The sequence below is a fragment of the uncultured Devosia sp. genome, from assembly GCF_964244875.1.
GTDB lineage: Bacteria > Pseudomonadota > Alphaproteobacteria > Rhizobiales > Devosiaceae > Devosia.
Window position 1 is genome coordinate 115,344 of the sequence record NZ_CAXTKA010000005.1, and the last position, 57,124, is coordinate 172,467.

54 protein-coding genes and 2 tRNA genes (1 of these 56 running past the window's edge) are annotated in these 57,124 nt (G+C 61.3%); 4 read left to right on the top strand and 52 right to left on the bottom strand.

Going from position 1 to position 57,124, the window contains the following annotated elements:
• The 14 genes from ACFE8X_RS08125 to dnaE form a co-directional block, all read right to left on the bottom strand.
• Positions 1-666, bottom strand: partial view of a lipid-A-disaccharide synthase gene (locus ACFE8X_RS08125; protein WP_375450956.1) — the 5' portion only. 471 nt of this gene lie to the left of the window's left edge; only the first 666 of its 1,137 coding nucleotides appear in the window; the start codon lies at positions 664-666; its stop codon lies beyond the left edge, outside the window.
• Entirely contained in the window at positions 659-1,504 is an 846-nt protein-coding gene (gene lpxI, locus ACFE8X_RS08130) for a UDP-2,3-diacylglucosamine diphosphatase LpxI domain-containing protein (protein ID WP_375450957.1), read from the bottom strand. Before lpxI ends, ACFE8X_RS08125 begins: the two co-directional genes overlap by 8 nt.
• The gene (lpxA, locus tag ACFE8X_RS08135) at positions 1,505-2,314 is read right to left on the bottom strand and encodes an acyl-ACP--UDP-N-acetylglucosamine O-acyltransferase (RefSeq protein WP_375450958.1); all 810 of its coding nucleotides are present in this window, start codon (positions 2,312-2,314) and stop codon (positions 1,505-1,507) included.
• Positions 2,311-2,787 carry a 3-hydroxyacyl-ACP dehydratase FabZ gene (gene fabZ, locus ACFE8X_RS08140; RefSeq protein ID WP_375450959.1) on the bottom strand — a complete coding sequence of 159 codons (477 nt, stop codon included), beginning with the start codon at positions 2,785-2,787 and terminating at the stop codon, positions 2,311-2,313. Before fabZ ends, lpxA begins: the two co-directional genes overlap by 4 nt.
• Positions 2,784-3,812, bottom strand: coding sequence for a UDP-3-O-(3-hydroxymyristoyl)glucosamine N-acyltransferase (gene lpxD, locus ACFE8X_RS08145; protein WP_375450960.1), 1,029 nt, complete (start codon positions 3,810-3,812; stop codon positions 2,784-2,786). Before lpxD ends, fabZ begins: the two co-directional genes overlap by 4 nt.
• A gap of 73 nt (positions 3,813-3,885) precedes the next feature.
• Entirely contained in the window at positions 3,886-6,009 is a 2,124-nt protein-coding gene (bamA, locus tag ACFE8X_RS08150; RefSeq protein WP_375450961.1) for an outer membrane protein assembly factor BamA, read from the bottom strand.
• Between the two features lie 184 nt (positions 6,010-6,193).
• Entirely contained in the window at positions 6,194-7,330 is a 1,137-nt protein-coding gene (gene rseP, locus ACFE8X_RS08155; RefSeq protein WP_375450962.1) for an RIP metalloprotease RseP, read from the bottom strand.
• Between the two features lie 43 nt (positions 7,331-7,373).
• Positions 7,374-8,234, bottom strand: coding sequence for a phosphatidate cytidylyltransferase (locus tag ACFE8X_RS08160; protein ID WP_375450963.1), 861 nt, complete (start codon positions 8,232-8,234; stop codon positions 7,374-7,376).
• A complete protein-coding gene (locus tag ACFE8X_RS08165; protein ID WP_375450964.1) occupies positions 8,231-8,992 on the bottom strand; it encodes an isoprenyl transferase in 762 nt (253 codons plus the stop codon). Before ACFE8X_RS08165 ends, ACFE8X_RS08160 begins: the two co-directional genes overlap by 4 nt.
• A gap of 32 nt (positions 8,993-9,024) precedes the next feature.
• Positions 9,025-9,579 (bottom strand): ribosome recycling factor, encoded by a 555-nt coding sequence (gene frr / locus ACFE8X_RS08170; protein ID WP_375450965.1) that lies wholly within the window; start codon positions 9,577-9,579, stop codon positions 9,025-9,027.
• Between the two features lie 11 nt (positions 9,580-9,590).
• A complete protein-coding gene (gene pyrH, locus ACFE8X_RS08175; protein WP_375450966.1) occupies positions 9,591-10,310 on the bottom strand; it encodes a UMP kinase in 720 nt (239 codons plus the stop codon).
• A gap of 196 nt (positions 10,311-10,506) precedes the next feature.
• Positions 10,507-11,439 (bottom strand): translation elongation factor Ts, encoded by a 933-nt coding sequence (gene tsf / locus ACFE8X_RS08180; protein WP_375450967.1) that lies wholly within the window; start codon positions 11,437-11,439, stop codon positions 10,507-10,509.
• Positions 11,440-11,507: 68 nt separating this feature from the next.
• Positions 11,508-12,305: a 30S ribosomal protein S2 gene (gene rpsB / locus ACFE8X_RS08185; protein WP_375450968.1), complete on the bottom strand. Its 798-nt coding sequence runs from the start codon at positions 12,303-12,305 to the stop codon at positions 11,508-11,510.
• Positions 12,306-12,634: 329 nt separating this feature from the next.
• A complete protein-coding gene (gene dnaE, locus ACFE8X_RS08190) occupies positions 12,635-16,090 on the bottom strand; it encodes a DNA polymerase III subunit alpha (RefSeq protein ID WP_375450969.1) in 3,456 nt (1,151 codons plus the stop codon).
• 396 nt (positions 16,091-16,486) lie between these two features.
• Between dnaE and ACFE8X_RS08195 the strand changes: the two genes are divergently transcribed.
• Positions 16,487-16,810, top strand: a complete 324-nt coding sequence (locus ACFE8X_RS08195) for a hypothetical protein (RefSeq protein WP_375450970.1) — start codon at positions 16,487-16,489, stop codon at positions 16,808-16,810.
• Between the two features lie 126 nt (positions 16,811-16,936).
• Here ACFE8X_RS08195 and ACFE8X_RS08200 read toward each other — a convergent pair whose 3' ends face one another.
• From ACFE8X_RS08200 to ACFE8X_RS08220, 5 genes are all read right to left on the bottom strand, one after another.
• Positions 16,937-17,623: an ABC transporter ATP-binding protein gene (locus ACFE8X_RS08200; RefSeq protein ID WP_375450971.1), complete on the bottom strand. Its 687-nt coding sequence runs from the start codon at positions 17,621-17,623 to the stop codon at positions 16,937-16,939.
• The gene (locus ACFE8X_RS08205; RefSeq protein ID WP_375451057.1) at positions 17,616-18,923 is read right to left on the bottom strand and encodes an ABC transporter permease; all 1,308 of its coding nucleotides are present in this window, start codon (positions 18,921-18,923) and stop codon (positions 17,616-17,618) included. The genes ACFE8X_RS08200 and ACFE8X_RS08205 overlap by 8 nt, the downstream gene beginning before the upstream one ends.
• 59 nt (positions 18,924-18,982) lie before the next feature.
• Complete coding sequence (gene proS, locus ACFE8X_RS08210; RefSeq protein ID WP_375450972.1) at positions 18,983-20,332, bottom strand: proline--tRNA ligase; 1,350 nt, start codon at positions 20,330-20,332, stop codon at positions 18,983-18,985.
• A gap of 306 nt (positions 20,333-20,638) precedes the next feature.
• A complete protein-coding gene (locus tag ACFE8X_RS08215) occupies positions 20,639-21,046 on the bottom strand; it encodes an ester cyclase (protein ID WP_375450973.1) in 408 nt (135 codons plus the stop codon).
• A 122-nt stretch (positions 21,047-21,168) separates the two neighbouring features.
• Positions 21,169-21,906, bottom strand: coding sequence for an SDR family NAD(P)-dependent oxidoreductase (locus ACFE8X_RS08220; protein WP_375450974.1), 738 nt, complete (start codon positions 21,904-21,906; stop codon positions 21,169-21,171).
• A gap of 76 nt (positions 21,907-21,982) precedes the next feature.
• On the opposite strand from ACFE8X_RS08220, the gene ACFE8X_RS08225 reads away from it, so the two are divergent.
• Positions 21,983-22,666, top strand: coding sequence for a TetR/AcrR family transcriptional regulator (locus ACFE8X_RS08225; protein WP_375450975.1), 684 nt, complete (start codon positions 21,983-21,985; stop codon positions 22,664-22,666).
• 4 nt (positions 22,667-22,670) lie between these two features.
• On the opposite strand, the gene ACFE8X_RS08230 is transcribed toward ACFE8X_RS08225, so the two are convergent.
• The 21 genes from ACFE8X_RS08230 to msrA form a co-directional block, all read right to left on the bottom strand.
• A complete protein-coding gene (locus ACFE8X_RS08230) occupies positions 22,671-22,919 on the bottom strand; it encodes a DUF1467 family protein (protein WP_375450976.1) in 249 nt (82 codons plus the stop codon).
• 126 nt (positions 22,920-23,045) lie between these two features.
• The gene (locus ACFE8X_RS08235) at positions 23,046-24,719 is read right to left on the bottom strand and encodes a ribonuclease J (protein WP_375450977.1); all 1,674 of its coding nucleotides are present in this window, start codon (positions 24,717-24,719) and stop codon (positions 23,046-23,048) included.
• Between the two features lie 76 nt (positions 24,720-24,795).
• Entirely contained in the window at positions 24,796-25,632 is an 837-nt protein-coding gene (locus ACFE8X_RS08240) for a biotin--[acetyl-CoA-carboxylase] ligase (RefSeq protein ID WP_375450978.1), read from the bottom strand.
• Complete coding sequence (nuoN, locus tag ACFE8X_RS08245) at positions 25,633-27,075, bottom strand: NADH-quinone oxidoreductase subunit NuoN (protein WP_375451058.1); 1,443 nt, start codon at positions 27,073-27,075, stop codon at positions 25,633-25,635.
• A 12-nt stretch (positions 27,076-27,087) separates the two neighbouring features.
• Positions 27,088-28,659, bottom strand: a complete 1,572-nt coding sequence (locus ACFE8X_RS08250; protein ID WP_375450979.1) for an NADH-quinone oxidoreductase subunit M — start codon at positions 28,657-28,659, stop codon at positions 27,088-27,090.
• Positions 28,659-30,758 (bottom strand): NADH-quinone oxidoreductase subunit L, encoded by a 2,100-nt coding sequence (nuoL, locus tag ACFE8X_RS08255; protein ID WP_375450980.1) that lies wholly within the window; start codon positions 30,756-30,758, stop codon positions 28,659-28,661. The genes ACFE8X_RS08250 and nuoL overlap by 1 nt, the downstream gene beginning before the upstream one ends.
• An 11-nt stretch (positions 30,759-30,769) precedes the next feature.
• Complete coding sequence (gene nuoK / locus ACFE8X_RS08260; protein WP_375450981.1) at positions 30,770-31,084, bottom strand: NADH-quinone oxidoreductase subunit NuoK; 315 nt, start codon at positions 31,082-31,084, stop codon at positions 30,770-30,772.
• Positions 31,085-31,093: 9 nt separating this feature from the next.
• Positions 31,094-31,702 carry an NADH-quinone oxidoreductase subunit J gene (locus tag ACFE8X_RS08265; RefSeq protein WP_375450982.1) on the bottom strand — a complete coding sequence of 203 codons (609 nt, stop codon included), beginning with the start codon at positions 31,700-31,702 and terminating at the stop codon, positions 31,094-31,096.
• A gap of 10 nt (positions 31,703-31,712) precedes the next feature.
• Entirely contained in the window at positions 31,713-32,201 is a 489-nt protein-coding gene (nuoI, locus tag ACFE8X_RS08270; protein WP_375450983.1) for an NADH-quinone oxidoreductase subunit NuoI, read from the bottom strand.
• Complete coding sequence (gene nuoH, locus ACFE8X_RS08275) at positions 32,201-33,298, bottom strand: NADH-quinone oxidoreductase subunit NuoH (protein ID WP_375450984.1); 1,098 nt, start codon at positions 33,296-33,298, stop codon at positions 32,201-32,203. Before nuoH ends, nuoI begins: the two co-directional genes overlap by 1 nt.
• A 9-nt stretch (positions 33,299-33,307) precedes the next feature.
• The gene (nuoG, locus tag ACFE8X_RS08280; RefSeq protein ID WP_375450985.1) at positions 33,308-35,374 is read right to left on the bottom strand and encodes an NADH-quinone oxidoreductase subunit NuoG; all 2,067 of its coding nucleotides are present in this window, start codon (positions 35,372-35,374) and stop codon (positions 33,308-33,310) included.
• A gap of 4 nt (positions 35,375-35,378) precedes the next feature.
• Positions 35,379-35,630: a hypothetical protein gene (locus tag ACFE8X_RS08285; protein WP_375450986.1), complete on the bottom strand. Its 252-nt coding sequence runs from the start codon at positions 35,628-35,630 to the stop codon at positions 35,379-35,381.
• 5 nt (positions 35,631-35,635) lie between these two features.
• Positions 35,636-36,943 carry an NADH-quinone oxidoreductase subunit NuoF gene (gene nuoF / locus ACFE8X_RS08290; protein WP_375450987.1) on the bottom strand — a complete coding sequence of 436 codons (1,308 nt, stop codon included), beginning with the start codon at positions 36,941-36,943 and terminating at the stop codon, positions 35,636-35,638.
• 5 nt (positions 36,944-36,948) lie between these two features.
• Complete coding sequence (gene nuoE / locus ACFE8X_RS08295; RefSeq protein ID WP_375450988.1) at positions 36,949-38,172, bottom strand: NADH-quinone oxidoreductase subunit NuoE; 1,224 nt, start codon at positions 38,170-38,172, stop codon at positions 36,949-36,951.
• A complete protein-coding gene (locus ACFE8X_RS08300; protein WP_375450989.1) occupies positions 38,172-39,362 on the bottom strand; it encodes an NADH-quinone oxidoreductase subunit D in 1,191 nt (396 codons plus the stop codon). The genes nuoE and ACFE8X_RS08300 overlap by 1 nt, the downstream gene beginning before the upstream one ends.
• Positions 39,362-39,988 (bottom strand): NADH-quinone oxidoreductase subunit C, encoded by a 627-nt coding sequence (locus tag ACFE8X_RS08305; RefSeq protein ID WP_375450990.1) that lies wholly within the window; start codon positions 39,986-39,988, stop codon positions 39,362-39,364. Before ACFE8X_RS08305 ends, ACFE8X_RS08300 begins: the two co-directional genes overlap by 1 nt.
• A 6-nt stretch (positions 39,989-39,994) precedes the next feature.
• Positions 39,995-40,570 carry a NuoB/complex I 20 kDa subunit family protein gene (locus ACFE8X_RS08310; RefSeq protein WP_375450991.1) on the bottom strand — a complete coding sequence of 192 codons (576 nt, stop codon included), beginning with the start codon at positions 40,568-40,570 and terminating at the stop codon, positions 39,995-39,997.
• Complete coding sequence (locus ACFE8X_RS08315; RefSeq protein ID WP_375450992.1) at positions 40,561-40,926, bottom strand: NADH-quinone oxidoreductase subunit A; 366 nt, start codon at positions 40,924-40,926, stop codon at positions 40,561-40,563. The genes ACFE8X_RS08310 and ACFE8X_RS08315 overlap by 10 nt, the downstream gene beginning before the upstream one ends.
• Positions 40,927-41,417: 491 nt before the next feature.
• Complete coding sequence (locus ACFE8X_RS08320; RefSeq protein WP_375450993.1) at positions 41,418-42,035, bottom strand: outer membrane protein; 618 nt, start codon at positions 42,033-42,035, stop codon at positions 41,418-41,420.
• Positions 42,036-42,339: 304 nt separating this feature from the next.
• Complete coding sequence (locus tag ACFE8X_RS08325) at positions 42,340-43,080, bottom strand: outer membrane protein (RefSeq protein WP_375450994.1); 741 nt, start codon at positions 43,078-43,080, stop codon at positions 42,340-42,342.
• Positions 43,081-43,149: 69 nt separating this feature from the next.
• Positions 43,150-43,815: a peptide-methionine (S)-S-oxide reductase MsrA gene (gene msrA / locus ACFE8X_RS08330; RefSeq protein WP_375451059.1), complete on the bottom strand. Its 666-nt coding sequence runs from the start codon at positions 43,813-43,815 to the stop codon at positions 43,150-43,152.
• A gap of 254 nt (positions 43,816-44,069) precedes the next feature.
• On the opposite strand from msrA, the gene ACFE8X_RS08335 reads away from it, so the two are divergent.
• Entirely contained in the window at positions 44,070-44,240 is a 171-nt protein-coding gene (locus ACFE8X_RS08335; RefSeq protein ID WP_375450995.1) for a DUF2934 domain-containing protein, read from the top strand.
• Positions 44,241-44,383: 143 nt separating this feature from the next.
• On the opposite strand, the gene ACFE8X_RS08340 is transcribed toward ACFE8X_RS08335, so the two are convergent.
• The 8 genes from ACFE8X_RS08340 to ACFE8X_RS08375 all read right to left on the bottom strand — a co-directional run bounded on the left by ACFE8X_RS08340 (position 44,384) and on the right by ACFE8X_RS08375 (position 52,752).
• A tRNA-Asp gene (locus ACFE8X_RS08340) sits at positions 44,384-44,460 on the bottom strand.
• A gap of 200 nt (positions 44,461-44,660) precedes the next feature.
• On the bottom strand, positions 44,661-46,004 hold the full coding sequence (locus ACFE8X_RS08345) for a PQQ-dependent sugar dehydrogenase (protein ID WP_375450996.1): 1,344 nt from the start codon (positions 46,002-46,004) through the stop codon (positions 44,661-44,663).
• A gap of 154 nt (positions 46,005-46,158) precedes the next feature.
• Entirely contained in the window at positions 46,159-46,560 is a 402-nt protein-coding gene (locus ACFE8X_RS08350) for a c-type cytochrome (protein WP_375450997.1), read from the bottom strand.
• Positions 46,561-46,830: 270 nt separating this feature from the next.
• Positions 46,831-46,906 (bottom strand) — tRNA-Val (locus ACFE8X_RS08355).
• A 152-nt stretch (positions 46,907-47,058) separates the two neighbouring features.
• Entirely contained in the window at positions 47,059-47,331 is a 273-nt protein-coding gene (locus tag ACFE8X_RS08360) for an HU family DNA-binding protein (RefSeq protein WP_299724556.1), read from the bottom strand.
• Between the two features lie 206 nt (positions 47,332-47,537).
• Positions 47,538-48,731 (bottom strand): Tet(A)/Tet(B)/Tet(C) family tetracycline efflux MFS transporter, encoded by a 1,194-nt coding sequence (gene tet / locus ACFE8X_RS08365; RefSeq protein WP_375450998.1) that lies wholly within the window; start codon positions 48,729-48,731, stop codon positions 47,538-47,540.
• Between the two features lie 244 nt (positions 48,732-48,975).
• Positions 48,976-51,408 (bottom strand): endopeptidase La, encoded by a 2,433-nt coding sequence (gene lon / locus ACFE8X_RS08370; RefSeq protein ID WP_375450999.1) that lies wholly within the window; start codon positions 51,406-51,408, stop codon positions 48,976-48,978.
• 210 nt (positions 51,409-51,618) lie between these two features.
• On the bottom strand, positions 51,619-52,752 hold the full coding sequence (locus ACFE8X_RS08375) for a citrate/2-methylcitrate synthase (protein ID WP_375451000.1): 1,134 nt from the start codon (positions 52,750-52,752) through the stop codon (positions 51,619-51,621).
• Positions 52,753-52,833: 81 nt separating this feature from the next.
• Between ACFE8X_RS08375 and ACFE8X_RS08380 the strand changes: the two genes are divergently transcribed.
• Positions 52,834-53,913, top strand: a complete 1,080-nt coding sequence (locus ACFE8X_RS08380; protein ID WP_375451001.1) for a citrate synthase/methylcitrate synthase — start codon at positions 52,834-52,836, stop codon at positions 53,911-53,913.
• Between the two features lie 5 nt (positions 53,914-53,918).
• Here the strand turns inward: ACFE8X_RS08380 and ACFE8X_RS08385 are convergent, their stop codons facing one another.
• From ACFE8X_RS08385 to ACFE8X_RS08400, 4 genes are all read right to left on the bottom strand, one after another.
• Positions 53,919-54,206 (bottom strand): DUF1905 domain-containing protein, encoded by a 288-nt coding sequence (locus ACFE8X_RS08385; RefSeq protein WP_375451002.1) that lies wholly within the window; start codon positions 54,204-54,206, stop codon positions 53,919-53,921.
• Between the two features lie 78 nt (positions 54,207-54,284).
• Positions 54,285-55,562, bottom strand: coding sequence for an ATP-dependent Clp protease ATP-binding subunit ClpX (gene clpX, locus ACFE8X_RS08390; protein ID WP_375451003.1), 1,278 nt, complete (start codon positions 55,560-55,562; stop codon positions 54,285-54,287).
• Positions 55,563-55,732: 170 nt separating this feature from the next.
• Positions 55,733-56,359, bottom strand: a complete 627-nt coding sequence (locus ACFE8X_RS08395; RefSeq protein WP_375451004.1) for an ATP-dependent Clp protease proteolytic subunit — start codon at positions 56,357-56,359, stop codon at positions 55,733-55,735.
• A 306-nt stretch (positions 56,360-56,665) separates the two neighbouring features.
• The gene (locus tag ACFE8X_RS08400) at positions 56,666-57,064 is read right to left on the bottom strand and encodes a YciI family protein (protein ID WP_375451005.1); all 399 of its coding nucleotides are present in this window, start codon (positions 57,062-57,064) and stop codon (positions 56,666-56,668) included.
• Between the last annotated feature and the right edge of the window lie 60 nt (positions 57,065-57,124).

The following is a 57,124-nucleotide window of genomic DNA, read 5'->3' on the forward strand; positions in this document are numbered from 1 at the left end:
GGTGGGGATGAAAAATCCGTCCACGGCGGAATGATCGGCCAACTGGCCGGCAACCTGGCCCAGCACAGGCAGATGGCGGCGCAACTCGCCGTTCCGGCTGCCGGGTAACAGCGCCACCAGCCCTCGGGCAGAGGTGGCGCAGATCGCCAGGCCTTCATCCAGCGCCGGATGCCCGACATAGCTGGTTAGCGGACCCTCGAGGCGCGTCATCACTGCCGGCTCGAAGGGCAGCACGGCCAATACCTCGTCGAACAGGGGCTTGAGCGCCTTGGCACGGTGCGGTGCACGGGCCCAGACGGTAGGCGCCACGTAGAGCAGGATGGGTTTGCCGAAGCCGAGCGTCTTGATCCGCTTGGCCAGACGCTTGGAGAAATCCTGGGCATCGACCAGGACGACGATATCGGGCTGGGTTGCCATGATGGCGCGCGCCGTTTGCTCGATGCGCCACAGCAGCAGCGGCAGGCGCAGCAGCACGTCGGTCAGCCCCATGACCGCGAGGTCGCTCATGGGGAACGGCGGGCGCAATCCCTGGCCGATCAACTCATCGCCGCCGACGCCGGACACGTCGACATTGACCTTGGCGCGCAGTCGCTTGACCAAGTCGGCAGCGATGCGATCGCCGGATGGCTCGCCAGCCAGAACAAACAGCTTGAAGGTATTATTCATCGGCAAGCCTCAGGCCGACGACGCTGATGCCGAGCCGGTTGGCGGTGTCGAGCAGTTCAGCGCGTTGCAGCAGCAGGCTGCGGCCCGCTTCCACCGCAATCGCCGTGATGCCGGCAGTGGTGCAATTGATCACGGTTTGCGGGCCGATAGCAGGCAGATCGGCAAAACTGGGCTGTTGTGGCTTGATGGCCTTGGCCAGGATCAGTCGCGCGGCGCCATCGCCGGCAAGGCCCTGGCGCTTCAATTCGCCTATGCGCGCAATCAGGGCATCGGTGCCGCCAATGTCTTCGACCGCGATAATGCGGTGACCCGAAACGACGGCAGCCTGGCCGATATCGAGCGCGCCGATGGCCCGCGCCGTGCGCAGGGCAAACCGGGCAAATGCCAGGTCGGCGTCGACAAGGTCCGGGCCCGCGATCGTCGTTTCCGGCGCCAGAAGGTCCGGGGCGATTTCATGGATGCCGACCAGGTCGGCACCGCTCATTTTCTTGAGCACGCTGCCCAGCGCTGCAAGGGTTGCGTCACCGACCGGGGCAGCATTGCCCGAGGACGGCACATCCTTGTTGGCGAAGCGGATCAAGCCTTCGCGCGCCTTGTCGGGCAGGTGGATGGCGCCGGCCATGACGATATGGGTGGTGCGAAAGACCTTGAGCGCCCAGATGATGGCAAGCGGATTGGCGACATCGGCGGCGATGACCTTGACGTCGGTGACATCCTCGCGCGGGGTCAGGGAAAGGACCTGCACCTTGTAGCCGGCGGCCAAAGCCGCCTGCACTGCCAGCGGCGCGAGGGCTCCGGTTCCGGCGAAAATCGAAAGCCGCCCCGTCGACCTGGCCATTTATTCGGGCGCGTGGCCGTTGCGAGGGGTCAGGATCGGACGGTCGGATGCAGCCCCGATGAAGGTCACCACGTCCTGCACCAAGGCATCGTTCTTGAACAGTTCGGCAGCGTCTTCAACCCGCTCGCGCAAGGTCCCCTCGCTGGCGAAAATCATGCGATAGGCGGCGCGCAACCGATGGATCGCCTCGCGATCGAACTTGCGCCGCTTGAGGCCAACCAGGTTCAGGCCCGCCAGCGAGGCGCGGTTGCCCAGAGCCATCCCATAGGGGATCACGTCGCCGTCGATCATCGACTGGGCGCCGATAAAGGCGTGCGGGCCAACGCGCGTGCGCTGATGCACCACGGCCATGCCGCCGAACGTGACGTTGTCGCCGACCACGACATGGCCGGCCAGGCCGACGTAATTGGCCATGATGACGTTGTTGCCAATGATGCAATCGTGAGCCACGTGGGCGCTGGCCATCAGCAGGCAGTCATTGCCGATCCTGGTCAGCATGCCGCCGGCGGCGGTGCCGGGATTGATCGTCACGGCCTCGCGGATAACGCAGCGCTCCCCGATCTCCAATCGCGACTCTTCGCCGGCATATTTGCGATCCTGCGGCTCGTGGCCGATCGAGGCAAAAGGGAACACCCGGCTGCCGGCGCCAATCTCGGTATGACCATCGATCGATACGTGGGAAATCAGCTCGACATCGTCATGCAGCGCCACATTGTCGCCGATGATGCAGAACGGGCCGATCTTGACGCCGGCCCCAAGCCTGGCCCCTGCCCCGACAATTGCGGTTGGGTGTACCAAAGCCTGGCTCACAGGGGCGCACCCACGATCATCGCCGTAATCTCCGCTTCGGCGATCACATGGCCATCGACGATCGCCTTGGCCTGGTAGCGCCCGACATTGCGGCGGCGCTGGATCTTGGAAATGTGATACTCGATCGTGTCGCCGGGGCCGGACGGCTTGCGGAACTTGGCCTTGTCGACGCCCAGCATCAGAACAATGTTCTTCCTGCCGCCATTGGAGTCATTGTGGATGACGATGGCACCGGCGGTCTGCGCCATACCCTCGATGATCAGTACGCCCGGAAAGATCGGATTTTCGGGAAAGTGGCCCTGAAATATGGGCTCATTGAAGGTGACGTTCTTGATGCCGATGGCGGACTGATCGCCGTTGATCTCGACGATCCGGTCGATCATCAACATTGGATAGCGGTGCGGCAGAGCCTGCAGGATTTCGGCAATACTCATCGCGGTGAGTTCGGTGCTCGCGATCGACTGATCGTTCATTTCCGCTTGTCCCCCTTCGAGAGTTTCCGCATGACAGCGATTTCCCGCCAGAAGTCTCTTATATCCTGCGCCGGGGCACCGGCAAGCTTGGAGCCGGGAGGCCAGTTCTTGGTTACCGCGGCGCGCCCGTGTATCACCGAACCGGCGCCGATCGTCAGGTGGCCGGAGGTGCCGGTACCGCCGCCCATCAACACGCCATCCCCGACGATCGTCGATCCCGAAAGCCCACTCATGGCGGCGATGAGGCAATTGCGACCTATGCGGCAGTTGTGGCCAATCTGGACCAGGTTGTCGATCTTGGTGCCTTCGCCGACCACTGTATCGCCCAGGGCGCCGCGATCGATTGTCGAATTGGCGCCGATTTCCACGTGATCCTGCACGATGACGCGGCCAAGCTGGGGGATTTTACGATTGGAGCGGCCATGGTCGAGCCAGCCGAAGCCTTCGGTGCCGATGCGGACGCCCGAATGGATGGTCACCCCGTTGCCGAGATGGGCGCAATCGATCGTGCAATTGGGGGCAATGGTGCAGTTGCGGCCGATGGTAACGCCGGAGCCGATGACGGTATTGGCCCCGATAATGGTGCCGCGGCCAATCTGCACGCCTGATCCCACCACTACATTGGTGCCCAATACCACGTCGCGTTCCAGAATCGGCGCACCCAGATCGTCGCGCAGTGCGGCAATGATCGAGCGGGTGCTGCCGGGATAGAGATAGTCCAGAATATCGGCGAACAACTGGTGCGGCTGCTCGACGAGAATGGATTGGCTATGAGCGGGCACGGCGTCGCGCAGGCCGGCAGCGACTATGACGAGGCCTGCCGAAGTGGCGCGCAGTTCCTCGACATAGTTAAGGTGAGCGGCCAGCGCCAGATCGTGGGGACCGGCGAGATCCAGCTCGGCAACACCGGCGATTGCGAAATCGCTGGCCGGCAGTCCTGCCAGCGCGTCGCTCCAGCCGGTCGCGGTCAATATCGTGCCGAGCGTGGTCGGACCGGCGAAGCGATGAAAGCGGGTATCGACCATTGGGGTATCACTCAAAAGGATCGAGCCGCGGCGCTACCGCCCCGCGGCTCGATCATCATTCACGCCGATCTGGTTACAGCAGCGTCGACAAGGTCAGCTGGAACACCTGGGTGCGATCCTCGCTCGACTGGTTGAGGACATGCGCGAAGTCGCCGCGCAGGGGTCCGAACGGCGAGTCCCAGAGCAGGGACGCACCAACCGAGGCACGGATCGGCTCATCGGTGCTGCCCGGCGATACCGTATTGTCGCCATAGGCGGGCATACCATCGACCCAGGCCGCATCGGCCCAAACGGCGCCGCTCAGGCCATAGCTCTCGGGAAGAACCGGGATCGGGAACTGGATTTCACCCGAGATACCGGCATAGGCAGTCGCCCCGAGATATTCGCCCGTCGTCAGCCGTGGCCCAAGGCCCCGGCCTTCGAAGCCACGGATCAGCGAGCTGCCCGGATTGAAGGCTTCGACCGAACTCACGCCTGCATCGTCGAGCGCATTGATGACGCCAGCCTGGCCCTTGATGCTGGCCACGATGCCGCTGTCATCAAGCAGAGGGATGAAGTAGCGCCCACGAGCCTCGGTTTTGATCAGGTTATGATCCCAGCCGATATATTGCTGCGTGAAGGTGCCGTAGAAGCCCTCGGTGGGTTTCTTGACATTGTCGACGCCATTCCAAGTGAGGGTATAGCCGATGAACGCCTTGTAGTATTCCTCACCATCGACAACCAGCGTCGACTGATACTGCGGATTGTCCTCAACGTCGACGATGACCTTGCGTTCACCGCCGGCAAAGATGGTCGCCGACAAATCGCGCGTCAGGGGCACGCCGAAGCGAAGCTGTCCGCCAGTTGATTCGGAGCCGTAGAAATTCGTCTCGCTTTCGTCGGTGATCCGATGATAGGCGTCGACGCCGGCGCTGACCTTAAGACCCATGAAGCGCGGCTCGGTAAACGAAAAGTCGTAGGTCTGGCCTGACTCGGAAGCGCCAATGGCAGCCCGCAGGTACTGGCCACGACCAAGGAAGTTGCGTTCCGTCAGCGAGATTTCGCCCAAGATACCATCGTTGGTGGAATAACCCGCGGTTGCGCCGTAGTCACCTGTCGACTGCTCGGTCACGGCGATGTTGATCACAACCTTGTCCGGCGCCGAGCCAGCCTGGGTGGAGATATCCACGGCGCTGAAATAGCCGAGGTCCTGGATGTTGGAGCGGCCGCGAACGACCATGGAGCGATTGAAGGGGTCGCCTTCGGCAAACTCCAGCTCACGACGGATCACGAAATCACGCGTCTTGGTATTACCGGTGATGTTGATGCGCTCGACATAAACCCGCGGGCCCTCGTCAACCAGATAGGTGACGTTAAGCGTCCGATTGGCAGCGTCGCGATCGACGCGGGCACGCACGTCAGCGAACGAATAGCCCTGCGACGTCGCCTCGTAGGACATGTCTTCGATGGTCTTTTGCAGGTCGGTCACCGAATAACGGCTGCCCTGCCCCGTTTGCACCGTGCCGGTCAGCACATTGGTGTTGAGGCCATCGATGCTGGTTTCGATCCCGACATTGCCGAATTCATACCGCTCACCTTCGTTGACGGTGAAGTTGATGAAGTAGGCATTCCTGGAGGCGTCGTATTCGCCGACCGATGTCACCTGCGCATCGGGATAGCCGCGATTGGCGTAATACAGGCGCACACGCTCGCGATCGACGGCGATCTTCTGCTCGTCATAGGTATCGTCGCGGAAGAGCCAGCTCAGGATGCCGGTTTCCTTGGTCAGCAGATTGTTCTTGAGGCTGCCGCTGTCGATGGAATTGTTGCCGGTAAAATTGATTGCGGCAATGCCGGCGCGCTCGCCTTCGTTGACCACGAAGGTGACGCGGATACGACCATCGGCGATGGCTTCGGTGCGCGCGGTCACGCCGATGGAGCGGAAGCCATCCTTGTCATAGGCCTGGCGGATGCTTTCAATATCGGAGGCGATGCGCTCCTGCGTGACGATGCCGGATGCCGAGACATCGACCATTGCCAGCAATTGCTCGTCGGAGAAACGCTTGTTGCCCTCGAACAAGACGGAACCAACAAGCTGTTCCTGCGCTTGTACAATTGCGGTGCCGAAAACCGGCATGCTGGTGGGGACGAGTGGCGCAGCGCCCAGGATTGCCAGCGCGAGAAATACGCCGCGCGTCAGCCTTTTAGGGTGGATCATCGTTTTTATTGCCTTCTTCGCCCAGCCTGGAGAATCGTCATGCACAGCGCTCCCCCAAGCTAACTCCATTGAACTGTTTTACTGTTTTTTTAACCACAGACAAGGCGGAAGCCCGGACGCGGTTAGTAAATGATTGGCGCCCTTGTATTCGTGCAACACCTTGCGAACCAAGGTTAACAAGGGGTTAGCTCAGCGTCCTCAAATAGGCGAAAAGCGTGTCATTAAAGAGCGTAAACACCGTTAGGGCCAGCACCAGGGCAAAGCCAAAGCGGAAGCCTATCTCCTGCACCTTCATGCTGAGCGGACGACCGCGCAACGCTTCGATCAGATAATACAACAGATGCCCGCCGTCGAGCATCGGTACGGGCAAAAGGTTGAAGATTCCTATATTGAGCGACAGCAGGGCGGTGAGGTTGATCAGCGCGATGATGCCCAGCGTAGCCACTTCACCGGAAACCTTAGCGACCTTGACTGGTCCGCCCAACTGCTCGACATCGCCGCGGCCGACGAAGAAATCGCCGAGAAAGGCGCCGGTGCGCTGCACGATGAAGCGGATTTCCTCCACGGTCATGCCGAGTGCCTCGACCGGTCCGGGCCGGTAGAGCGTGACATCGGTATCGGTCATGTCGCGGCTGACGCCGATGCGGCCGATTCGCTGGTTATTGCCGAAGCGATCCTGAACCTGGACAGCCTCGGGCGTCAGGGAAAGGGTTTGCGGGACATCATTGCGCTCGATGGCAATGCTCACCGGTCGGGCGGGACTGGTGGCGACATAGCGTTGAAAATCCTCGAAGCCGCGCACGACATAGCCATCGACCGAAATGATGGTGTCGCCGGGTGCAAGGCCCGCCTGCTCGGCGACTGAGCCTGCAGTCACCCCACTGATCACCGGAGGGATGGTGTAACGGCCATAGCCGAGCAGCAGGGCGTAAAGGATGAGGAAAGTGAGGATGACATTGGCCAGCGGACCGGCTACGACCACGGCAATGCGCTGCCAGACGTTCTTGTTGGCAAACAAGCGTGGCGCGAGCGCCGGATCGGCGTTTTCCACCGCATCAGGATCAGGAACGCTAGCGGCATTCATGTCGCCGACGAAGCGGACGTAGCCGCCGAGCGGAATTGCCGAAATCTTCCAGCGCGTACCGTGCCTGTCGTCCCAGCCGATCAGTTCGCGACCAAAGCCGATGGAGAAAGTCTGAATGGCGATGCCATTCCAGCGCGCTACGAGATAATGCCCCATTTCGTGCACGAAAACGATGACTGTCAGTACTGCCAGGAACGGCACCACGTAGGACAGCAGCCAAAGCGGAAAATCGAGCATTTTTATCCTTAGTTTCCGATACCGGCTGGACCGCGTCGGTGCACTACCAGAACAGCAGGCCCGATGCGACCGCGCCAAAGCCAGCATGCCAGGCGCCGATCAGCAGCACGAACAAGACGCCGAATGTGAGGCTGTCGAGCCGGTCCATCAGGCCGCCATGTCCGGGAATGATATCGCCGCTGTCCTTGATGCGGAAGTGGCGCTTTGCCGCGCTTTCGCCCAGATCGCCCAATTGGCCGAGAACGCTGATAGTGGCCGACGTCACAAGCCCGATCCACCAAGGCGAGTCGGTGGCAAAGATCCAGACCATGAGCCCTGCGGATGTGCCAAGGGCCAGTCCGCCAAGAGCGCCCGACCAGGTCTTGGAGGGCGAAATGTCAGGAGCCAGTTTTTCCCCGCCAAGCTGCCGGCCGGTGAAGAAGGCAGCCGAGTCAGTCATCCAGACTACCGTAGCAAGGTATACGCCGGCCCAGATGCCGTCCGGCGTCGTGCCGCGCAAGGCAAGCAGGGCGACAATGACGGCGCCGATCAGGACAAGGCCGCCGATGCGCCAGAGCGTTTCCTCGCCGCGCGCGGCAATGGCCAGGGCGCAGGCCAGCGCCACAAGCATGAGGGGGCCGAGCAGGCCGAGCCAGATGAACAGCGGTCCGCACAGGGCCATGAGGGCAATCAGCGCAATGCCGACCGGCGTCAGCGGCGCGCGGGTGACCATGGTCTCCCATTCCCGATAGACGCCGGCAAAGACGATGCCAACCACCAGCCCAAACAGATAGCCACCGAAGTAGAGCGTCAGCGCGACGATGGGGAGAAGAATGGAGGCAGACACCAAACGCGGGCCAAGGTCGGCCCAATTGCGGCGGCGGGCGGGGACGGGCTCGACAGCGGGGTCGCCGGGATTGGTCAAGGCAATTTCGCCTCGACACCGCCAAAGCGCCGGTCGCGCAATGAAAAGGTCTGCAGTACGCGCAGGAAGCTGGCCTCGTCGAAATCAGGCCAGTTCTCCTCGACGAATACGAATTCGGAATACGCCGCCTGCCAGAGCAGGAAATTGGAAATGCGCTGCTCGCCGCTAGTGCGGATGATCAATTCGGGATCGGGAATACCATGGGTATAAAGGCTGCGCTCGATGGTGGCTTCGGTGATGTCGTCGGGATGCAGCCGGCCGGCAGCGACCTCGCGGGCGATCAGGCGTGTGGCATCGGTTATTTCGGCCTTGCCGCCATAATTGAAAGCCACGATCAGCGTTAGGCCGGTATTGATGGCGGTCTTGGCCTCAACGTCATCGATCAGGCGAACCAGGGATGCCTCAAGGCCCGAGCGCGCGCCGATAATGCGCACCCTAACATTGTTACGGATCAGCTTTTGCAAATCGGACGCCACAAAGCGGCGCAGCAAATTGAAGATGAAGGTTATCTCTTCGCGTGGCCGCGTCCAGTTTTCGGAGGAGAAGCTGAACACCGTGACATTGCGCACGCCATAGTTGATGCACAGCTCGACCAGGGTGCGCAGGGCCTTGACGCCTTCGATATGACCCTCGGTGCGACGCTTGCCGCGTGCCTTGGCCCAGCGCCCGTTGCCGTCCATGATCACCCCCAAATGCACGGGAACGCGCAGGCGCGAAAGCGGCGCGGTGTCGATGGTGATAGCGGGTTCGCTGGACATCTACGCCCTCCCGGCGCAGCGGTTGAAGGGCCTCAGACCTGCATGATTTCCTGTTCTTTGGCGAAGACCAGCGCATCGACCTCGGCAACATGCGCATCGGTGGCCTTCTGCACGACATCGGTTTGTACGCGGGCGTCATCCTGGCTCATATCACCGTCTTTTTCGGCTTTTTTGAGCGCATCCATACCGTCGCGACGGATGTGGCGGATGGCGACGCGAGCGGCCTCGGCGTAGTTATGCGCGACCTTCGTCAGATCGCGACGGCGCTCCTCGTTAAGCTCGGGCAAGGGAACGCGGATCACCTGCCCCTCCCCCATGGGGTTGAGCCCAAGACCACTGTCGCGAATGGCCTTTTCGACGGCGTTGGCCATCTGGCGATCCCAGACCTGGACGCTGAGCATGCGCGCCTCGGGCACCGTCACCGTGGCCACCTGGTTTAGCGGCATGCGACTGCCATAGGCCTCCACCGTGACCGGATCGAGCAGACTGGCGCTGGCGCGGCCGGTGCGCAGGCTCGCCAACTCGTCGCGGAGCGAGGCGATGGATTTCTGCATGCGGGTTTTGAGATCATTGAGATTGTAGGCCATGGTATTATCCTCTAGAGCGGCTTGCCGACGCGTGTGCTGCGGACGCGGCCCGCGAGAACGCCGGAGAGCCCTTCCTTGTCGTCCAGCGCGTAAACGATTATCGGCAGGTTATTGTCGCGGGCAAGGGCAAAGGCGGCTGTGTCCATGACCCGCAAATTCTGGCTGATGACGTCATCGTGGCTAATCTGGTCGTAGCGGGTGGCGGTCGGGTCCTTTTTCGGATCGGCTGAATAAACCCCATCCACATTGGTGCCCTTGAACACCACGTCGCATTCCAACTCAATGCCGCGAAGGGCTGCGGCCGTGTCGGTGGTGAAGAACGGATTGCCGATACCGCCGCCGAGCACGACAACATAGCCGTCCTCAAGCGCTGCCTTGGCGGCACGAGCGGTATAGGTGTCGGCGACCGACGGCATGGTGGTAGCGCTGAAGACCTTGGCCTTGACGCCGGCGGCGGTCAGGGCCCCGGCCAAGGCCAAGGCGTTTATGACAGTGCCGAGCGTGCCCATCATATCGGCGGTGACCCGATCGCCGCCATTGGCGGCCACGGCCATGCCGCGAAAGATGTTGCCGCCGCCGGTGACGATGGCCATCTGAATGCCGGAGCGCGCCACTTCGGCAATCTGTCCGGCGACGCCGGCAAGGTATTCGGGCTGGATGCCAAAGCTTTGATCGCCAGACAGCGCTTCGCCCGATACCTTGAGCAAAATGCGTTTGTAGGCAGGCGCCATCAGCAAACCCCTTGTTACAGGACGGGGCGCCGATTCCGGCGACGCCCGACAGACATTAGTGCATAAGGACGCCCGGTGGGAAGCGCCGGGAGCCACGAAACAGCATCAGGTTTAAGACATTGTGCTCGATCGATGCCGGGTGAGGCCGGACCTGGCAGAGAGCAAAAGGCGGGCCCGGAGACCCGCCTCGATCGGTTCAGTTCTGCTTGACGCCTGAGGTCGCGGCGACTTCGGCAGCGAAATCGGTCTCGACCTTTTCAATGCCCTCGCCCAGCGCGTAGCGAATGAATTGCGTCAGCTTGATCGGCGCGCCGGCGTCTTTCTCGGCATTCTTGATCGCGTCGCCAACCTTGGTTTCGCCATCGATGACGAAAACCTGGGCCAGCAGCGTGACTTCCTCGTAATACTTGCGGACGCGGCCTTCGACCATCTTTTCCACGATCTCGGCGGGCTTGCCGCTTTCGCGGGCCTGCTCGGCGAAAATTGCCCGCTCACGAGCGACGACGGCCTGATCCAGATCGTCAGGCGAAATCGACAGCGGGTTGGTTGCGGCGATGTGCATGGCGAGCTGCTTGCCAAGTGTCGACAGCGCGGTTTTGTCGCCGGTCGACTCCAGGGCCACCAGGATACCCATCTTGCCCATGCCCGGCTTGACGGCCGAATGGACATAGCTTTCCACCACGCCATTGCCGACCGAAAGCGAGGCAGTGCGGCGCAGGGTCATGTTCTCGCCGATCTTGGCGATGGCTTCGGTCAATTCGGCTGAAACCGAGTGGCCCGATCCCGGGAAGGGCATTTCGCCCAGCTTGACCACGTCGCCGTCGGCGTCGAGCGCCAGCTTGGCGACATTGCCGACGATGGCCTGGAACTGCTCGTTCCGGGCCACGAAATCGGTCTCCGAATTGACCTCGACCAAGGCGGCAGCGGTGCCATTGGTGGCAACGCCAACCAGGCCTTCAGCGGCGACGCGATCGGCCTTCTTGGCCGCTTTTGCCAGGCCACGGGTGCGCAGCCAATCGACCGCGGCTTCCATGTCGCCATTGGTTTCGGCCAGGGCCTTCTTGCAGTCCATCATCCCGACACCGGTCGAGTCGCGAAGCTGCTTGACCATTCCAGCAGTGATTTCCATAGGTTCACCTCTTGGCGGCCCCGTAAAGGGGCCGCATGGTTCAATAAAACAGGGCTCGTATAAGCGTCTTAGTTGACGGTTGGTGTGGGCTCGGCGGCAGGAGCCTCGTCGGCTTCTGGCAGGGCTTCCTCAACCGGCGCGCGATCGGAGGCGCCCAGATCGGTGCCCATGGCGCTGGACGAGCGGCCGATACCGTCGATCGCGGCGCGCGAGACCAGCGACACATAAAGCTCGAGCGCGCGGCTGGCGTCGTCATTGCCGGGAATGGCGAAATCGACGGTGTCGGGATCGCAATTGGTGTCGACGATGGCAATGACCGGAATGCCCAGGCGGCGGGCTTCCTTGATCGCGTTGGCTTCCTTGTTGGTGTCGATGACGAACAGCAAAGACGGCAGGTTACCCATGTCCTTGATGCCGCCGAGGTCGCGCTCCAGGCGCTCCTGCTCGCGGCTCATCATCAGGCGTTCCTTCTTGGTGCGGCCTTCGAGTTCGTCGGTGCCCATCGATTCGAGCTGGCGCAGGCGCGAGATCGAATTGGAGATGGTCTGCCAATTGGTCAGCGTGCCGCCGAGCCAGCGCGAGTTGACGAAATACTGGGCCGACGACTTGGCCGCCTCGGCCACCAACGGCGCGGCCTGGCGCTTGGTGCCCACGAACAGCACGCGGCCGCCATCGGCAACGGTGTCGGAGATAAGCTGGAGGGCGCGGCTGAGGGCCGGCACGGTCTGGCTCAGGTCGAGAATGTGAATGTCGTTGCGCACGCCGAAGATGAAACGCTCCATCTTGGGGTTCCAACGATGCTTCTGGTGGCCGAAGTGGACGCCAGCTTCAAGCAATTGGCGCATAGAAAAATCGGGCAGTGCCATGATGGCTGCTCCTGTTTACCGGTTGATGCCTCCACGAAGCGTTGCGACAGTTGCCTGCCACCGGATGGATCGCTGGATGCCCAGCAAGCCTGCCTCGTGTGTGAAATCGCGCCGACACGCGGCCGGACGCATGGCGCATATAGGCGATGAGCGGGGGAAAGGCAAGGCCGGTGCAGCGGTCTGGACGATGCATATAGCTGGACTGCGTCGGGAGCGATCTGGGGCGGCGGGCGGAAAATCTCGGGATGGGCGCCGGCATGCGCCGGGGACACTGTGCATGGGCAAAATCGATGACCGCCTGGACCAGCGGTCCCAGCAAGGACGTAGCGCTAGTGGAACCGCACGTCCATGACGCCGGCGAGCGCCTTGATGCCGCCGGCGACTTCGGCGGTCAGGCGGTAGCTACCGGGGAGTTCGATTTCGTATTCGCGGGCGCCGCCGTCGCGGATGACGACGAAGTTGACGCTCCCCTCCCCGCCGCGCTTGAGCTGGGCGCTGATCGGTCCGAGGGCTACCGGGTCATCGGCGAAGACGGTCAACCGGCGTTCGATTTTTTCGGCGATGCCCTCGATCGGTTCGGCCGACAAGAGCCGCAGACTGACGCCTTCAGCGCGTTCTTCGGCGCCCACCTGCAGGACCACCGATTTGCCGGCGCTCAGGATGGCGCCGAATTCATTGATCTGCTCGGAAAAGGCGATGACTTCGAAGCTGCCGCTCTGGTCGGAAAGGGTCAGGATCATCATCGGCGTGCCCTTGCGGGTGCGCCGGTCCTGGCGGCCGGAAATGGTGCCGGCAAGCCGGCCGGCCGAGGCGCCGTCCTTGACGGCACGTTCGAATTCGCCCCACTTTTGTACGCGCAGGCGCTCGAACAGGTCGGCATAGGCATCGAGCGGATGAGCTGATAGGTGGAAACCGATGGCCGATAGCTCCCGATCGGCACGCTCGGTGGTGGTCCAGGCGGGCACGCCGGCGGGAAGCTTGATCGGCTCGGGCTCGCCGCTGTCGAACATGTTCCACTGGCCTGCGGTCCGCTCGGTGGTCAGGGCCTGCGCCATGCCCATGACCGCCTCGATGGCGGCGAAGGCCACTTCACGGCGGGGCACGATCTGGTCGAACGCACCGGCATTGGCCAGCGTTTCCAGCGTGCGCTTGGACAGGATGCGCGGATCGACGCGGCGGGCAAAATCGCCGAGGTCCTTGAACGGCGTATCGCCGCGCACGTCCACGATGTGTTCGGCAACCTGGCGGCCGACGCCTTTGACGGCGCAAAGGCCATAATGGATGGCCTTGTCGCGCACTGAGAATGCCGCCTGCGAGCGATTGATGCAGGGCGCGACCAGTTCGATCTCGTGGCGCTTGGCTTCGCCGCGGAACTCGGCCAATTTATCGGTATTGCCCATGTCCAGGGTCATGGAGGCGGCCAGGAACTCGTGCGGAAAGTGGGCCTTGAGATAGGCCGTCTGGTAGGACACCAGGGCGTAGGTCGCGGCATGGCTTTTGTTGAAGCCGTAATTGGCGAACTTCGCCAGGAGGTCGAAGATGGTATCGGCCTGCGCCTTCTTGAGCCCGTGCGTGATGGCGCCGTCGCGGAAACGGTCGCGCTGGGCATCCATTTCCGCCTTGATCTTCTTGCCCATGGCGCGGCGGAGCATGTCGGCTTCGCCCAGGGAATAGCCCGACAAAAGCTGGGCGATCTGCATCACCTGTTCCTGGTAGACGATGATGCCATAGGTTTCGTCGAGGACGACGCTGAGGTCTTTGTGAGGATATTCCACCTCTTCGCGGCCGTGTTTGCGGTCGCAGAACAGGGGGATATTGTCCATCGGGCCGGGCCGATAGAGCGCCACAAGGGCAATGATGTCCTCGAACCGGTCGGGTTTTAGATCGACCAGCGCCCGGCGCATGCCGGCGCCCTCCACCTGGAACACGCCGAAACTGTCGCCCTGCTGGTAGAGCCTGTAGGTGGGTGTGTCGTCGATGGGGATATCTTCGATGCGGAAAGTGCCGCCGTCCTGGTTGATCATATCGACGGCATAATCGATGGTCGTCAGGGTCTTGAGGCCCAAGAAGTCGAACTTGACCAAGCCCGCGGCCTCGCTCCACTTCATGTTGTATTGGCAGACCGGCATGTCCGAGCGCGGATCGCGATAGAGCGGCGCCAGATCCTGCAATGGCCGATCGCCGATAATGATGCCGGCGGCGTGGGTCGAGGCGTGGCGGAACAGACCTTCGAGATTCTTGGCGATGGCGATCAGCTCGCCCACCGTCTCGTCATCCTGGGCCATTATGCGGAACTGGGGCACCTCGTTCATGGTGCGCTCGATGGACCAGGGATCGGCGGGGTTGGCGGGGACCAGCTTGCAGATGCGATCGACCTGGCCATAGGGCATTTGCAGCACGCGGCCGACATCGCGCAGCACGGCGCGGGCCTGCAGCGTTCCAAAGGTGATGATCTGGGCCACCTGTTGCGAGCCGTATTTGGACTGCACGTAGGTGATGACTTCTTCGCGGCGGTCCTGGCAGAAATCGATGTCGAAGTCCGGCATCGAGACGCGTTCGGGATTGAGGAAGCGCTCGAACAGCAGGTTATAGGCCAGCGGGTCGAGATCGGTGATGGTGGTGGCATAGGCCACCAGCGATCCGGCGCCAGAGCCACGGCCCGGCCCGACCGGAATGGACTGGGCCTTGGCCCAGCGGATGAAATCGGCCACGATGAGGAAATAGCCGGGGAATTTCATCGAGGCGATGACGCCCAGTTCGAACTCCAGACGGTCCCGGTATTCCTGCTCGGTCTTTCCCGGCGCCATGCCGACGGTGGCGAGGCGGGCATCGAGCCCCTCCTCCGCCATCTTACGCAAAGCTGCGGCCTCGACCGCAACGGCTTCATCGTCGCTCAGGCCGGGCGCGGCGGCAAATTTGGGCAGGATAGGGGCGCGGGTGAGCGGGCGGTAGCTGATGCGGCGGGCGATCTCAACGCTCGAATTCAGCGCCTCGGGCAGGTCGGCGAACAGCTCGACCATTTCGGCGCGGGTCTTGAAATAATACTGGTCGTTCAGCTTGCGCCGCTCGGTCTGGGCCAGCACGGTGCCGCCGGCGATAGCCAGCAGTGCATCGTGGGCCTCGAATTCCCTGGTGGATTTGAAGAACGGCTCGTTGGTGGCCACCAGCGGGATGCCGTGGCGATAGGCGTAGTCGACGAGGCGCGGCTCGACGGAAGCTTCCTGTACGCGGCCATGGCGCTGCAGTTCGATATAAAGTCGATCGCCGAACAGGTCCTGCAGGCGCGCCAGCCGCTGCTGGGCGTGGGCGTCCTGCCCGGCGGCGAGGCAGGCGTCAATGGCGCCTTCGGGTCCACCAGTCAGGCAGATAATGCCGTCGAGGCCATCGCGGCTCAGCCAATCGAGTTGTGCACGGGCCGCGCCGCCATCGCCGTCGAGATAGGCCCTGGACACCAGGCGCGAGAGATTACCAAAGCCGGTTTCGCTGCTGGCCAGCAGGACAATACTGGATTTGGCGGAATGGGTATGGTTGCCGCGCTCGTTGGTGCGCTCCTCGCGGGCAGCGAAATCGACGCCGAGCTCGACGCCAATAAGTGGCTGGATGCCCTTCTTGGCGGCTTTCTCAGAAAATTCCAGCGCGCCGAACAGGTTGCCGGTATCGGCAATGCCCAAGGCCGGCTGGTGATCGTCCTTGGCCAGCTTCAGCATCGTCTCAAGCTGCAGTGCGCCCTCGAGCAGGGAATAGGCGGAATGCACATGCAGATGGATGAAGCCGGGGCCGGTCATGATCGTCCTTTATCAGGCTCTCCTTGTGACAGCCTCTGCGCCGATGCGCGCCGCAAATCGGCGCACAATCCACAGGAGGGTCACACGAGTCGGGTCAGTACATCCATCCAGGTGAGCGAACCGACGGTAAAGGCACCCAGAGTGATGAACGCGGCAAAATCCTTCAGGAAAGTCAGCATTTTCGTCTCCTTCGTTTCTGATACGTTCTTATAAGTTCGCTGTTTGTTCCTGTCGATGACGAAGTTGGAGAGTAGCGGGGATCGTGCCGGTTTGGTTAGGAATTCGTTAGGATGGGCTTTGGCGTGGACCGATACTGCGTTGCGCTCGTGCGGGTTTTGAGCGTGTTGAAGCGTCGTGGTGCGCACCTTGTCGGAGATGATCGTGAAGCCAGCCGCCTTGACCAGACTTATTCGCGTCTTGGGCCTCTTAGGTTCCGATCATGTCGGCGAGCGGGCCTCGGCAGCGCTGGCAGCACATCGGCTGATGGAAAAGTCGGGGCTGAACTGGCACCAATTGCTGGAGCATCCGGACGCTCCTGCGAGCAAGGTGGTGGTCAAGCGCATCCACGAATATGGGATCGAGCATCACCAGGCGGCAGAAGCGCGCATGCGGCAACTAAAGGCGCAGAACGACAAGCTCACGGCAGACCTAAAAACCGCCAGGCGGCTGTTGGCCGTGATTGCGGAACAGGCGCGCAAGGCCAGCATGCAGGATGAATAGGACCGCTCAGTGCCGCGCGTTGGCGGTCAATAGTCCGACAATACTCATCATCGCCACTATCATGATCAGCGTCATTGGCTTTCTCCTCCGGCGGAGAACGCCACGATATCGCTTTGGTTCGATCAATTAAAGAGTGTGAGCGACGACCAGCCCGCCCTTGAGCGTCACGATGCGATCGGCGCGGCGGGCGAGGTCATGATTGTGGGTGGCGATGAGCGCCGCGGCGCCCTCGTTCTTGATCAGATTGCCCAGGGCCTCGAACACCAGATCGCTGGTTTCGGGATCGAGATTGCCGGTCGGCTCATCGGCGAGGATGACCTTGGGATGATTGGCGGCGGCGCGGGCGATGGCGATGCGCTGCTGCTCGCCACCAGACAGTTCGGCCGGACGATGGCTGGCGCGGGGGGCGACGCCGAGCAGGTCGAGCAGATCCATCGAGCGTTTATCAGCCTCGGCTTGGGTTTTGCCGGCAATAAGCTGGGGCATCGATACGTTTTCGAGGGCAGTGAACTCGGGCAGCAGATGGTGGAACTGGTAGACATAGCCGACGGTGGAGCGGCGCAGTTGCGTGCGGCCGCGATCGCCAAGCTGGCTGGTCTTGATGCCGATGATCTCGATTTCACCGCCTTGGGGACTTTCCAAGAGGCCACTCAGGTGCAGCAACGTGGATTTGCCGGCGCCTGAGGGGGCGACCAGGGCCACCAGCTCGCCGCTGTCGACGGTGAGGTTAGCGGCTTCGAGCACGCGGACGATCTTGTCGCCCTGCCCGTAGTGCCGATGCACGTCGGTCAGCACCAGATGCGGCTTACTCATAGCGCAGCGCCTCGACCGGATCGTATTGGGCGGCGCGCCAGGCGGGATAGAGCGTGGCGAGGAAGCTGAGGCCCAGGGCGAGGCACACCACGACGGTGACCTCGAGCGGATCGGTCTTGGACGGCAGGGCGGACAGGAAGAACACTTCGGGCGGGAAAATCGCCACGCCCAACGTATTGGATAAGAACGCGCGCAGCGGCTCGGCATAGGAGGCGACCAGCAGGCCCAGCGCCAGCCCGATCAGCGTTCCCACCACGCCGATGGTGGTGCCGGTGATGGAAAAGATGCGCATGATCGAGCCGCGCGTGGCGCCCATGGTGCGCAGCACGGCGATGTCGCTGCTCTTGTCCTTGACCAGCATGACGAGGCTGGAAATGATGTTGAACGCCGCCACCAGAATGATCATGGACAGGATGGTGAACATCACGACGCGCTCCACCTGCAGCGCGGAAAAGAAGGTCTCGTTGCGCTGCTGCCAGTCGGTCAGCACCAGCGGGCGCGTCACGGAATCCGCTTGCAGCCGCTCGCGCATGACACTGACGTTATCCGGGTCGTCGATGAAGATTTCGGCGGCGCTGGCTTGGGATATTCGCATATAGGCGGCGTCGATCTCGGCATCGGTCGCCATCGGGTCGAGCGGCTTCTGGCCGGGCTTGAGCACATCCTCGTAGAGCTTGAAGAATTCCTGGGCCGGCGCCAACGGCATGTACATGAAGAAGCTATCGAACTCGACCATGCCGAGATCGAAGATGACGTTGACCGGGTAAGACCGAATTTGTGGCGTGGTGCCGAAGGGGGTCATGGCGCCGTCGGGGTTAATGATGGTGACGCTATCGCCCAGCGACACGCCGAGCGTCTGCGCCAGCCGGTAGCCAATGGCCACGCCCTTGCTGGAGTCCCAATTGTCCCAGCCGCCCTGGGCCGCGCCATTATAGAGCAGCTTGAGCTTTTTCAGGTTTTCCTCGTCCATGCCCCGCACGGTGACGCCGGCCGAGCTGCCATTGCCCGAAGCGAGCACCTGGCCTTCGACGAAATAGACGGCGAACTCGACGCCGTCGACCTGTTGCAGGGCGGCGATGGTTTCCTTGTAGTCGGTGAACTCTCGTTCGATAGGGAAGGCGGTGAAGTGGCCGTTAAGGCCCAGGATCTTGGTCAGCAGTTCGGCGCGGAAGCCGTTCATGACCGACATGACGACGATCAGCGTCGCCACGCCGATGGCGACACCGACCATGGTCAGACTGGCAATGATCGAGATGAACGCTTCCTTGCGCCGGGCACGCAGATAGCGCCCTGCGATCATCCATTCGAAGGGCGCGAAGGCGCGCGTTCCCCGGTTGAGTACTGGTGCCGGCGTGTCGCTCAAATGTCGGTCCGCCTTTGCGGTTCGATCAGAGCCTTGAGGCGGGCGACGGCGGCAGCAATGGGCAGGGTTTCGCGCTCGCCGCCTTGGCGATGCTTGATCTCGGCTTCGCCGGACTTGAGGCCGCGGGGGCCCAGGATCAATTGGAAGGGAATGCCGATCAGGTCGGCGGTGGCGAACTTGCCGCCGGCGCCTTGGTCGCGATCGTCGTAAAGCATGTCAATGCCGGCCTGCTGGAGCTCGCCATAAAGGGCATCACAGGCCGCATCGCATTCGGCGTCGCCGGCCTTGAGATTGATCAGCACCGCCTCGAACGGGGCGACGCTGACCGGCCAGATGATGCCGGCCTCGTCGTGCGAGGCCTCAATGATCGCTGGGACGAGACGCGTCGGTCCGACACCATAGGAGCCCATATGCACGGTGATTTCCTTGCCGTCGGGACCGGTCACGGTCGCCTTCATGGGCTCGGAATACTTGGTCCCGAAGTAGAAAATATGGCCGACTTCGATGCCGCGAGCGGAAACCCGGTGTTGCTCGGGCACAGCCGCCTCGAACTCGGCCATATCGACCATGTCCTCGGTTGCCGCGTAGAGCGAGGTCCAATCGTCGAACACGGGCTTGAGGTCGCCGCGGAAGTCGATGTCCTGGGGTGGGATGGGTTTTTCGAGCAGGCGGCGGTCGCAGAACACGGCGCTCTCGCCGGTGTCGGCGAGCACGATCCATTCGTGGCTAAGATCGCCGCCGATGGGGCCAGTATCGGCGCGCATGGGAATTGCGGTCAGCCCCATGCGGGCATAGGTGCGCAGATAGGCTACGAACATGCGCTCGTAGGCCTTGACCGCGTCCTCCTTGGTCAGGTCGAAGGAATAGGCATCCTTCATCAGGAACTCGCGGCTGCGCATGGTGCCGAAGCGGGGGCGTACCTCGTCGCGGAATTTCCACTGCACATGGTAGAGATTGAGTGGCAAATCCTTGTAAGATTTGACATAGGCGCGGAAGACGTCCGTCACCATCTCTTCATTGGTGGGACCATAGAGGAATTCACGCTCGTGGCGGTCCTCGATGCGCAGCATTTCCTTGCCGTAGGCGTCATATCGCCCCGATTCGCGCCAGAGATCGGCCGACTGGATGGTGGGCATCAGAAGCTGGATGGCGCCGGAGCGGTTCTGCTCCTCTTCGATGATCTTTTGCACCTTCATGAGCACCCGGTGGCCCAAAGGCAGCCAGCTATAGAGCCCCGAGGCCTGCTGGCGGATCATGCCGGCCCGCAACATCAACCGATGCGAAACGATTTCGGCTTCTTTTGGCACGTCGCGCAGCACTGGCAGGAAGTAGCGAGACAGGCGCATGGCGGCTCCAAACGACGACGACTCAAGGCTTTTGTTAGTGCCCACTGAAAGCCTACAAGTCCATCCGTTGCAAGCATGCAAGCCATGCAGAATCTACGTGACAGAGGCGTTTGTTGTTGTTAGGGTCCGTGACAATAAACAACGGTGGTTCAAACCGCCGGACGTCGACAACGTCAAGGGAGGAGCGTTGGCTGCCGCTTTCGTAGCGTGCCTAAGACCAGCGTATTGTCGAACAAACTCAATCCAGCAGGGCCTCGTGCCCTGCTTTTTTGTTTGTCGTACCGGCTTACCGGCAGGCGAGGCGTCTCAGGCAGCACCCAGCTGCTGCAAGATGCCAAGCTGGTCCGAGCTGCCCCAGCGCTCGACCATCTTGCCGTCCCTGAACTTCGAAATCTGCATACCTCGCACCTTGATGGTTTTTCCCGACGGCGCGACGTTCATGAATGGACCCTGGTGCGTACCGGTCAGGGTATAGGCAAAGGCGACATTGTCGTCGTCGGCCACCAGATGAATGGGTTCTATCTTCATATCGGGAAAGGCCTGGCGCAACTGACCGAAGAAGTCGGCATAGCCTTCAGGACCGGCCACCTGCCCAGGTGCAGGGTCATGATCGACGCAGTCCGCAGCCACCAGGTCGGCAAGCTGGTCGAAATCGCCACTTTGCACTGCGGCACCAAATTTCTTCTGTTGTTCGATATTGTCGTGCTGGCTCATGGGCTATCTCACCTGCGATTTGGGTCAGCACGACAACGACGCGCATCGGGCTACGTTCCGAATCTAATGTAGCCGCAGTGCGTGGAGCCCGAAAACCGGTGTGGCTTGCCGGGCCGCAGGCTTCAGATTGCTGACGTGCCGCCGTCAACGGACAATTCAACGCCGTTTACGAAACTGGAGGCGTCCGAAGCCAGAAACAGCGCCACGGTCGCGATCTCTTCAGGACGGCCCATTTTCCCACGTGGAATGAGAGACTCGAATTGCCGCATCGTCTCGGCATCGAACAACTGCTCCTGAATGGGCGTCGCGATCTGGCCCGGGCTCAGCACGTTCACCCTGATCTTCCTGTCCTTCAACTCGTTGAGCCAGCCGCGGGCGAAAGCGCGCAGCGCAGCCTTGCTGCCCGAATAGACTGTGTAGTCGGGCCAACCCTTGACCGAGGCGATCGATCCAGTCATGAAAATCGATCCGCCATCGTTGAACAGCGGCAGGGCCTTCTGGACCGTAAAGAGGGTGCCACGGGTGTTCAGACCAAAGGTCGCATCGAAGTTCTGTTCGGTGATCTCACCCAGCTTTTGGGCTTCGCCGCCGATGCCGGCGCTGGCGAAAAGCACGTCGATACTGCCCTTTTCTCGCTTCACCGTTTCGAACAGGCGGTCTAGATCGTCGAGATTGGAGGCATCACCCTGCACGCCGGTGACGTTCCGGCCAATCCGTTTGACGGCCTCATCCAAAGCGTCTTGCCTGCGTCCGGTGATAAAAACATAAGCGCCCTCGTCGACGAACAGTTTGGCGCTTTCCAGCGCCATTCCGCTCGATCCGCCTGTTATCACTGCAACCTTGCCATCAAGCTTGCCCATAATTTTTCCTTTCAAATAATCGAAACAAAGCGCGGCTCATTCGCGCTTCAGCGCGTCAGGCTCCGAACCGAGGCCGTTGGCCATCCTGGTCAGCCGGGTTCCCGGTTTGCTTTTCCGCAATCGTGTGGTATCTAACGGAGCACTGATCCGTATATACGGTGCACCGATCCGTTTTCAAGGGGAGTCCATGCGCGCCGATGCCAAGAAGAATTACAGCCAGCTACTGGCAATTGCGCGGGAGGTCATAGCCGAGCATGGCGCCGAGGCATCGCTGCGCGATATCGCCCGGCGGGCGGATGTCGGGCTGGCCACGCTATACCGGCACTTTCCGACCCGGGAGGCGCTTCTCGAAGCGTTGTTGCACGCGACCCTTGGCGAGTTGACGCAAAGGGCAGGTGAACTGGAAACGTCCAGCTCGCCTGACGAGGCGCTGGTGTCCTGGCTTCGTGACGGGGTCGCGTTCGTTCACAGCTATAGCGGCGTCGTCGATCTAATGGCTGTCGCCATCGCAGACCCGGACTCCGCGCTTCATGTGTCATGCATAACGATGCGTTCGGCCGGCGCGCGCCTGCTTCAACGCGCCCAAGACGCAGGCACGGCGCGAGCCGATATCAATGGGGCGGATCTGTTCGCCCTGGTCGCGGCCCTGGGATGGATGGGAGACCAGGCCTCGTTCAAGCTGCGCAGCGACCATTTGTTCGACATTGTCGTCAGCGCGATCCTGACAAGACATTCGAGCAGTAACGGTGTCCCAAAGTAAAAAACTAGCTCCAGTATTCCTTAAGCACCGGATTGCTGAGGCCCCAGAACAGCAGTGCCGTGACGGCTAAGGCGAGCACGGTGGTCGCAAGCAGTTTGGGCCACATGCGCAGGATGGCTGGCGCGCCGGGGTCTGAACCAGGCACGATATCGCCGCCCAGTTCAGCCTGGCTACGGGCGCCGATCGGCAGCACCATGATGAAGCTTAGCCACCAGATGACGAAATAAACCGCAATGATGGAGCCGATCTGCATGGGTGTTTCCTAGCATTGTCCGGCCCCTTCAATACGCCTGCCGGCATTAAGGTGAAAGCCGAAACGCTCGTTTCCTATTGCCGCACATCGAACGCTCCGGCGGAGCCGGAAGCGTTCGCTTGTACGCTAGACGCGGTGCACGAAGACGGAGACGTTGGGCTTGCGGCCCCAATAGGCGTTGACCTCGTTGCGGACCGCCTTGAACAGGGCGGAGTTGAGCACTTCGGTATCGCTGCGGCGCTTGGGCGGTACGCTTTTGAGCACCCCGGCAATGGTGTTTTCAACCAGTTCGCTCAGCGATTCATCTTCGGTTTCGGGCAGGCCTTCGATGACCAGATCGGGCCCGGCAACGACCTGGCCGCCGCCACTGACGCAGAGGCTGACGACGATATGGCCGCCAAAGGATAGCCGGCGCCGGCCCTTGACGCCGCTTTCCTCGGGCGTACACAGCACCAGGCCATCCAGGTAAAGCTCGCCCGTGCGCACCTCGGCCGGGAAGGCCAGGGGTTCGGGGAACAGGCGCACCAGATCGCCATTGCGGGCATCGATCACGTCGGGGATGCCGGCCTCGCGGCCAAGCTTGGCGTGGGCCATCAGGTGCATGGCCTCGCCGTGCACCGGCACCAGCACCTGCGGCTTGGTCCAGTCGTAAAGGCGTTTGAGCTCTTCGCGGCGCGGGTGGCCGGTGACATGCACAAGGCCGTCCTTTTGCGTGATGACTTCGACGCCCTTATCGATCAGCATGTTCTGGATGTCGATGACTTCGCGCTCATTGCCGGGAATGGCCCAGGACGAAAAGATCATCCGGTCGCCGGCGTTGAGCTCGATCACCGGATGATCGCCGCGGGCGATACGGGCGATGGCGGCGCGGGCCTCGCCCTGGCTGCCGGTGCAGAGCAGGACGATCTTGTTGCGCGGGATGGTCTTGTAGGCATCCTGATCGAGCAGCGGCGGGCAATCCTCGAGCATGCCCAGTTCGCGGGCAATGCCGGTGATGCGGTGCAAGGAGCGGCCGGACATGACGACGTGGCGACCCGCCTTGGCGGCGGCCTTGGCGATGGAAATCACGCGACCGACATTGGAGGCAAAGGTGGTGACAGCGACGCGGTTGGGAGATTCGGCGATCATGGCGGCGAGGTTGGCGGCGACTTCGGCTTCGCTCGGGCTTTCGCCGTCCTTCATCGCGTTGGTCGAGTCGCAGATCAGCGCCAGCGGCAGGCTGGTATCAGCGCCGATGGCTTGGAGACGGGCCACATCTGTCGGCTTGTTGCCGACGGGGGTCGGATCGAGCTTCCAGTCGCCGGTATGCAGGATGCGGCCGATCGGGGTGGTGATCAGCAGTGCATTGCTCTCGGGGATGGAGTGGGCGACGTTGATCGCCTCGATGGTGAAGGGACCCACGGCAAAGGGCTTGCCGGGGGTCATTATGGTGACGTCGACATTTTCGACGATACCATCCCCTGCCCGCTTCGCCGCCAGCATGGCGGCGGTGAACGGCGTGGCATAGACCGGCTTTTCAAAGCCGGGCCAGAGGTCCAGCACCGCGCCGTAATGGTCTTCGTGGGAGTGGGTGAGGATCAGCGCCAAGACGTCGTCGGCGCGTTCCTCCAGAAATTCGGGATTGGCCATGATCAGTTCGATCCCCGGCAGGTCGGGCCCGCCGAACGACACGCCGCAATCGACGACGATCCATTTGCGAGAACGCTCGGGCCCAAAGCCGTATGCGCCCATGTTCATGCCGATTTCGCCGACGCCGCCGAGCGGCACGAAGACGAGTTCGTCCCTTTGGTTTTTAGCCATGGGTTATTCAGTCCTTTATTGAGCGCGGCGCCGGTCGGAATCCATGTTCCGCCGGTCGCCGCTCCAGAGTTTGTGGTCAGCTTCGGGCGCTGGCCGTTGCCCCAAAATGTACGTCGCCCGCCGTGATGGCGATGCGAGTGTCGTCATCGGCGCGCACGATCAATCGTCCTGCATCATCGATGGTTTCGAAAATCCCGCGAACCGTGACGCCGTTCTGGTTGACGGCGACCGGTGCGCCGATGCCTGCCGCGGCCGCGCGCCATTGCGCCAAAACGTCGGCAATGCCCCGGCCGTCCTGCCAAAGTGAAAAAACGGTGACCCAGGCGTCGCTCAACGCTTCGAACACCGCTTCGGCGCTGGGCGTGGCGCCCAGATCGCTCAGGCTGGTTGCTGGATAGGGCAAGCCCCGGGGCGCTGCAACCGTGTTAACGCCAAAGCCGATGGCAATGGCGTGACGGCCATCGTCCTGTTTTTGCGCTTCGAGCAGAATACCGGCCAGCTTGGCGCCATCGGCCAGCACGTCATTGGGCCATTTCAGCGCAATCCTGGTGCGACTGCCGCTGGAAAGGCCATCCGCGCCGTCGATGCCCAGCTTGACGATGCCGCTCGGCAGGATGGACGATAGCGCCAGGTTCAGCGAGACGCCCGCAACAAATCCCAGTGTTGCAGCCAAGGTGGGGTCGACAGCGGGCACGATCAAGAGCGTGGCTGCAAGATTGCCGTGGGGCGAGGCCCATTGCCGGCCACGGCGGCCCCGGCCCGCGGTCTGCTGGCGGGCGGCAAACCAGATGCCGCCGGGATCGCCCGCTGCCGCGGCGTCCAGCGCTTCGGTGTTGGTCGAGCCGACACTGTCAAAGCCGCGCAGCCGATATCCGGCCGCGCGCGCCTGCGGTCCAAGCAGGAAGCTGGTCACCTAGAGCAGGCTTCCGGCTGCGACATGAGCCAGGCTGGCCAACGGACTGCCGACGGTGAAATAATAGGTGATGACTAGGAAGCCACTCACCGCCATGATGATGTTGAGCTCGTTGGGGACGGCTACGAACTGGCGCAGCGGCGGGTCGAAATACATGGTTTTGACCACGCGCAGATAGTAGAACGCGCTGATGGCCGATGCCAACACGCCGATGACAGCCAGCGCGTAGAGTTGGGAATCGATGGCGGCCAGGAACACGTGCCATTTGGCAAAGAACCCTGCCAAGGGCGGCATGCCGATCAGCGAGAACATCATCACCGCCAGGATGGCCGAGACGAACGGGCGGGTCTGGGCGGCACCGGCCAGATCATCGATGTTGTCGACATAACCCTCGGTGGTGCGCAGCGACAGGATGCAGGCGAACAGGCCCAGATTCATGGCGATATAGATGGCCATGTAGATTGCCACGCCTTCAATGCCGCCTTCGGTGCCCGAGGACAGGCCGACCAGCGCGAAACCGACATGGCCGATCGAGGAATAGGCGATCAGCCGCTTGATCGAGCGCTGGCCGATGGCGGCAAACGCCGCCAGCACCATTGAGGCGATGGACAGGAAGATGATGATCTGCTGCCAGTCGTGAGCAATGGGCTGAAACGTATCCATGACCAGCCGGACCATCAGCGCCATGGCGGCGGCTTTGGGCGCGGTGGCGAGCAAGGCGGTGACCGGCGTCGGTGCACCCTCGTAAACGTCGGGGGTCCACATGTGGAATGGCACGGCGGAAATCTTGAAGGCAACGCCGGCCAGTAGGAAGACCACGCCGAAGATCAGACCGATCGAACGGCCCTGGTTGGCGATCGCCAAAACGATCTCCTGCAGATTGGTATGCCCGGTAAAGCCATAGATCAACGAGGCGCCATACAGCAGGATGCCGGAAGATAACGAGCCGAGCACGAAATATTTCAAGCCGGCCTCGGTGGCGCGGGGATCGTCGCGCTTGATCGACACCACGACATAAGCCGCAAGCGACTGCAGTTCGAGCCCGATATAAAGGCTCATCAGGTCGTTGGCGGACACCATGGCCATCATGCCCAGCGTCGCCAGCAGCACGAGGATGGAATATTCCCATTTGTGCGTGCCGTTTTCCACCGCATTGGGCAAAGCCAGCATCAACGAGAACGCGGCGCCGCCAAGCACCAGCACCTTCATATAGCGCGCAAAACTGTCGGCAATGAAGGTGCCGTTGAAGATCACGCCGTCGATCGGCTGTGCCATGACGAACACAGCGGTGGCCAGCAGCAGGACGATGGACAGCAGCGAAACCAGGCTTGAACGTTCCTTGTTGAGGAAAACGCCCAGGATCAGCAGGACGACCGCGCCGATGGCGACGATCATTTCAGGATAAGCGGGAGCCAGGCTCGCGAAATCGGTAACGTCGGATATCACGGGACTCTCCTAGTGGGCGGCAGGCTCGGCCGCGGGCTCGGCAGCCGCGACCGGTTCGGCATGGACAAGCGGGGCTTGAGCCTCTGCCAGCGACACTGACGGATCGACACCGATCGCCGTGGCGTAGCGCGTCACCAAATTGTCGACGGCCGCCGCGGTCGTATCCAGAATTGGTGCCGGATAAAAGCCGAAGACGATGGTGAGAACGATCAGCGGATAAAGAATGACCTTCTCGCGCAGGTTGAGATCGAGAATGGCCTTGAGGCTATCCTTGGTCAGTGCGCCGAAGATGACGCGGCGATAGAGCCAGAGCGCGTAGCCGGCGGACAAGATGACCCCGAATGCGGCACCAAACGCCACCCAGGTGTTTACCTGGAACACGCCCATCATGGTCAGGAATTCACCGACAAAGCCGGAGGTGCCGGGCAGGCCGACATTGGCCATGGTGAAGACCAGGAAGGCCAGGGCATAGCGCGGCATGCGCTCGACCAGGCCACCATAGGCATCGATCTCGCGGGTATGCATGCGATCATAGATGACGCCGACGCAGAGAAACAGCGCGCCAGAAACGATGCCGTGCGAGATCATCTGGAACATGGCGCCCTGGATGCCCAGGGCATTGCCGGCAAATATGCCCATGGTCACAAAGCCCATATGGGCAACCGACGAATAGGCAATCAGCTTTTTCATGTCGGTCTGCACCAGCGCCACCAACGAGGTGATGATGATGGCGGCGACCGAAAGGAAGAAAACGACATTGGCGAACTGGGCCGAGGCGTCGGGAAACATCGGCAGCGAAAAACGCAGGAAGCCGTAGCCGCCCAGCTTGAGCAGGATTGCGGCCAGGATTACCGAGCCAGCGGTCGGGGCTTCCACATGGGCCTCGGGCAACCAGCGATGGAACGGCCACATCGGCATCTTGACCGCGAGCGAGGCGAAGAAGGCCCACCAGAGCCAAGGCTGCATGGACTGGGGGAAATCATGGGTGAGCAGCTTGGCGATGTCGGTGGTGCCGGCATTCCAATACATGGCCATGATAGCCAGCAGCATCAGCACCGAACCTGTGAAAGTATAAAAGAAGAACTTGTAGCTGGCCTGGATGCGCCGCTTGCCGCCCCAAATGCCGATGATCAGGAACATCGGCAGCAAAGTGCCTTCGAAGAAGACGTAGAACATGGCCAGATCGAGCGTGGTGAAAACGCCGATCATCAATGTTTCGAGAATCAGGAATACCGTCATGTATTCCTTGACGCGGTCCTGCACCGACTCCCAACTGGTCAGGATGCAGAACGGCATCAAGAGCGCCGAGAGCACCACAAACAGGACGGAAATGCCGTCGACGCCGACGCGGTAGCCAATGGTGTCGCCGATCCAGGCGTAGTTGACGACGAACTGGAAGCCGGCATTGGCGGGATCGAACTGGCTCCACATCCAGAGCGACAGTATCAGCGTGATCACGGTGGTGACGAAGGCGATCCAGCGGATCGTGTCCTTGCTGTCCTTGGAAACGAGAAGGATAGCCGCCGCGCCCAACAAAGGCAGGAAGGTCAGGATCGTCAGGATGGAGTTGGCAAAGGTCATCAGATCAGTCCCCCGGCCGCAATGGCCCAGGTCAGCAGAGCCGCAATGCCGATCAGCATGACGAAGGCATAGTGGTAGAGGTATCCCGACTGCAGCCGGGTGACCCAAGACGTGACATTTTGCACCCGACGGCCAAGGCCCTCGGTGAGCGTCTGATCGATCAACTGATCGTCAAAGCCTTTCCAGAACGCGCGTCCAACCCAAAGGGCGGGCCGCACGAAAATGAGGTCATAAAGCTCGTCGAAATACCATTTGTTCAAGAGGAACTGGTAGAGGCCGGGATTGGTCCGCGCCAGCCTGACGGGCGTGTCGGGCGAGCGAATATACATGTACCAGGCGGCGCCGAAGCCAATCAGCATGGCAATCGTCGATGACCATTTGACCCAAAGCGGAACCGCGTGGGCGGCTTCCAAAAACTCATGGTCAACCACCAAAGAGCCGGCGAAGAAGTGCTCGATATGCTCGACGTCGTGGAAGAACATGCCGTAAAACACCACGCCCGCGAGCACCGCACCGGCGGCCAGAACATAGAGCGGCACCAGCATCACATTTGGTGCCTCATGGGCGTTGTCATAGGCGCGGCGATGGGCATGGCCATGATCGTCATGCGCATGGTCGTCATGGCTGTGGTCATCCAGCGGCTCGTCATGGCTTTCGAGCGCCGCGTGCTGTGGATCTGGATGAGCGGCATGGGTGTGCTGCGCATCGCGGGGCGAGCCGTGGAACGTCAGGTGGATCAGGCGCCAGGAATAGAAACTGGTGAACATGGCGGCGATGACCAGGGACCAGAACGCAAAGGCGCCGGTATTGCCGCCCACCGCATAAGCAGACTCGATGATGGAGTCCTTGGAGAAGAAGCCGGCAAAGCCGATCTCTGTGCCAGGAATGCCGACGCCGGTCAGCGCTAGCGTGCCGATGATCATCATGTAATAGGTGATCGGGATCTTCCGGCGCAGGCCGCCCATGTTGCGCATGTCCTGCTCGTGATGCATGGCATGGATCACTGCGCCAGCGCCCAGGAACAGCAGCGCCTTGAAAAAGGCGTGGGTAAAGAGATGGAAGACGCCGGCGGAATAGGCCCCTGCCCCCAAGGCTACGAACATGTAGCCAAGCTGCGAGCAGGTCGAATAGGCGATGACGCGCTTGATGTCGTTCTGAACCAGCCCAACCGTCGCTGCGAAGAAGGCGGTGATGGCGCCGATGACCAGAACAAATGTCATGGCGGTCGGCGACGTTTCGAACAGCGGCGACAGGCGCGCGACCATGAAGACGCCGGCGGTCACCATGGTGGCGGCATGGATCAGCGCCGACACCGGCGTCGGACCTTCCATGGCATCCGGCAGCCAGGTGTGGAGGAGGAACTGCGCCGACTTGCCCATGGCACCCATGAACAGCAGGAGGCACACCACGGTCATGGCATCCAGGTTCCAGTTGAGGAAGTGGATGACCGGCAGACCGGTTGTGGCGAAGGCGTCGGACGCTGCAAAGGCACCGTCGAAGTCGATATGGCCCAGGATCATGAAGGCGCCGAAAATACCAAGCGCAAAGCCGAAATCGCCGACGCGGTTGACGATGAAGGCCTTCATGGCCGCGGCATTGGCCGAGGGGCGCGTGTACCAGAAGCCGATCAGCAGATAGGAGGCGAGGCCCACACCCTCCCAACCGAAGAACATCTGCAAGAAATTGTCCGCCGTCACCAGCATCAGCATGGCGAAGGTGAACAGCGAGAGATAGGCGAAAAAGCGCGAGCGATGCGGATCGTCGGCCATGTAGCCGATGGAATAGACATGGACGAGGCTGGAAACGGTGTTGACCACGACGAGCATGATGGCGGTCAGCGTGTCGACGCGCAGGATCCAGCGCAGATCCATCTCGCCGACCTGGATCCAGCGCATGATCTCGACCTTGAGCACGCCGCCTTCGGCGCCCGTCAAGCCACCGCCAAAGGCGACCGGCAGGAACACGAACCAGCTCAGCACGGCTGCAATGATCAGCAGGCCCGTGGTCAGGTACTCGCTGGGCCGATGCCCAATAGTGCGGCCTAAGAGGCCCGCGATCAGCGCGCCGATCAGGGGCAGGAAAACAATCGCCTGAATCATAGCGGTGGTTCTTAGCCCTTCATCATGTTGACGTCTTCAACCGCGATCGAGCCGCGGTTGCGGTAGAAAATAACCAGGATTGCCAGGCCGATTGCCGCCTCGGCGGCCGCAACGGTGAGAATCAGCAGGGCAAAGACCTGCCCTTGCAGATCGTTGAGTTGCGCCGAGAACGCCACCAGATTGAGATTGACCGCCAGGAGGATCAATTCCACCGACATCAGGATGACGATGATGTTCTTGCGATTGAGAAAAATGCCGAACACGCCCAGCGTGAACAGAATTGCCGCAACGGTCAGGTAATGACCGAGCTCGATTCCTGCGCCCATGTTCGCCCCCTATAACCCTTGACCGCTTTTAACTTTGACGATTTCCAGCGTGTCGGCAGCCCGGCGCCCGATCTGGGTGGCCGCATCCTGGCGCTTGACGCTCGGCTTGTGCCGCAATGTCAGCACGATGGCGCCGATCATGGCCACCAGCAATACCGCCGCCGCGCCCTGGAACAGGAATACGTAGCGCGTGTAAAGCACCTGCCCAAGGGCGCGGGTATTGTCCACGGCGCCGTTGATGGGCAGGACGGCCGTGCTCGTGGCATCCGGCGACACCAGGAAGCTGCCGGCGACGAGAAGCAATTCGAGCAGCAGCACGACCCCCACCACAACCCCGATGGGCGCGTATTGCAGCAACCCCTGGCGCAGCTGCGCGAAATCGACGTCGAGCATCATGACGACGAACAGGAACAGCACCGCGACGGCGCCGACATAGACCACGATCAGGATCAGCGCCAGGAACTCGGCTCCGGCCAGCATGAACAGGCCCGCCGCGTTGACGAAGGCCAGGATCAGGAACAGCACGGCGTGAACCGGGTTGCGCGCGGAAATCACCATGAACGCCGAAGCGACCAGGATGGTCGAAAACACGTAAAAGAAGAACAGTGGAAGGGTCATGCTCTCGCTTTCAACGGTACGGCGCGTCGGCGGCAAGATTGGCTGCGATGGCTCGCTCCCAGCGGTCGCCGTTCTCGAGCAGTTTTTCCTTGGAGAAATACAGCTCCTCGCGGGTCTCGGTGGCGAACTCGAAGTTCGGGCCTTCAACGATGGCATCGACCGGGCAGGCTTCCTGGCAGAAACCGCAATAAATGCATTTCACCATGTCGATGTCATAACGCACTGTGCGGCGCGTGCCATCGTTCTGGCGCGGGCCCGCCTCGATGGTGATGGCCTGCGCCGGGCAGATCGCCTCGCACAGCTTGCACGCAATGCAGCGCTCTTCGCCATTGGGATAGCGGCGCAGAACATGTTCACCCCGGAAGCGCGGGCTGTAATGCATCTTTTCGAACGGGTAGTTGATGGTGGGCTTGGGCGCGAAAAAGTAGCGCATAGCCATAAAGAAGGTGCCGACGAACTCACGCAGGAACAGCGTGTTGACGAATTGCATGGCGCGCATCAGGCGATCCCTCCGTGCCAGCCCCAGCCGGTGAGCTGAAGAATAAAAGCCAGCACGATCACGCAGACCAGAGACAGCGGCAGGAACAGCTTCCAGCCGATGCGCATCAATTGGTCGTAGCGGTAGCGCGGCACGATGGCCTTGGCCATGGAGAACATGAAAAATACCAGGATCAGCTTGATGAAGAACCATATGGCCCCCGGGATCCAAGTGAACGGCGGCAGGTCGATCGGCGAAATCCAGCCACCCAGGAACAGGATCGTGGTCATCGCGCACATAAGCAGGATGGAAATGTATTCGCCCAGCATGAACAGCATGTAGGGAGTCGAAGAATATTCGGTCATGAAGCCGGCAACGAGCTCGGACTCGCCTTCGGCCAGATCGAAGGGCGGGCGGTTGGTTTCGGCGAGCGCCGAAATGTAGAACACCACGAACATCGGAAAAAGCGGCAGCCAGAACCAGTTGAGGAAGGTTAACTGCGGCAGGCCGATCATGTGGGCCAGCCCCATCTGGTATTGCGCCAGGACGATGTCGCTCAGGTTCAGCGAGCCGACGCAGAGCAGTACCGTGATGATGACGAGGCCAATGGAGACTTCATAGCTGACCATCTGCGCGGCAGAGCGCAGCGAGCCCAGAAAGGGGTATTTCGAATTGGAGGCCCAGCCGCCGATGATGACGCCATAGACGCCGAGCGAGGAAATGCCCAGCACGTAGAGAATGCCGATATTGATATCGGCCATTGCCAGGCCGGCGCTGATCGGAATCACAGCCCAACCTGCCAGCGCCAACGTCGCCGTCAGCAGCGGCGCCAGCAAAAACAGCATCTTGTCGGCGCCGGCGGGAATGACCGCTTCCTTGAGCGCGAATTTCAGCAGGTCGGCAAAGCTCTGCAGCAGGCCGAACGGGCCAACCACGTTGGGACCCCGGCGGATTTGTACGGCCGCCCAGATCTTGCGGTCGGCCAGTAGAATGAAGGCGGTAAAAATCAGTAGAACGACCAGCAGGAGCAGCGCCTTATAGACAAAGCCAATCTGCACACCCCATCCGAGAAAGGGGATGCCGAGCAGATAGTCCAACGAGTAGGTTACGATATCCATGGCGATGCCCTATTCCGCGGCCTGCCGCAAGCCTGCGGCCAAAGCCGCCGACTCGCCCATCACGGCGGATGCGCGCGCGATCGGGTTGGTAAGGTAAAAGTCCGCCACCGGCGAGACCAAAGTTCGCTTGGCGCCCTTGGGCGTGGTTCGGGCGAGCTTGGCGATATCGGCGGGGTTGCCCGCGGCGATCGTGTCGATACGGGCCAGATGCGGATATTGCGCATAAAGGGCGCCACGCAATTGAGCCAGGGAATTGAACGGCAGCGGCTGGCCGACGACCGCGGACAGGGCGCGGATGATCGCCCAGTCTTCCTTGGCGTCGCCGGGCGGGAAAACCGCGCGGTTGGTCATCTGCACGCGACCCTCCGTATTGACATAGGTCGCCGATTTTTCAGTGTAGGTTGCGGCCGGAAGAATGACGTCGGCCCGGTGCGCGCCATTGTCGCCATGCGTCCCGATATAGACCACCAGCGTATCGTCGAGGCGGGACAGGTCGACCTCGTCGGCGCCAAGCAGGAACAGTATATCGACGCCACCAGTGAGCATCGCGGCGGTGTCGGCGGCACTCCTGGCGGGTACGAAACCAATGTCCAGCGCGCCGACGCGGGCGGCCGCATTGTGCAGTACGGCAAAGCCGTTCCAGCTCTGGGCGATTTCCGCGTTGCTTGTCGACAATTTTGCGGCTGCCGCAAGCACATCGGCCGTTGCGGCGCCTTCGCCGACGATCACCAGCGGCTTTTTGGCCTTGGCCCAGGTTTGGGCGAATTCACCATTGCCGCCAGCGAGATCGGCCAGGGTTTCGGTGCCGGCACCCAGATGAGTGTAGCTGTAGGTCAGGTCGACCGCTTCGCCGATGACGCCGATCGGCAGCCCGGTCGCGCGCCAGACCTTGCGGATGCGCGCATTGAGCACGGACGCCTCACGGCGCGGATTGGTGCCGATCAGGAGGATGGCGTCGGCCTGTTCGATTCCGGCAATGGTGGGATTGAACACATAACCGGCGCGGCCACCGGCCGGGTTCAGCCCCGAACCGGCAGGACGAGCGTCCACATTACCCGAGCCGAGTGCTGCCAGCAAAGCCTTGAGCGCGAACATTTCTTCGACGCCGGCCAGGTCGCCGGCAATAGCGCCGATGCGCGCGCCAGGCTTCTTGAGAGCCTTGGCTAGCGTGGCGAATGCCTCGTCCCAGGTCGCGGCGCCCAGCTTCTTGTTGCGGCGCACATAGGGGCGATCGAGGCGCTGGCTCTTGAGGCCATCCCAGATGAAGCGCGTCTTGTCGGAAATCCACTCCTCGTTGATCGACTCGTTGATGCGCGGCAAGACGCGCATGACTTCGCGGCCACGGCTGTCGACGCGGATATTGGAGCCGACGGCGTCCATGACGTCGACGGATTCGGTCTTGTTAAGCTCCCAGGGACGGGCATTGAACGCATAGGGCTTGGAGGTCAGCGCCCCGACCGGGCACAGATCGATAACATTGCCCTGCAGTTCGCTGGTCAGCGCCTTTTCGAGATAGGTGGTGATCTCGGCATCCTCACCACGACCGAGCAGGCCCATTTCAGCGATGCCGGCCACTTCGGTGGTGAAGCGGACGCAACGCGTGCAATGAATGCAGCGGTTCATCGAGGTCTTGACCAGCGGCCCGATGTACTTGTCTTCGACGGCGCGCTTGTTCTCGGCGAAACGGTTCTTGTCGACGCCATAGGCCATGGCCTGGTCCTGCAGGTCGCACTCGCCGCCCTGATCGCAGATCGGGCAGTCGAGCGGATGGTTGATCAGCAGGAATTCCATCACGCCTTCGCGGGCCTTCTTGACCATGGGCGAATTGGTGAACATTTCGGGCGGCTCGCCATTGGGGCCGGGCCGCAGATCTTTGACCGACATGGCGCAAGACGCCTGCGGCTTGGGCGGGCCGCCTTTGACCTCGACCAGGCACATGCGGCAATTGCCGGCGACCGACAGGCGCTCGTGATAGCAGAAGCGCGGAATCTCGGCGCCCGCAGCCTCGGCCGCCTGCATCAGCGTGTAGAAATCGGGAACCTCGACGAGATTGCCGTCGACTTTGATGTTGGCCATGCCCCTACTCCGCAAACCCGGCGGGACCAACGAGGTCCAGACGCTTCTCGACGTGATCGAGGCGGTCTTCCACTCGATCGATACGACGTTGCACACCTGCAAGGCCCTCCTCGACCGAGGTCAAGCGCACCTTCACGTCATGCAAGTCGTGAATAACGCGATCCATCTTCTCATCAATCCGGTTAAACCGGTCAGTGAACGTCTCGTCCATCCGCCGCAGCATGACTAGAACAAGGTTGTCAGGTTCCCCAGCCATGACCCCTACTCCGCCGCGATCGACGGAACGGCGCCGTCGGAGGTCGAGGACCAGGTATATTCGTCGATTCGCTTTTCGATGACGGGGCGGAAGTTGCGGATCAGGCCCTGGATCGGCCAAGCCGCAGCGTCCCCAAGAGCGCAGATGGTATGGCCTTCGATCTGCTTGGTGACCTCGAACAGCATGTCGATCTCGCGCTTTTGGGCGCGGCCCTCGACCATGCGCTCCATGACGCGCATCATCCAGCCGGTGCCTTCGCGGCAGGGCGTGCACTGGCCGCAGCTTTCGTGCTTGAAGAAGGCCGAGATGCGCCAGATGGCACGGATGATATCGGTCGACTTGTCCATGACGATCATGCCGCCCGTGCCGAACGAGGATTTGACCTCGCGCAAGCCGTCGAAATCCATGATCACGTTCATCATCTGCTCGCCGGGCACGACCGGACAGGACGCGCCGCCGGGAATGACGGCCAAAAGATTGTCCCAGCCGCCGCGAATGCCACCGCAATGCTTGTCGATGATGTCCTTGAAGCTTTCGCCCAGCCCTTCCTCGAACGTGGCCGGCTTGTTGACGTGGCCGGAGGCGGACATCAGCTTGGTGCCGGTATTGTTGGGCCGGCCGATGGAGGCGAACCAGGCACCGGAGCGGCGCAGGATTTCGGGGACGACGGCAATCGACTCGACGTTGTTGACGGTCGTCGGATTGCCGTAGACGCCCATGCCGGCGGGAAACGGCGGCTTGAGGCGGGGCTGGCCCTTCTTGCCTTCAAGGCTCTCCATCAGCGCGGTTTCTTCGCCGCAGATATAGGCGCCGGCGCCGTGATGGACGATGATGTCCAGGTCCCAGCCGTGGATATTGTCCTTGCCAATCAGGCGGGCCTCATAGGCCTCCTCGACGGCACGTTCGAGATGTTGCCGCTCGCGAACAAATTCGCCACGCACATAGATGAAGGCCAGATGCGCATCCATGGCGCGGGCGGCCAAGAGGCACCCTTCCACCAGGTGGTGCGGATCGTGGCGCATGATCTCGCGGTCCTTGCAGGTGCCAGGCTCGGATTCGTCGGCGTTCACCAGCAGGTAGTGCGGGCGGCCATCGTTGACCTTGGGCATGAAGGTCCATTTCAGCGCCGTCGGGAACCCTGCCCCGCCGCGGCCGCGCAGGCCCGATGCCTTGACTTCGTTGGTAATCCAATCGCGACCGGACTCGATAAATTCCTTGGTGCCAATCCAGGCGCCGCGCGAGCGTGCGCCCTCTAGGCCCCAGTCGCCCTGGCCGTAGAGATTGGTGAAGATGCGGTCCTTGTCAGCGAGCATCTATGCTACTCCGACTTATCGTCGTCATTGGAATTATCGCCGCCAAGTTCGCGCGTGGGCACGATCTCGGATGCCACCGGCTTGCGCTTGCGCACTGCCTTGGTCGCCTGCTTTTCCTTGGAAGGGGTTCCATCGAGCCGGCTGGTATCCACCAGAACGCTGCCCGTCGTGCCGGTGTTGGCCGGTTGAGAATCGACCCCGGCAGCGATAGCGCCGTCGCCGGTGCCAGCGTGCTCGGCCTTGCCTGGAGCCGCGCCGGCGTCGATCTTGCCGGCCGGCGATTCAGCACCGGTGGCACCCTTGCGCATGGCGGTGTTTGGCTGGCCATTGGCCTTCCGGCTGGCGTTGGCAGCGCCCCGCTCAGCCTCCGCCTTGGCTTGCGTCACCTTGGCTTGAGGCGCGGGGCCCTTGATAGCCGGCGCTGAATCCTCGCTTACGTCTCGAGGCCGGGCAGCCGTCGTTGGCGCCTGGGCCGCGGCTCCACCCGCAGAAGCCGGTGGTGTGGCGGCAGCACTTGCCGCGGGGGAGGCTGCAGCAGGCGCTGTTGCTGCAGCCTGGGCCGGGGCAGCGGGTGCTTCAGGCGGCGCGGGCGGAATAAATTTCTCGCGTGTCGCGCTCGGGGTTTCGAGCAAGGTCGTGCGGCCGCCTTCCGCGGCAGCATTGAGGCGATCGATCTGAGTGCCCGGCTTGACTGTGTCACCCTTGCCCTCGGCGAAGGCGTCGACAATCGCGCTAAAACTGTCGGCGGTCAGGTCTTCATAGGTATCGTGGAACACCATAACCATGGGCGCATTCACGCAGGAGCCCAGACACTCGACCTCTTCCCAACTCATCGTGCCGTCGGCATTGGTGGTGTGCGGCTCGTGATGGATTTTATGCTGGCAGACCTCGATCAACTCAGCGGCGCCGCGCAGCATGCAGGGCGTCGTCCCACAGACCTGGATATGGGCGCGCGTGCCGACCGGCTGCAGCTGAAACTGGGTATAGAACGTCGCCACCTCCAGCACGCGGATATAGGCCATGTCCAGCATGTCGGCGACCGTTTCGATGGTGGCGCGGCTGATCCAGCCGTCCTGGTCCTGTGCACGCATCAGCAGCGGAATGACAGCCGATTGCTGCCGGCCGGCCGGGTACAGCCCGATCTTCCACTCCGCCCATTTGGCGTTGTCATTGCTAAACGCGAACGATGCCGGCTGAACCTGCTCGTCCGCAAGGCGACGCGAAGCCATTAGCGGTCAACCTCTCCGAACACGATATCAAGCGATCCCAGGATGGCCGAGACGTCGGCCAGCATATGGCCGCGACACAGGAAATCCATGGCTTGCAGATGCGCAAAGCCCGGCGCGCGAATTTTGCAGCGGTAGGGCTTGTTGGTGCCGTCGCTGACCAGATAGACGCCAAACTCGCCCTTAGGGGCCTCGACGCAGGCATAGACCTCGCCAGCGGGCACTTTATAACCTTCGGTATAAAGCTTGAAATGGTGGATCAGCGCTTCCATCGAGCGCTTCATTTCGCCACGACTGGGTGGCACCACCTTGCCGTCGAGCGAGGACACCGGGCCCTTTCCGTCAGGTGCGTTCAGCTTGTCGACGCATTGCTGCATGATGCGGGTGGACTGGCGCATTTCTTCCATGCGGACTAGATAGCGGTCATAGCAATCGCCGTTCTTGCCGATCGGAACGTCGAATTCCATTTCATCATAGCATTCGTAAGGCTGGCTTTTGCGCAGATCCCAGGCTGCGCCCGATCCGCGTACCATGATGCCGGAAAAGCCCCAGTTCCAGGCATCTTCCAGATCGACCACGCCGATATCGACATTGCGTTGCTTGAAGATGCGGTTGTTGGTCAAGAGGCTGTCGATATCGGCCAAGGCCTTGGGAAAGGTCTGGCAAAAGGCGGCGATGTCGTCGATGAGGTCTTGCGGCAGGTCCTGATGCACGCCGCCGGGCCGGAAATAGGCTGCGTGCATGCGGCTGCCCGAAGCGCGCTCGTAAAACACCATCAGCTGCTCACGCTGCTCGAAGCCCCAGAGCGGTGGAGTCAAGGCGCCGACGTCCATGGCCTGGGTGGTGACGTTCATCAAGTGCGACAGCAAGCGGCTGATTTCGGAATAAAGCACGCGGATGAGCTGGCCGCGGCGCGGCACCTGCAGGCCGATCAGCTTTTCGACCGCCAAGGCAAAAGCGTGTTCCTGGTTCATCGGGGCGACGTAATCGAGGCGATCGAAATATGGCAAGGCCTGCAGATAGGTCTTGCTCTCGATCAGCTTTTCGGTGCCGCGATGCAACAGGCCGATATGGGGATCGACCCGCTCGACGATTTCGCCGTCCAACTCGAGAATCAAGCGCAGCACACCATGCGCAGAAGGGTGCACGGGGCCAAAATTGATCGTGAAATTGCGAACTTCAGCTTCGGCCATCAGTTCTTTGCCTTCTCGTCGCCAGGCAGCACGTAATCCGTACCCTCCCAGGGTGACAGATAATCGAAGGTCCGGAATTCCTGCATCAGTTTGACCGGTTCGTAGACGACCCGCTTGCGCTCTTCGTCGTAGCGGACCTCGACAAAGCCGCTGACTGGAAAATCCCGGCGCAGCGGATGGCCGTCAAACCCATAATCGGTCAGGATGCGGCGCAGATCGGGATGGCCCGAGAACAGCACACCATAAAGATCGTAGGCCTCGCGCTCAAACCAATCGGCGCCGCGGAACACCGACACGATGCTCGGCACCGGGGTCACGTCGTCGGCGGCCAGCTTGATGCGAATGCGGCGGTTCTTGGTTGGGCTCATGAAGTGATAGACAACCTCAAAGCGCTGATCGCGTTCGGGGAAGTCCACGCCACAAATGTCGCTGATCGAAATGAACCGGCATTCCGGGTCATCACGCAAAAAGGTCGCGACATCGACAATGCTCGACGGCTCGATCGTCAGCGTCAACTCGCCAAAAGTCAGCGCAACCGACTGCACGGCTTCGCCCAGCGCTTGCCCCACATGGTTGCCGAGCGCTAGCAGCGGGTGAACTTCTGGTGTCGCGTCTAGCTCGCTCATGACCTTCTACCGTTCAATGGTGCCGGTGCGGCGAATCTTCTTTTGCAGCAACAGGATGCCGTACAAAAGGGCTTCGGCCGTGGGCGGGCAGCCAGGGACGTAGATATCGACTGGCAGCACGCGATCGCAGCCGCGCACCACAGAATAGGAATAGTGGTAATAGCCGCCACCATTGGCACAAGAACCCATGGAAATGACGTAACGCGGCTCGGGCATCTGGTCGTAGACTTTGCGCAGCGCCGGAGCCATCTTGTTGGTCAGCGTGCCAGCCACGATCAGCACGTCTGACTGGCGTGGAGAGGCGCGCGGCGCAGTGCCAAAGCGCTCGATGTCATAGCGCGGCATCGACATCTGCATCATCTCGACGGCGCAACAAGCCAGGCCCGTCTGCATCCACATCAACGATCCGGTGCGGGCCCAGGTGATCAGTTCGTCGGCGGCCGCGACGAGGAAGCCCTTGTCGGCCAATTCGTCGGTGACGTCGGTGAAAAACGGGTCTCTGGCACCGGCGGTCTTGTTGGTGCGTGGGTCGATCAGGCCGCGCGGACGGGGCGCGATCGCCGTGGTCTCGTTCAATCCCATTCCAGCGCTCCCTTGCTCCATTCGTAGATAAAGCCGACCGTCAAGACGCCCAGGAAAATCATCATCGACCAAAAACCGAACCAGCCGACGTCGCGGAACGCCACGGCCCATGGGAACAGGAACGCCACTTCGAGATCGAAGATAATGAACAGGATCGATACCAGGTAAAAACGAACGTCGAACTTCATGCGCGCATCATCGAAAGCCTCGAACCCGGCTTCGAATGCGGAGACCTTTTCGGGGTCAGGATTTTTGACCGCAATGATGAACGGCGTCACCATCAGCGCCGAAGCGATGATTGCAGCAAGGCCTATGAAAAGGACAATCGGCAGATAGTCGCTGAGCAAATCAGTCATGCGGCAGCCTGTGTTCTAGGCCGGTCGAGCGACCGGACTCGCGCGGGTTACGCAGGCAATTGGGGCGAGCGAACCGACGCAGAAGTTGATGGCTAGGGCTTAGCCGTTCATCTTGCCGGTTTCAAGGAAAAGAAAATATGACAAGAATAATCATGTATCAGCTTGGCTCGACTTGCAAGAAACGACCCGATTGTGCCGGTATGACAATGGGAAAGTATCGTGAACGGACATCCTGGCAGTATGTTCGTGCTCGCCATGTTGTGCGTGGATATAGGGCAGTTGCGGCCCTGCGCCAGTCCAGTTCCCGATCTTGTTACTCAGTCAAGTCATTGGGGCTGCCCTGCCCGCAACGGTTTTGAAATGCGAAAAGGCCCGGATGAACCGGGCCCTTTAAAACCAAAACGACGAACCATCGCTGGTTCGTCGAATCGGGTTTGCAAGACGCTTTTGCGAACCGGGCGGCGAACCGCCCGGCACACCTGCTAGTTCAATTAGAAGTGGTACGAAACGCCAACGGTCGCGCGAGCGGCGTCGAAGAAATCATCTTCGTCATCGCCGTCATCCAGGTAGCCGATGCCGAGGACTTCGCCACGGATCGACACAGCGTCGGTCACGGCGAATTCAACACCACCGCCAAGTGCGTAGATGCCGGTCGAGTCGTCGCCATCCGAGTAGATGATGTCGTCGCTGAACTGCATACCGAAACCGCCGGCAGCATAGACCAGGACCTGATCGGTCACGACGGCGCCAACACGACCGAGAGCGAGGAATTCGCCGGCGGAGATGTCTGCGTCGCTGTTGAACAGGTAGTTGCCCTGAAGCTCAGCACCGAGAATGATGGGATCGGCAACGGTGAAGTTCACACCGACATGTGCACCGATAGCACCAAAGGTGATGTCTTCGTCGGTAACAAGGCCAGCTCCGTCGACAACGTCAACATCGCTGAACAAGCCGCCGGCCTGAACACCTGCATAGAGGCCATCCCAAGAGAAGCCAGCAGCTTCATAGATGGGCTCTGGCGTGGTTGGGATGAACAGATCGGCCGCCATTGCGCCCGACGAGAGAAGCGCCGCAGCTGCGACACCGAGAGAGAGAGAACGTACAAACATATCTTGCACTCCATAGAGTTAACCGTAGTCGACATGATAGATGCCTCAGAGGCACCGCGATAACAACCCCGCACCGAGGCAAATTTGGCGGTGCGGATAAGATTTGGTGTCCATTTCGGGGCATGTGTTGCGCGATTGCATCCCAATTGGCCCAATTTGATACAAATGCGATACATTATGCCGTCTCGGCGGCAACGTTGTGTCACCTAAGAGGCGGAAATCAGAGCACTTTCGGCCAAGCCAATGGTGCGGTTGGAGTCATTGGGAGCCCCGCCGTGGCGGAACCGAGGGATCGATTCGGCGCCTAAAAATGGTAGTTGGCACCGATGGTAAACTGGTCCTTGTCGTCATCGCCGGACAGGGGGAAGCCGTGCAGATATTGTGCCTCGACGGAGATGGTGTCGGTCACAGTCAACTCGACGCCGCCGCCGACCAGGATGTCGTCCTCATCCGGCGCGCCGAGATCGAGTCCATATCCACCAGCGCCGTAAACGACTACGTCGTCGGTCACCACGAGTCCGGCGCGGCCAAGAATCTGGCCGTAGGCCGTTTCACCCACATCGCCGGTCAATCCATGCACCGCAACTTCAGCACCGAGCAAATAAAAATCGAATTGTGCGTTAACGCCGGCGCTGATTCCCAATCCATATTGATCGTCGCTGGTCGAGCCGAACTGGGCGGCGCCGTACACGCCGGCATAAAAACCGCTCCAGTCGAAAGCGGGCTCCTGATAGACAGGCAATGGGGCCGGCGTCGTTGCAGGCGCGGTGATCACGTCTGCAGCCATGGCGCCGCCAACCGGCAGCATGCCGACCAGCATGGACAACAGCAGTTTTTTGAACACGATCAAAGCCATCCTCCCACGCATTTCAATCAAGGCGGCAACGTCGCGCTTGCCACGGGGTTCCAGAACGTTCGAAACCCATCGCTGCCGGATCACCGGCACGCAATCGCTCGAGAACCGCAGTTTGCTGCCATTAGAGGCTGAAATCGGTTCGGTGCACGGCCAAAACAAGGCAGCAACCGAGCGTTGCGCATCGGCCACACGCCAAAATGCCCACACCTGATTGCTCAGGCGCGGACATTGCTTGGGAATTTTGCCGTCTGTGAGGTGTTAGAGTTGGCCAACCAAGATCGGCTGATCGCTATACGCCAAAGGGAAGAGCTCCTTGAGCGCAGCGACCTTGGGCAAATCATTGTAGACGATGTAGGGATAGGTCGGGTTCAGCGTTAGGAAGTCCTGATGATATTGCTCGGCGGCATAAAAGGTCTTGCCGGGCTCGATCGTTGTCACGATGGGAGCGCCAAAAGCGCCGGTCGCGTCGAGCTGGGCGATGTAAGCCTTGGCAGTGGTTGCCTGCTCATCATTTTGCGGGAAGATAGTTGAACGGTATTGGGTGCCGTGGTCAGGGCCCTGGTAGTTCAACTGGGTCGGATTATGCGCAACCGAAAAATAGATCTGCAGTAACTGGCCATAGGTGACGACTTTGGGATCATAGGTGATCTGAACCGACTCCGCGTGGCCGGTTTGGCCCGAACTGCTCTGATCGTAGGTGGCAGTGTCCGCAGCACCGCCAGCATAGCCGGCCATGGCCATGGAAACGCCCTTGACGTGCTGGAACACCCCCTGCACGCCCCAGAAGCAGCCGCCTGCGAACACAGCCGTTGCGGAACCCGATTGCGCGGTCAGGTCTTGGGTCGGTGCCGGAATCACGACCGGCTTTTCCTCTGCCATGGGGCCAACCTGCCAAAACGCCACCAGCAGGAGCGGCAGCAGCATAAGCGATGCCCAAACCAGACGATTGGCGGGCAGCAGGCGGGCGATGGCGGCATGGCGATTGGCGGGCATGGGGCGATCCTCGTTGGAGTTAACGCACATCAGTTCGTTCTATATGACTTTTCGTTACATCTCGTCAGCCGCCTCACGGCGAAATGAAGCTGACGCAACCGCAGCCTGTTTTGTACGATCAGCGTTTACCTTTCGTTAAGCATCCAGGCACACCTTGTAGCGGCATCAATACGGAGCACACCCCAGTGGACGATCATATTCGTGACCGCGCCTATATCCTTTGGGAAGCCGATGGCTGCCCTGCCGGCCAGGATCAGGCCTATTGGTTCAAGGCTGCCACCGAACTCGCCGCCACGGCCGCCAAGACCATCAAGCCGCCGCGCAAGCGGACGGCGAAAGCCAAGCAGGCGGCCTGAAACCGGACGACACCAAATAAGCTCGCCTTTCGAGGCGAGCTTATGCTTGCGCCGAGGGCAGCAAGCATCCAAAAACTGAACAATATCGCCGATCTCTTCGGCGCCAAGCCGTTTTACACTCACCAGCAAATGCTTGAAATGAGTGGCGCGAGAGACGGGGCTCGAACCCGCGACCTTCGGCGTGACAGGCCGACGCTCTAACCAACTGAGCTACTCCCGCAGCGGCAAAGTTTCCTTTGCGCAACGTGGGGTTCGTCTACCGACCGCTCGGGGGTAAGTCAAGCGTTCAAAGACATTTGGGTGACAAAAACCGGTCGCGCTTGGAGGCACGCGACTCGCTGTGGAAATCTGTCAGTAAGCGCCATGCCCGAACGCAAAGAGCCCCGCCATGGCGGGGCTCTCATCTAGGCTTGCGGCCAGTTACTCTTTGCTGATGCGCCAGATCGAGCCGCTGCCGTCGTCGGAGACGAAGAGCGAGCCGTCTGGCGATACGGCAACGCCTACAGGACGACCCCAGACATTGTCGGCATCGATGACGAAGCCGGTGACAAAGTCTTCATAGCTGCCGGTCGCCTTGCCGGCGTCGTCGAACTCGGCACGAACGATCTTGTAGCCGGTGCGCTGACCGCGATTCCAAGATCCGTGCAGGGCGATAAAGGCATCGCCCTTGTAGTCGGCCCAGGCATCATTGTTGTAGAACACCAGGTTCAACGGCGCTGAATGGGCCTGGATCAAGATGTCGCCAACGGTCACCTTATCCGCCAGGTCCTCGCGGGGATCGGCGGTCCAGCGAGGGTCGGGATTGTCGCCAATATAGTACCACGGCCAGCCGTAGAACGCGCCTTCCTTGACCGAGGTGACGAATTCGAACGGAACGTTGTCGCCGAGTTCATCGACATTGTTGACCGCGCACCAGGGCTCACCAGTTGCGGGTTGCAGGGTCATACCGGCGCAATTGCGCAGGCCTGTGCCAAAATAGCGTTCGTTCTTGCCATCGGGATCATAGGCGAGCACGGCGGCGCGGCGCTCTTCTTCACCCCACGACACGCCAAGCGGATGCGATGCTGCCCAGGCCTCCACGCCACCTTCGGGTTCGGGATCCATGGTGCCGTCGCCAACATTGGAGCCGGATCCGACCGAATAGTACATCGTCTTGTCATCAGGGGAAAACACCACGTCGCGGGTCCAGTGGTGCTCAGGCGCTATGTTGTTGAAAAGAGTTTCGGGCTCGGCCGAAGCCTTGAGGTCGCCGCTCTTGTAGGGGAAGCGCTTCAGGCCGTCGCTTTCGGCGACGTAAACCCATTCCGGATTGTCACCTGAGGGATAGAAGGCGATGCCGTAAGGCTGGTTCAGCCCCTCGGCGAATACGCCTTCGGAAGCCGGTTTGGCGGCGCCATCGGCAAAATGATAAACCAGGACGCTGCCGGGATCGGAATCACTGACAAACAAATCGCCATTGGGCGCAAAGCGGATAGCGCGCGGGTTTTCGATGCCCGTAACGACCAGCTCCACTTTGAAGCCTTCGGGGACCTTTGGCAGTGCGCCTTCCGGCTTGGCAACGGTGGATGGCGAATTGGATGCCGACTCTGTCAAGTTGGCCGCCTCCAAATCCTGCGGCGTCAGCAGACGGGTCACGCCGGGGGCGTCTTTTTCCCAATTGCCATAGGCCTCGGTGCCCTTGAGCACAGTAGTCTCCTGGGCCATGGCCGTTGCCGTCATCAAGGCACCCATCGACAGGGTGCCGGCAAGAATCCAGTGTTTCAAGACTCGTCCTCCAGTTGTTCCATGGCGCCGCAGCGCCGGTTCATCCCCACTCGGAGATATTCGGGATGATCATGTTGCTGGAGCGCAGGCGCAGCGTGCGGACAAGAAAGTCAGCGGAAATGCGTGGCAAGAGCAGGCATGGTCAATATTGCTTCTAAGGGGCCGGGGGCGCCACGGCGGGCGTCGACAGCGTTTGCAGATAGGCAATGACATTGGCGCGATCGGTGGCGTCCTTGAGCGCGTAATTCATCTTCGTGCCGGGCACATAGTCTCGCGGCGTGGTCAGGAAGGGATCGAGCGTTTCGGGGGTCCAGATCAATCCGCCGGCACCGGCGTCGACCATGGCGGTCGAATATTTGTAGCCTTCGTAGGTGCCAGCAACCCGGTCGACGACTCCGTTCAGCACCGGCCCCATGCGATTCTTGGCGTTTTCGCCGACGTCATGGCAGCTCTGGCATTTTTTGAAAACGGTCTCGCCGGCTGCCGCATCCTGCGCATAAGCCGCGCCGGCCCCCATGAGCGTAATGGCGGCCAATGCGCATAAATGACGTTTCACTTCGCTCTCCTCCTGCCGCCAGCAGCCGGTGGCAAACAGCCAAGGCCCGACCGGCAGACGCTTCGACATGGAGAACCTGAGGCGACCGTTTCGGTTGCCGATTGCTTTGCCCTATGCGATCACCAACCCGTGACTGAAGATCGCCCAAGTGTCTGGCAGCGCACAAAATGCTGGATTGGGGGAGGCAGCATGCAGGTCGCGGCAACCGATATGGCCACTACCCGCAATTGCATGACATCGTAAACTTGAATGAACCCGACCGGCAAAGAATGGTGGGCGATGACGGACTCGAACCGCCGACATCCTCGGTGTAAACGAGGCGCTCTACCAACTGAGCTAATCGCCCGCTGAGCCAAAGGCTCGCGTCAGGTGTGCCCTGATTAGGGTGCCCGTCCCTGGCCGTCAACTGCCAACAGCGTTGGCGCGGCGTCATGGACGAAGAAACGGCCCCGGCGCACAGCGCTCGGGGCCGATCGATCATCAAACCGTTGCCGGTGATTAGTTGATCGCGTCCTTCAGGCCTTTGCCGGGCTTGAACTTTGCCTGGTTGGATGCCGGAATCTGAATTTCTGCGCCAGTGGCGGGATTGCGGCCCGTGGTGGCCTTGCGGGCGGAGACGGCAAAAGTGCCAAAGCCCACCAGACGAACTTCATCGCCGCCCTTGAGCGACGCCGTAATAGCCTCGAACACTGCATCCACAGCTTCGGCGGCCTGGGCCTTGGTGATCGTAGCCTTGTCGGCAACGACGCCAACCAGATCGTTTTTGTTCATAGCGTTTCCTCACAGTGAATGCCCGCCATGGCTGGCGAACCAAAACGGGGCCACCCTTTGGCGATTCTGACACGAAACGCAAGGATTTCCGGGCTTTTCCGTCCGCCAGGCGGTGCAAACCTGTTAATGAACCGGAAATGGCAGGCGGGCAAGTGCGGTTTTTCAGTTTTTCCCCGGATTCCCGGCCGTTTCGGCCATCAGCGCAATCATCCTATCGCTGGCTTTGCCACGCTGCGCCGAATGCCCAGCATCAACGGCAAGGCCAGAAGGTAGATGCCGGCGCCAACGATCCAGATCAGTCCGGGAGAGGTCTGGCGCAGCGCGAAGTACGTAAAACTGAAAAATAGCGGGCCGAATATGGCGGCAAGGCTGACAAGGCTGGCCAGCACGCCCTGCAACTGCCCCTGTTTGTCCGCATCCACCTGCGTCGTGGTCAGCGATTGCAGGGCCGGCATGCCGATGCCGCCCAGGGCGAAGAGCGGAGCCAGCGCGAAGAGGATCCAGCCCTGCGTGGCCAAGCCCAGGATCACCAACGCCGTCAACTCGCAGGCCATGCCCACGATCAGGGCCCCGCGCTCGCCCAGGCGGGCTACGGCGGGACCCGTGAGGAAGGCTTGTGCCCCGGCATGGAAGACCCCGAACGTGCCCAGCGACAGACCGATCGTCAGCCCGCTCCAGCCGAACGCGTCTTCGCTGAACAGCGCCCACATCGTGCCATACATGGTGCCGATAAAATTCATGATCACGAATATCGCCATCAGCGGGATCAGCGCCTTGAAGGTCAGCGCCCATTTCAACGGCTTGAACGGATTGAGCGTATCGAGATCGAAGCGCGTGCCGGTCTGGCCCTTGCGCGATTCCGGCAGCACGAACAAGGCGAGGGCAAAATTGACCCCGTTCAACACTGCGGCGGCAATGAAGGGCGCGCGGACCCAGATGTCGCCCAGCATGCCGCCAAGCACCGGGCCGATGATGAAGCCGATGCCGAACATGGCGTGGAACAGGCCAAAGCGCTGGGCGCGTTCCTCTTCGCTCGAAATGTCGGTGATGTAGGCTGTGGCGACCGCCATGTTGGCGCTGGTAATGCCCGATATGGCGCGGCCGAGCACCAGCATCCACAATTCGGGCGCGAAGGCCATGACGAGATAATCGATCGCGGCGCCCGCTAGCGACACCAGCAGCACGGGCCGTCGCCCGTAGCGATCGCTCAGGACACCCAATATCGGAGAGAACAGGAACTGGCAGGCCGAATAGAGCGCCAGCATGATCCCGAGCAACGTCGCGACCTCGCTCAAATGCCCCACATCGCGCAACAGCGCCGGCAGGATGGGAAAGATCAGCCCGATGCCGATCGAATCCAGGGTCACGGCGGCAAGGATAACAACGAGTGCCTTGTTCAAGAGACTGCTCCTGTTCGAGCCGCTAGCCGGCACGCTGATGATGACCTCATCCTTATGACGGATGATGCTGACAGGATTCGACAGGAGCTTGAAGCGATCGGCGGATGTATGCCGGCCCTGGGCACGCTTCCATCGATCTTACCGCGGGGAGGAGCGGAATTGCAGGTCGTGTCGAGCTTACGGCTCTGACGGCCAAACAAAAACGGCGCCCGAGCGCGCCGTTTTTTCATTCATCTCCAGCCGGTTAGTGCGGCAGGCCCGTGGTGGCATCGTCCGAGGTTTCCACGGCTGTAGAAACCGTTGGCGTGACCTCGTCATAGTTCCACTCGATGGCGGTCGGCTCGCGCACCAAAGCGCGCTTGATCACCTGATCCATCCGGCTAACCGGCACGATTTCCATGCCTTGCTTGACGATATCCGGGATCTCGGCGAGATCGCGGACGTTCTCCTCGGGGATCAAGACGGTCTTGATGCCGCCGCGCAGAGCGGCCAACAACTTTTCCTTCAATCCGCCGATAGGCAGCACCCTGCCCCGCAGCGTGATCTCGCCGGTCATGGCGACATCGTTGCGCACCGGGATGCCGGTCATCACCGAAACGATCGCCGTGGCAAGGCCGATACCAGCCGACGGACCATCCTTGGGGGTGGCGCCTTCGGGCAGGTGGACGTGGATGTCACGCGTGTCGAACATCGGCGGCTTGATGCCAAAATCGATCGAGCGCGAACGCACATAGGCCGTCGCCGCGGTCAGCGATTCCTTCATCACTTCCTTGATGTTGCCGGTCACGGTCATGCGACCCTTACCCGGCGTCATCACGCCTTCGATCGTCAGGAGCTCGCCACCCACCGAAGTCCACGCCAGGCCAGTCACCAGACCCACCTGTGCCTCGGCTTCGATCTCGCCGTGCTTGTAGACGTCCGCACCCAGATAGTTGGCCAGCTTGGCCTCATCGATCACGATCGACTTGGCCTTGGTCTTGACGATCTCGGCCACCGCCTTGCGCATCAGCTTGCTGATTTCGCGCTTGAGGTTACGCACGCCCGCTTCACGGGTGTAGCGCTGGATCACGGCGGTCAGCATGTCGTCGCTCAGCACGAACTCGCCATGGGCCAGCCCGTTTTCCAGAAGCGTCTCCGGGATCAGGTGCTGCTTGGCGATCCCGTGCTTTTCCTGCTCGGTGTAACCCGACAGGCGGATGATCTCCATACGGTCCATCAATGGGCCGGGGATGTTCAGGGTGTTCGAGGTGGTCACGAACATCACGTCGCTGAGATCATAATCGACCTCTAGGTAGTGATCGGCGAAGGTGTGGTTCTGCTCGGGATCGAGCACCTCGAGCAGGGCCGAGGACGGATCGCCACGGAAGTCCTGGCCCATCTTGTCGATCTCGTCGAGCAGGAACAGCGGATTGGATTTACCCACCTTCTTGAGCGACTGGATCACCTTTCCAGGCATGGATCCGATATAGGTGCGGCGATGACCGCGGATTTCGGCCTCGTCCCGAACCCCGCCCAGAGCCATGCGCACGAACTCTCGGCCGGTCGCCTTGGCGATCGACTTGCCAAGCGAGGTCTTGCCGACGCCCGGAGGGCCAACGAGGCAAAGGATCGGCCCCTTGAGCTTGCCGACGCGACCTTGCACTGCCAGATACTCGAGGATGCGTTCCTTGACCTTTTCGAGGCCATAGTGATCCTCGTCCAGCACCTTTTCGGCCAAGACCAGATCGCGCTTGACCTTGCTCTTCTTGCCCCAGGGCAGGCCGAGCAGCACGTCGAGATAGTTGCGCACGACGGTGGCTTCGGCCGACATCGGGCTCATGGTCTTGAGCTTCTTGATCTCGGCATCGGCCTTGGTACGGGCTTCCTTGCTCAGCTTGGTCTTGGCGATACGGTCTTCGAGCTCGGTGATCTCGTTGGAGCCTTCCTCGCCGTCACCCAGCTCACGCTGGATCGCCTTCATCTGCTCATTGAGGTAATATTCGCGCTGGGTCTTTTCCATCTGCCGCTTGACGCGGGAGCGGATGCGCTTTTCCACCTGCAGCACGCCGATCTCGCCTTCCATCAGGCCGAGAATCTTCTGGAAGCGCTCGGCTACCGAAACGGTGGCGAGCAGGTCTTCCTTCTCGTTGATCTTGATAACGAGGTGGCTGGCGATTGTGTCGGCTAGCTTGGAGTGGTTTTCGATTTGCCCGACGGCCGCTACGACCTCGGCCGAAATCTTCTTGTTGAGCTTAACGTAGCTCTCGAATTCGGTGGTCGCCGAACGGGCCAGGGCTTCGACCTCGGTAGCGTCGTCCTCCGGCTCGGCAAGCGCTGTGGCCTCGGCTTCGAAGTAGTCGACGGTTTGGAGGTAGCGGTCGATGGTGGCACGGCTAAGCCCCTCCACCAGCACTTTAACGGTGCCATCGGGGAGCTTGAGCAATTGCAGGACGGTGGCGATGGTGCCGGTCGCATAAATCTGCTCGGGCACTGGATCGTCGTCCTGGGCGTTCTTCTGGGTCACGACGAGAATGTGCTTGTCGTCGCGCATGACTTCTTCGAGCGCCTTGACCGATTTCTCACGGCCGACGAACAGCGGCACTATCATGCCGGGAAACACGACGATGTCGCGCAGCGGAAGAACTGGATAAACCCGATCGCGGTTGGCTTCACCGCCGGCGGGATTGAAGTCCGACATCTCTAATCCTTTCCGGGGCACGCAGGGAGGAAGGATTTTGTGCAGCGCGCCCGTTACAGACAGCCCTGAAAGCTAGGCTGAGCTGATTCTGATTAATAAATAGGTCAGCCGGCGCGGCGAGCAAGTCAACCTTTGCAGAAATATGACGGTTAATACCCGCTGAGCATCACCAATGCCCCCAGCGCATTGCCTCGGTCATCGGCTTGCGGATCATGCTGGAGCGGCCGCGCCGACGTAGCGAGCCCGTGGCCTGATCAGCGGCCCAGCGGCGATCTGTTCCAGCGCATGGGCCAGCCAGCCCACGCAGCGCGCCAGGGCGAACAGCGTCATCGGTGCGTCTGCCGGCAGCTCGAAAGCTGTCGCCATCGCCGCCAGGGCAAAATCCATGTTAGGCCGTTCCCCGGTAATCTGCTCGCCGGCCTCTCCCAGCTGGCGAAATGGTGCCGGGATGTCGAATTGGTCAAGCAGCGCCGTGGCACGCGCATCGCCATCTGGATAAAGCGGGTGGCCCATGCCCGCCACGGAGCGCCCTTCACCCAGCCAGTCGCGCAGGGCATCGTGTGGCGAGCCTGGCGTGTGATCAAGGTCGTGGGCAAGTGCCGCCACCGCGCGCCAAGCTAGGCCATGGCGCGGTCCATTGAGGGTCGCGAGCCCTGCAACCGCGCCGCTCCAGAGCGAGGCTCCGGTAGACACAGCGATGCGCGCCGCAAAGGTCGAGGCGTTGAGCTCATGGTCGGCAAGCAGGACCAGCGTGCGGCGGATGATTTCAGTGGCGTCGGCCCGCGCCCACCGCCGCGCCAGACGCACATGCAGCATGTCGCCGGCCGCTGCGTCTCCCATGAGGGATGTAGCCAGCACCGCCAGCACCGAGCCGGCTTCCTGGGCCAAGGGAGCGGGCGAACGAACGGCGGGGAAGATTTGCGCGGCCTTCGTAGCCAAGGCAACGAAGGCGGTTGACAGCCCGGTGATGTCGACCGGCCTCTGTGCAGGAAGTTGGCATGGTGCCTGCCACAGCAGCGCAGCGATATCCTCCAGGGTCGCGGTTTCCGCCAGCTCGACCGCATCGCGACCGCGATACAGCAATCGGCCACCCAACACGGTCGAGATGCTGGTGGGAAGGACCGGGTCACCCCACTGCATCGCCTGGGCCGCTACCGCATCCTGCTTGCGTCGGCCGGCTGCGCGCTGCGCCAGGCGGCGCACATCGTCGCCACGATAGAGGCTCTTGCGGCTGTCATCGGGGTCACGTTTGGCTTTGATCCGACCCCGGCTGACATTGGCGTAAAGCGTTTGGGGCTGCGTTCCGAGCAGCGCGAGGGCGTCGTGCGCCGAAAGCCAATCCATGATATACATTGATCCAATTGATCAAGATTGACGTCAATCATAGCAGCCTCGATCCTAGTGGCAACTGAACAGGAGCAGGCAATGATTGGTGGTTTGGACGATGTCGTCGCGGCTGAAACGGTGCTGTCGGATGTGGATGGCATTGCGGGGAGGCTGATCATTCGCGGAGTGTCGCTGGATGATCTGGTCCATAGCCGCTACGAGGATGTCTTGTCCTTGCTGCTGGACGGCTTTTTTCCTGATCTGTCGGGGCTGCCGGAGGGGCTGGGCGCTGCCCGGGTCGCGGTGTTCAAGCATCTTGCCAGCGTCGATGCGGACCTGCTGGCCCTGACGCCCATCGAAGCCGTCCGCGCCCTGCTCGCCCGCCTGCCCGACGGCGATGATTTGACCACGGCCTTGCACTTGATCGCGGCCCCTGCCGTATTCACGCCCGGCATCATCCGCCTGCGGTCGGGACTGGCTCCGATCGCACCCAACCCGGGCGTCACTCATGCCTGCGATATCCTTGCCATGATGTTAGGCAAGGCGCCTGAAGCGCAGCAAGTCGCCGCGCTCGACCGCTATCTCGTGACCGTCGCCGACCATGGTCTTAACGCTTCCACCTTCGCGGCGCGGGTGGTGGCTTCAACGCAGGCGGGTCTCGCCTCGGCAATCCTGGCTGGCCTCAGCGCGCTCAAGGGGCCGCTGCATGGCGGCGCGCCCGGTCCGGTACTGGATATGCTGGATGCCGTCGGCACCCCCGCCAATGCCGCGCGATGGGTTGAGGATGAGCTGGCGCGTGGCGAACGCTTGATGGGCTTTGGCCACCGCGTCTATCGGGTCCGCGACCCCCGCGCCGATGCCCTCAAGGGCGCCGTTGAACTCCTCGCCACCTCGAGCGCCATCGACCCCGTCCGCCTCGCCCTCGCCGAAGCCGTAGAAAGAGCCGCCCTCGCTGCCCTCAAGCGCAAAAAGCCCGACCGCCGGCTCGAGACCAACGTCGAGTTCTACACCGCGCTCTTGCTGGAATCCCTCGGCTTCCCGCGGGCAACCTTCACCTGCGTCTTCGCCATGGGCCGCACCGGTGGATGGATTGCGCATGCGAGGGAACAGGTTTTGGGCGGACGGCTCATCAGGCCGCAATCGCGCTATGTCGGGCCGAAGCCGCAGCAGGCGGCCTAGGAACTCTAGCCGAGCGTCATGGCAATGCGCAGTATCTCCAGGTCCATTGCGCCCAATTGCGAGCGGACCTTGGCCTTTAGCGGCAGGAGGTAGCTGCCGTCCTTTGAAAATAACGAGGTGCGGAAGGCAACATCTTTGATCTCCGCATCGACTGGAATGACGCCCCAGCCATAGGAAACAGAACGAGACCGTTCTGCGATCCGCACACCGATATCTGCCGGGATTGCTGCAAAATAGTATGGGGAAGGTCCGCGCCAGTAAATAACCTGCGCGTCACAGATAAACTCCGCCATGATCCGCTTCCGAGCTGCACCTAAACAAAAACGCCGGACTCCAGGGGCCCGGCGTTTTCGATCAATGCGATTACACACTCACGCCCCGGCGGGCATGTCTTCCTTCTTGCGATCGGAATAGATGTAGAGCGGGCGCACATCCTTACCGTTGACCACTTCCTCGGAAATGACGACTTCTTCAACGCCTTCCAGCGATGGCAGGTCGTACATGGTGTCGAGCAGGATGGCTTCCATAATCGAGCGGAGCCCGCGTGCACCAGTCTTGCGTTCGATGGCCCGCTTGGCGATGGCCTTGAGTGCGTCCTCGTGGAAGGTGAGATCGACCTCTTCCATGTTGAACAGGCGCTGGTACTGGCGCACCAAGGCGTTCTTGGGTGCGGTCAGGATTTCGATCAACGCCGCTTCATCCAGGTCTTCCAAGGTCGCCAAAACCGGCAGGCGGCCGATGAATTCCGGGATCAGCCCGAACCGGACCAGATCTTCGGGCGCTACATCGGCCAGAACCTGGCCAACCCGACGATCGGCAGGATCCTTGACAGTGGCGGCAAAGCCGATGCCCGAGCCTTCGCCACGCGCAGAGATGATCTTTTCCAGCCCGGCAAAGGCACCACCGCAGATGAACAGGATATTGGTCGTGTCCACCTGCAGGAATTCCTGCTGCGGATGCTTGCGGCCACCCTGGGGCGGAACCGAAGCGACGGTGCCTTCCATGATCTTCAGCAAGGCCTGCTGCACGCCTTCGCCCGACACGTCACGGGTGATGGACGGATTGTCGGACTTGCGGGAAATCTTGTCGACTTCGTCGATATAGACGATGCCGCGCTGAGCCTTTTCCACGTTGTAGTCAGCAGACTGCAACAATTTGAGGATAATGTTCTCAACGTCCTCGCCGACATAGCCGGCTTCGGTCAGCGTCGTCGCATCGGCCATGGTGAACGGCACGTCGAGGATGCGGGCCAGCGTCTGGGCCAGCAGGGTCTTGCCTGATCCGGTGGGCCCGATCAGCAGGATATTGGACTTGGAGAGCTCGATATCCTGGTTCTTGGACGAATGGTGGAGGCGCTTGTAGTGGTTATGCACGGCCACGGAGAGTACGCGCTTGGCGCGGTACTGGCCGATGACGTAGTCGTCGAGCACCTTGCAGATATCGGCAGGGGTCGGCACGCCATCGGAGGACTTGACCATGGAGGTCTTGTTCTCTTCGCGGATGATGTCCATGCACAGCTCGACGCATTCATCACAGATGAACACGGTCGGGCCGGCAATCAGCTTGCGAACCTCATGCTGGGATTTCCCGCAGAACGAGCAATAAAGCGTGTTCTTGGAGGTTTCGCCGTTCGTTGTCTCTTTGGACATCCTGTCACTCCCGGGAGCGTTGCTCCCAAAATAAGCGCTAGCTGACAGGCTAACGCTCGAGGCCTAAAGAAAGTCTAAGCCGAACCGACCTTAACGGTCGATCCGGCCCGGTGCAATTGCGCGAACATCACAGTCCACGGCGCATATGGATTGGCGTTAACGGGCGCGGATCAGACCGCATCGGGCACCGCGCGCTTGTCGAGCACCGTGTCGATGAGGCCAAAGGTCTTGGCCTCGTCGGCGGACAGGAATCGGTCGCGCTCGAGCGCATTCTCGATTTCCTCGTAGGTGCGTCCGGTGTGCTTCTCATAGATCTGGTTGAGCCGGCGCTTGAGGCCTTCAACCTCCTTGGCATGGATCAGAATGTCCGTAACCTGGCCTTGATAGCCACCCGACGGCTGGTGAACCATGACCCGCGAATTGGGCAGCGAGGTGCGCATGCCATGCTCGCCGGCCGTTAACAGGAGCGAGCCCATGGAGGCCGCCTGCCCCATCACCATGGTGGCGACGGCGGGTCGAATGAACTGCATCGTGTCGTAGATCGACAGGCCGGCCGTCACCACGCCGCCGGGCGAATTGATGTAAAGTGCGATCTCTTTTTTCGGATTTTCGGACTCGAGGAACAACAATTGAGCCACGATCAGGCTCGCCATGTTGTCTTCGACAACGCCAGTCACAAAAATGATTCGCTCGCGCAGGAGGCGCGAATAGATATCAAAAGCGCGCTCGCCACGATTGGATTGCTCGACCACCATGGGAACGAGCGTATTCATGTAAAGATCGATCGGATCTTTCATATCTTGATGCCCCTTTGCTGCGCCGTCTCGAATGAGCCCGGGTCAGCCATCTCAGTTGTGCACGTACCATTCCCGAAAACCGGACATCCAATAGCCGGGACCGTGCCTTGAAAAACGAATCAGCGCAACTGGCCAACCATGCCGCCAGATAATGCGGTAGTGGCACAGATAGGCGGCAATGGGGCGAGGTTCAATAGAAGCCTGCAGCGATGTGCCGTGAAGGTGAATGCGGGGCTCGTCGCCGTTGCGCTGGCATGGCTTGCCGACCGTTGGGGGACGCGGCGCGGGCCGCGCCCCTGAAATGAGCTAGAGAGCCTTGAACTCAGGACGCCCCTGCCCTGTCTCGCTGTGGTGATGGGCGTCCATCAGCGGCCTGATCTCAAGTCGTCCATAGGCAGCGATCGGATCGTCCTGCAGCAGCAACAGGACTTCGGCCATGTCCTCGGCTTCAAGCAACAAGAAGCCTCCGACTACTTCCTTGGTTTCGGCAAATGGTCCGTCGGCCGTAGAAAGGCGCATACGCTGGCGACGGTCGATGGTCACGCCGGTCTTGGCATCAGCCAGCGGAGAAGCGATCAACAAGTGTCCGGATGCCCTGAGCCTGTGGTCGTCTTCGATGGTCCTGTCGTCGAGTTGCTTTTGTTCTAGGGGCGTCATGCCGTCAAAGGCGTCCGGAGCGAAATAGACGAGACAGAGAAATTTCATGTGAGTCTCCTATGGTCACATGGCAGCGACGAGCCCCGCTGCATGGCCTCGACTATTTTT

Excerpts from the sequence above, each read along its gene's own strand:
- lpxI (WP_375450957.1), bottom strand. The coding sequence starts at position 1,504 with ATGGCCAGGTCGACGGGGCGGCTTTCGATTTTCGCCGGAACCGGAGCC.
- fabZ (WP_375450959.1), bottom strand. The coding sequence starts at position 2,787 with ATGAACGATCAGTCGATCGCGAGCACCGAACTCACCGCGATGAGTATT.
- lpxD (WP_375450960.1), bottom strand. The coding sequence starts at position 3,812 with ATGGTCGATACCCGCTTTCATCGCTTCGCCGGTCCGACCACGCTCGGC.
- bamA (WP_375450961.1), bottom strand. The coding sequence starts at position 6,009 with ATGATCCACCCTAAAAGGCTGACGCGCGGCGTATTTCTCGCGCTGGCA.
- rseP (WP_375450962.1), bottom strand. The coding sequence starts at position 7,330 with ATGCTCGATTTTCCGCTTTGGCTGCTGTCCTACGTGGTGCCGTTCCTG.
- ACFE8X_RS08165 (WP_375450964.1), bottom strand. The coding sequence starts at position 8,992 with ATGTCCAGCGAACCCGCTATCACCATCGACACCGCGCCGCTTTCGCGC.
- frr (WP_375450965.1), bottom strand. The coding sequence starts at position 9,579 with ATGGCCTACAATCTCAATGATCTCAAAACCCGCATGCAGAAATCCATC.
- pyrH (WP_375450966.1), bottom strand. The coding sequence starts at position 10,310 with ATGGCGCCTGCCTACAAACGCATTTTGCTCAAGGTATCGGGCGAAGCG.
- tsf (WP_375450967.1), bottom strand. The coding sequence starts at position 11,439 with ATGGAAATCACTGCTGGAATGGTCAAGCAGCTTCGCGACTCGACCGGT.
- rpsB (WP_375450968.1), bottom strand. The coding sequence starts at position 12,305 with ATGGCACTGCCCGATTTTTCTATGCGCCAATTGCTTGAAGCTGGCGTC.
- dnaE (WP_375450969.1), bottom strand. The coding sequence starts at position 16,090 with ATGACCGGCCCCGGCTTCATCCATCTGCATGTGCATTCCGCCTATTCC.
- ACFE8X_RS08200 (WP_375450971.1), bottom strand. The coding sequence starts at position 17,623 with ATGAGTAAGCCGCATCTGGTGCTGACCGACGTGCATCGGCACTACGGG.
- ACFE8X_RS08205 (WP_375451057.1), bottom strand. The coding sequence starts at position 18,923 with ATGATCGCAGGGCGCTATCTGCGTGCCCGGCGCAAGGAAGCGTTCATC.
- proS (WP_375450972.1), bottom strand. The coding sequence starts at position 20,332 with ATGCGCCTGTCTCGCTACTTCCTGCCAGTGCTGCGCGACGTGCCAAAA.
- ACFE8X_RS08215 (WP_375450973.1), bottom strand. The coding sequence starts at position 21,046 with ATGAGCCAGCACGACAATATCGAACAACAGAAGAAATTTGGTGCCGCA.
- ACFE8X_RS08220 (WP_375450974.1), bottom strand. The coding sequence starts at position 21,906 with ATGGGCAAGCTTGATGGCAAGGTTGCAGTGATAACAGGCGGATCGAGC.
- ACFE8X_RS08230 (WP_375450976.1), bottom strand. The coding sequence starts at position 22,919 with ATGCAGATCGGCTCCATCATTGCGGTTTATTTCGTCATCTGGTGGCTA.
- ACFE8X_RS08235 (WP_375450977.1), bottom strand. The coding sequence starts at position 24,719 with ATGGCTAAAAACCAAAGGGACGAACTCGTCTTCGTGCCGCTCGGCGGC.
- ACFE8X_RS08250 (WP_375450979.1), bottom strand. The coding sequence starts at position 28,659 with ATGACCTTTGCCAACTCCATCCTGACGATCCTGACCTTCCTGCCTTTG.
- nuoL (WP_375450980.1), bottom strand. The coding sequence starts at position 30,758 with ATGATTCAGGCGATTGTTTTCCTGCCCCTGATCGGCGCGCTGATCGCG.
- nuoK (WP_375450981.1), bottom strand. The coding sequence starts at position 31,084 with ATGGGCGCAGGAATCGAGCTCGGTCATTACCTGACCGTTGCGGCAATT.
- ACFE8X_RS08265 (WP_375450982.1), bottom strand. The coding sequence starts at position 31,702 with ATGACCCTTCCACTGTTCTTCTTTTACGTGTTTTCGACCATCCTGGTC.
- nuoI (WP_375450983.1), bottom strand. The coding sequence starts at position 32,201 with ATGCGCGCCATGCAATTCGTCAACACGCTGTTCCTGCGTGAGTTCGTC.
- nuoH (WP_375450984.1), bottom strand. The coding sequence starts at position 33,298 with ATGGATATCGTAACCTACTCGTTGGACTATCTGCTCGGCATCCCCTTT.
- nuoG (WP_375450985.1), bottom strand. The coding sequence starts at position 35,374 with ATGGCCAACATCAAAGTCGACGGCAATCTCGTCGAGGTTCCCGATTTC.
- ACFE8X_RS08285 (WP_375450986.1), bottom strand. The coding sequence starts at position 35,630 with ATGGCTGGGGAACCTGACAACCTTGTTCTAGTCATGCTGCGGCGGATG.
- nuoF (WP_375450987.1), bottom strand. The coding sequence starts at position 36,943 with ATGCTCGCTGACAAGGACCGCATCTTCACCAATCTCTACGGCCAGGGC.
- nuoE (WP_375450988.1), bottom strand. The coding sequence starts at position 38,172 with ATGGCTTCGCGTCGCCTTGCGGACGAGCAGGTTCAGCCGGCATCGTTC.
- ACFE8X_RS08300 (WP_375450989.1), bottom strand. The coding sequence starts at position 39,362 with ATGGCCGAAGCTGAAGTTCGCAATTTCACGATCAATTTTGGCCCCGTG.
- ACFE8X_RS08305 (WP_375450990.1), bottom strand. The coding sequence starts at position 39,988 with ATGAGCGAGCTAGACGCGACACCAGAAGTTCACCCGCTGCTAGCGCTC.
- ACFE8X_RS08310 (WP_375450991.1), bottom strand. The coding sequence starts at position 40,570 with ATGGGATTGAACGAGACCACGGCGATCGCGCCCCGTCCGCGCGGCCTG.
- ACFE8X_RS08315 (WP_375450992.1), bottom strand. The coding sequence starts at position 40,926 with ATGACTGATTTGCTCAGCGACTATCTGCCGATTGTCCTTTTCATAGGC.
- ACFE8X_RS08320 (WP_375450993.1), bottom strand. The coding sequence starts at position 42,035 with ATGTTTGTACGTTCTCTCTCTCTCGGTGTCGCAGCTGCGGCGCTTCTC.
- msrA (WP_375451059.1), bottom strand. The coding sequence starts at position 43,815 with ATGCTGCTGCCGCTCCTGCTGGTGGCGTTTTGGCAGGTTGGCCCCATG.
- ACFE8X_RS08360 (WP_299724556.1), bottom strand. The coding sequence starts at position 47,331 with ATGAACAAAAACGATCTGGTTGGCGTCGTTGCCGACAAGGCTACGATC.
- lon (WP_375450999.1), bottom strand. The coding sequence starts at position 51,408 with ATGTCGGACTTCAATCCCGCCGGCGGTGAAGCCAACCGCGATCGGGTT.
- ACFE8X_RS08375 (WP_375451000.1), bottom strand. The coding sequence starts at position 52,752 with ATGGATTGGCTTTCGGCGCACGACGCCCTCGCGCTGCTCGGAACGCAG.
- ACFE8X_RS08380 (WP_375451001.1), top strand. The coding sequence starts at position 52,834 with ATGATTGGTGGTTTGGACGATGTCGTCGCGGCTGAAACGGTGCTGTCG.
- ACFE8X_RS08385 (WP_375451002.1), bottom strand. The coding sequence starts at position 54,206 with ATGGCGGAGTTTATCTGTGACGCGCAGGTTATTTACTGGCGCGGACCT.
- clpX (WP_375451003.1), bottom strand. The coding sequence starts at position 55,562 with ATGTCCAAAGAGACAACGAACGGCGAAACCTCCAAGAACACGCTTTAT.
- ACFE8X_RS08395 (WP_375451004.1), bottom strand. The coding sequence starts at position 56,359 with ATGAAAGATCCGATCGATCTTTACATGAATACGCTCGTTCCCATGGTG.
- ACFE8X_RS08400 (WP_375451005.1), bottom strand. The coding sequence starts at position 57,064 with ATGAAATTTCTCTGTCTCGTCTATTTCGCTCCGGACGCCTTTGACGGC.